Annotated in this window: 55 protein-coding genes and 1 other RNA gene (2 of these 56 running past the window's edge); 21 read left to right on the top strand and 35 right to left on the bottom strand. The window is 52.5% G+C overall.

The genetic code is table 11. From position 1 onward, the window contains the following. From ubiD to EP25_RS0111195, 4 genes are all read right to left on the bottom strand, one after another. On the bottom strand, positions 1-751 hold the 5' portion of the coding sequence (gene ubiD, locus EP25_RS0111210) for a 4-hydroxy-3-polyprenylbenzoate decarboxylase (RefSeq protein WP_031433972.1). 713 nt of this gene lie to the left of the window's left edge; the window shows 751 of its 1,464 coding nt (coding positions 1-751); the start codon lies at positions 749-751; its stop codon lies beyond the left edge, outside the window. Then, entirely contained in the window at positions 748-2,787 is a 2,040-nt protein-coding gene (gene prlC, locus EP25_RS0111205) for an oligopeptidase A (RefSeq protein ID WP_031433971.1), read from the bottom strand. Before prlC ends, ubiD begins: the two co-directional genes overlap by 4 nt. Before the next feature lie 39 nt (positions 2,788-2,826). Continuing rightward, entirely contained in the window at positions 2,827-4,188 is a 1,362-nt protein-coding gene (locus EP25_RS0111200; RefSeq protein WP_031433970.1) for an HDOD domain-containing protein, read from the bottom strand. A gap of 112 nt (positions 4,189-4,300) precedes the next feature. Continuing rightward, complete coding sequence (locus tag EP25_RS0111195) at positions 4,301-5,626, bottom strand: HDOD domain-containing protein (RefSeq protein WP_235185885.1); 1,326 nt, start codon at positions 5,624-5,626, stop codon at positions 4,301-4,303. A 195-nt stretch (positions 5,627-5,821) separates the two neighbouring features. On the opposite strand from EP25_RS0111195, the gene EP25_RS0111190 reads away from it, so the two are divergent. Then, complete coding sequence (locus EP25_RS0111190) at positions 5,822-7,543, top strand: hypothetical protein (protein ID WP_031433968.1); 1,722 nt, start codon at positions 5,822-5,824, stop codon at positions 7,541-7,543. Here EP25_RS0111190 and aroE read toward each other — a convergent pair. The 3 genes from aroE to hemB all read right to left on the bottom strand — a co-directional run bounded on the left by aroE (position 7,538) and on the right by hemB (position 10,069). Further along, a complete protein-coding gene (gene aroE, locus EP25_RS0111185; RefSeq protein WP_031433967.1) occupies positions 7,538-8,386 on the bottom strand; it encodes a shikimate dehydrogenase in 849 nt (282 codons plus the stop codon). The two genes, EP25_RS0111190 and aroE, sit on opposite strands and share 6 nt — an antisense overlap. Then, the gene (locus tag EP25_RS0111180) at positions 8,373-8,918 is read right to left on the bottom strand and encodes a hypothetical protein (RefSeq protein WP_031433966.1); all 546 of its coding nucleotides are present in this window, start codon (positions 8,916-8,918) and stop codon (positions 8,373-8,375) included. Before EP25_RS0111180 ends, aroE begins: the two co-directional genes overlap by 14 nt. A 125-nt stretch (positions 8,919-9,043) precedes the next feature. Further along, complete coding sequence (gene hemB, locus EP25_RS0111175) at positions 9,044-10,069, bottom strand: porphobilinogen synthase (RefSeq protein ID WP_031433965.1); 1,026 nt, start codon at positions 10,067-10,069, stop codon at positions 9,044-9,046. Positions 10,070-10,212: 143 nt separating this feature from the next. Between hemB and EP25_RS0111170 the strand changes: the two genes are divergently transcribed. The 4 genes from EP25_RS0111170 (at position 10,213) to EP25_RS0111155 (ending at position 13,172) form a co-directional block, all read left to right on the top strand. After that, on the top strand, positions 10,213-10,848 hold the full coding sequence (locus EP25_RS0111170; RefSeq protein WP_031433964.1) for an MlaC/ttg2D family ABC transporter substrate-binding protein: 636 nt from the start codon (positions 10,213-10,215) through the stop codon (positions 10,846-10,848). A gap of 51 nt (positions 10,849-10,899) precedes the next feature. Further along, positions 10,900-11,631 carry a carboxy-S-adenosyl-L-methionine synthase CmoA gene (cmoA, locus tag EP25_RS0111165; RefSeq protein WP_031433963.1) on the top strand — a complete coding sequence of 244 codons (732 nt, stop codon included), beginning with the start codon at positions 10,900-10,902 and terminating at the stop codon, positions 11,629-11,631. Beyond that, the gene (gene cmoB / locus EP25_RS0111160) at positions 11,632-12,600 is read left to right on the top strand and encodes a tRNA 5-methoxyuridine(34)/uridine 5-oxyacetic acid(34) synthase CmoB (protein WP_031433962.1); all 969 of its coding nucleotides are present in this window, start codon (positions 11,632-11,634) and stop codon (positions 12,598-12,600) included. It abuts the gene before it with no gap. A gap of 239 nt (positions 12,601-12,839) precedes the next feature. Next, the gene (locus tag EP25_RS0111155) at positions 12,840-13,172 is read left to right on the top strand and encodes a DUF1820 family protein (protein WP_031433961.1); all 333 of its coding nucleotides are present in this window, start codon (positions 12,840-12,842) and stop codon (positions 13,170-13,172) included. 33 nt (positions 13,173-13,205) lie between these two features. On the opposite strand, the gene EP25_RS0111150 is transcribed toward EP25_RS0111155, so the two are convergent. The 13 genes from EP25_RS0111150 to EP25_RS0111090 all read right to left on the bottom strand — a co-directional run bounded on the left by EP25_RS0111150 (position 13,206) and on the right by EP25_RS0111090 (position 24,155). Next, positions 13,206-13,586 carry a ClpXP protease specificity-enhancing factor gene (locus tag EP25_RS0111150; RefSeq protein WP_031433960.1) on the bottom strand — a complete coding sequence of 127 codons (381 nt, stop codon included), beginning with the start codon at positions 13,584-13,586 and terminating at the stop codon, positions 13,206-13,208. Next, positions 13,583-14,188, bottom strand: coding sequence for a glutathione S-transferase N-terminal domain-containing protein (locus EP25_RS0111145; protein WP_031433959.1), 606 nt, complete (start codon positions 14,186-14,188; stop codon positions 13,583-13,585). The genes EP25_RS0111150 and EP25_RS0111145 overlap by 4 nt, the downstream gene beginning before the upstream one ends. A gap of 186 nt (positions 14,189-14,374) precedes the next feature. Further along, positions 14,375-15,097, bottom strand: a complete 723-nt coding sequence (locus EP25_RS0111140) for a cytochrome c1 (RefSeq protein WP_031433958.1) — start codon at positions 15,095-15,097, stop codon at positions 14,375-14,377. Between the two features lie 3 nt (positions 15,098-15,100). Continuing rightward, positions 15,101-16,498 (bottom strand): cytochrome b, encoded by a 1,398-nt coding sequence (locus EP25_RS0111135; protein WP_031433957.1) that lies wholly within the window; start codon positions 16,496-16,498, stop codon positions 15,101-15,103. Next, the gene (gene petA, locus EP25_RS0111130) at positions 16,495-17,094 is read right to left on the bottom strand and encodes a ubiquinol-cytochrome c reductase iron-sulfur subunit (RefSeq protein WP_031433956.1); all 600 of its coding nucleotides are present in this window, start codon (positions 17,092-17,094) and stop codon (positions 16,495-16,497) included. Before petA ends, EP25_RS0111135 begins: the two co-directional genes overlap by 4 nt. Before the next feature lie 123 nt (positions 17,095-17,217). After that, positions 17,218-18,306, bottom strand: a complete 1,089-nt coding sequence (gene hisC / locus EP25_RS0111125) for a histidinol-phosphate transaminase (RefSeq protein WP_031433955.1) — start codon at positions 18,304-18,306, stop codon at positions 17,218-17,220. 201 nt (positions 18,307-18,507) lie between these two features. Further along, complete coding sequence (gene hisD / locus EP25_RS0111120; protein WP_031433954.1) at positions 18,508-19,812, bottom strand: histidinol dehydrogenase; 1,305 nt, start codon at positions 19,810-19,812, stop codon at positions 18,508-18,510. A 4-nt stretch (positions 19,813-19,816) separates the two neighbouring features. After that, positions 19,817-20,443, bottom strand: coding sequence for an ATP phosphoribosyltransferase (gene hisG, locus EP25_RS0111115; RefSeq protein ID WP_031433953.1), 627 nt, complete (start codon positions 20,441-20,443; stop codon positions 19,817-19,819). A 12-nt stretch (positions 20,444-20,455) separates the two neighbouring features. Next, positions 20,456-21,721 (bottom strand): UDP-N-acetylglucosamine 1-carboxyvinyltransferase, encoded by a 1,266-nt coding sequence (gene murA, locus EP25_RS0111110; RefSeq protein ID WP_031433952.1) that lies wholly within the window; start codon positions 21,719-21,721, stop codon positions 20,456-20,458. Positions 21,722-21,763: 42 nt separating this feature from the next. Next, the gene (locus EP25_RS0111105; RefSeq protein WP_031433951.1) at positions 21,764-22,066 is read right to left on the bottom strand and encodes an STAS domain-containing protein; all 303 of its coding nucleotides are present in this window, start codon (positions 22,064-22,066) and stop codon (positions 21,764-21,766) included. Then, positions 22,066-22,536, bottom strand: a complete 471-nt coding sequence (mlaD, locus tag EP25_RS0111100) for an outer membrane lipid asymmetry maintenance protein MlaD (protein ID WP_031433950.1) — start codon at positions 22,534-22,536, stop codon at positions 22,066-22,068. Before mlaD ends, EP25_RS0111105 begins: the two co-directional genes overlap by 1 nt. 1 nt (position 22,537) lies before the next feature. After that, a complete protein-coding gene (gene mlaE, locus EP25_RS0111095; RefSeq protein ID WP_031433949.1) occupies positions 22,538-23,320 on the bottom strand; it encodes a lipid asymmetry maintenance ABC transporter permease subunit MlaE in 783 nt (260 codons plus the stop codon). Between the two features lie 10 nt (positions 23,321-23,330). Beyond that, complete coding sequence (locus EP25_RS0111090) at positions 23,331-24,155, bottom strand: ABC transporter ATP-binding protein (protein ID WP_031433948.1); 825 nt, start codon at positions 24,153-24,155, stop codon at positions 23,331-23,333. A 157-nt stretch (positions 24,156-24,312) separates the two neighbouring features. Between EP25_RS0111090 and EP25_RS0111085 the strand changes: the two genes are divergently transcribed. The 11 genes from EP25_RS0111085 to EP25_RS0111035 all read left to right on the top strand — a co-directional run bounded on the left by EP25_RS0111085 (position 24,313) and on the right by EP25_RS0111035 (position 34,878). Further along, positions 24,313-25,287, top strand: coding sequence for a calcium/sodium antiporter (locus EP25_RS0111085; RefSeq protein ID WP_031433947.1), 975 nt, complete (start codon positions 24,313-24,315; stop codon positions 25,285-25,287). Beyond that, entirely contained in the window at positions 25,284-26,261 is a 978-nt protein-coding gene (locus EP25_RS0111080; RefSeq protein WP_031433946.1) for a KpsF/GutQ family sugar-phosphate isomerase, read from the top strand. The genes EP25_RS0111085 and EP25_RS0111080 overlap by 4 nt, the downstream gene beginning before the upstream one ends. 25 nt (positions 26,262-26,286) lie before the next feature. Further along, positions 26,287-26,823, top strand: coding sequence for a 3-deoxy-manno-octulosonate-8-phosphatase KdsC (kdsC, locus tag EP25_RS0111075; RefSeq protein ID WP_031433945.1), 537 nt, complete (start codon positions 26,287-26,289; stop codon positions 26,821-26,823). Continuing rightward, positions 26,820-27,386, top strand: a complete 567-nt coding sequence (gene lptC, locus EP25_RS0111070; protein WP_031433944.1) for an LPS export ABC transporter periplasmic protein LptC — start codon at positions 26,820-26,822, stop codon at positions 27,384-27,386. Before kdsC ends, lptC begins: the two co-directional genes overlap by 4 nt. Before the next feature lie 7 nt (positions 27,387-27,393). Then, positions 27,394-27,939, top strand: coding sequence for a lipopolysaccharide transport periplasmic protein LptA (lptA, locus tag EP25_RS0111065; RefSeq protein ID WP_235185884.1), 546 nt, complete (start codon positions 27,394-27,396; stop codon positions 27,937-27,939). Continuing rightward, a complete protein-coding gene (gene lptB / locus EP25_RS0111060) occupies positions 27,936-28,661 on the top strand; it encodes an LPS export ABC transporter ATP-binding protein (RefSeq protein ID WP_031433942.1) in 726 nt (241 codons plus the stop codon). The genes lptA and lptB overlap by 4 nt, the downstream gene beginning before the upstream one ends. A gap of 13 nt (positions 28,662-28,674) precedes the next feature. Beyond that, the gene (locus EP25_RS0111055; protein WP_031433941.1) at positions 28,675-30,111 is read left to right on the top strand and encodes an RNA polymerase factor sigma-54; all 1,437 of its coding nucleotides are present in this window, start codon (positions 28,675-28,677) and stop codon (positions 30,109-30,111) included. Between the two features lie 43 nt (positions 30,112-30,154). Further along, positions 30,155-30,445, top strand: a complete 291-nt coding sequence (hpf, locus tag EP25_RS0111050) for a ribosome hibernation-promoting factor, HPF/YfiA family (RefSeq protein ID WP_031433940.1) — start codon at positions 30,155-30,157, stop codon at positions 30,443-30,445. A gap of 110 nt (positions 30,446-30,555) precedes the next feature. After that, the gene (gene rapZ / locus EP25_RS0111045; RefSeq protein WP_031433939.1) at positions 30,556-31,413 is read left to right on the top strand and encodes an RNase adapter RapZ; all 858 of its coding nucleotides are present in this window, start codon (positions 30,556-30,558) and stop codon (positions 31,411-31,413) included. Positions 31,414-31,511: 98 nt separating this feature from the next. Then, positions 31,512-32,867: a magnesium transporter gene (gene mgtE / locus EP25_RS0111040; RefSeq protein WP_051906579.1), complete on the top strand. Its 1,356-nt coding sequence runs from the start codon at positions 31,512-31,514 to the stop codon at positions 32,865-32,867. Between the two features lie 295 nt (positions 32,868-33,162). Next, positions 33,163-34,878, top strand: coding sequence for a monovalent cation:proton antiporter-2 (CPA2) family protein (locus tag EP25_RS0111035; protein WP_031433937.1), 1,716 nt, complete (start codon positions 33,163-33,165; stop codon positions 34,876-34,878). A 194-nt stretch (positions 34,879-35,072) separates the two neighbouring features. Here EP25_RS0111035 and rsxB read toward each other — a convergent pair whose 3' ends face one another. The 3 genes from rsxB to metG all read right to left on the bottom strand — a co-directional run bounded on the left by rsxB (position 35,073) and on the right by metG (position 39,605). Further along, a complete protein-coding gene (gene rsxB, locus EP25_RS0111030) occupies positions 35,073-35,639 on the bottom strand; it encodes an electron transport complex subunit RsxB (RefSeq protein WP_031433936.1) in 567 nt (188 codons plus the stop codon). Positions 35,640-35,647: 8 nt separating this feature from the next. Continuing rightward, positions 35,648-37,324 carry a hydroxylamine reductase gene (gene hcp / locus EP25_RS0111025; RefSeq protein WP_031433935.1) on the bottom strand — a complete coding sequence of 559 codons (1,677 nt, stop codon included), beginning with the start codon at positions 37,322-37,324 and terminating at the stop codon, positions 35,648-35,650. A 262-nt stretch (positions 37,325-37,586) separates the two neighbouring features. After that, a complete protein-coding gene (gene metG, locus EP25_RS0111020; RefSeq protein WP_031433934.1) occupies positions 37,587-39,605 on the bottom strand; it encodes a methionine--tRNA ligase in 2,019 nt (672 codons plus the stop codon). A 170-nt stretch (positions 39,606-39,775) separates the two neighbouring features. Between metG and apbC the strand changes: the two genes are divergently transcribed. Beyond that, positions 39,776-40,867, top strand: a complete 1,092-nt coding sequence (gene apbC / locus EP25_RS0111010) for an iron-sulfur cluster carrier protein ApbC (RefSeq protein ID WP_031433932.1) — start codon at positions 39,776-39,778, stop codon at positions 40,865-40,867. Positions 40,868-40,928: 61 nt separating this feature from the next. Here apbC and EP25_RS0111005 read toward each other — a convergent pair whose 3' ends face one another. The 7 genes from EP25_RS0111005 to EP25_RS0110975 all read right to left on the bottom strand — a co-directional run bounded on the left by EP25_RS0111005 (position 40,929) and on the right by EP25_RS0110975 (position 49,352). Next, positions 40,929-41,459 carry a hypothetical protein gene (locus EP25_RS0111005; RefSeq protein ID WP_031433931.1) on the bottom strand — a complete coding sequence of 177 codons (531 nt, stop codon included), beginning with the start codon at positions 41,457-41,459 and terminating at the stop codon, positions 40,929-40,931. Then, positions 41,446-42,024, bottom strand: a complete 579-nt coding sequence (locus tag EP25_RS0111000) for a sigma-70 family RNA polymerase sigma factor (RefSeq protein WP_036300469.1) — start codon at positions 42,022-42,024, stop codon at positions 41,446-41,448. Before EP25_RS0111000 ends, EP25_RS0111005 begins: the two co-directional genes overlap by 14 nt. A gap of 3 nt (positions 42,025-42,027) precedes the next feature. Further along, on the bottom strand, positions 42,028-42,618 hold the full coding sequence (locus EP25_RS0110995) for an EF-hand domain-containing protein (protein WP_031433929.1): 591 nt from the start codon (positions 42,616-42,618) through the stop codon (positions 42,028-42,030). A gap of 145 nt (positions 42,619-42,763) precedes the next feature. After that, complete coding sequence (locus EP25_RS0110990; RefSeq protein WP_051906577.1) at positions 42,764-43,264, bottom strand: hypothetical protein; 501 nt, start codon at positions 43,262-43,264, stop codon at positions 42,764-42,766. Positions 43,265-43,275: 11 nt separating this feature from the next. Then, complete coding sequence (locus EP25_RS0110985) at positions 43,276-47,193, bottom strand: DUF3683 domain-containing protein (protein ID WP_031433927.1); 3,918 nt, start codon at positions 47,191-47,193, stop codon at positions 43,276-43,278. A gap of 176 nt (positions 47,194-47,369) precedes the next feature. After that, positions 47,370-48,680: a hypothetical protein gene (locus EP25_RS0110980; RefSeq protein ID WP_031433926.1), complete on the bottom strand. Its 1,311-nt coding sequence runs from the start codon at positions 48,678-48,680 to the stop codon at positions 47,370-47,372. An 18-nt stretch (positions 48,681-48,698) separates the two neighbouring features. Then, positions 48,699-49,352, bottom strand: coding sequence for a PspA/IM30 family protein (locus tag EP25_RS0110975; protein ID WP_031433925.1), 654 nt, complete (start codon positions 49,350-49,352; stop codon positions 48,699-48,701). Positions 49,353-49,593: 241 nt separating this feature from the next. On the opposite strand from EP25_RS0110975, the gene EP25_RS0110970 reads away from it, so the two are divergent. Together EP25_RS0110970 and EP25_RS0110965 are read left to right on the top strand one after the other, a co-directional pair. Then, entirely contained in the window at positions 49,594-51,006 is a 1,413-nt protein-coding gene (locus tag EP25_RS0110970) for a sigma-54-dependent transcriptional regulator (protein ID WP_051906576.1), read from the top strand. 43 nt (positions 51,007-51,049) lie between these two features. Further along, entirely contained in the window at positions 51,050-52,363 is a 1,314-nt protein-coding gene (locus tag EP25_RS0110965; protein WP_031433923.1) for an IS1380 family transposase, read from the top strand. Between the two features lie 334 nt (positions 52,364-52,697). Here the strand turns inward: EP25_RS0110965 and gmk are convergent, their stop codons facing one another. From gmk to EP25_RS0110940, 5 genes are all read right to left on the bottom strand, one after another. Further along, a complete protein-coding gene (gene gmk, locus EP25_RS0110955) occupies positions 52,698-53,318 on the bottom strand; it encodes a guanylate kinase (RefSeq protein WP_031433922.1) in 621 nt (206 codons plus the stop codon). Between the two features lie 206 nt (positions 53,319-53,524). Next, positions 53,525-54,361, bottom strand: coding sequence for a 23S rRNA (adenine(2030)-N(6))-methyltransferase RlmJ (locus tag EP25_RS0110950; RefSeq protein ID WP_031433921.1), 837 nt, complete (start codon positions 54,359-54,361; stop codon positions 53,525-53,527). 174 nt (positions 54,362-54,535) lie between these two features. Beyond that, positions 54,536-54,713, bottom strand: a non-coding RNA gene (gene ssrS / locus EP25_RS22965) — 6S RNA. A gap of 22 nt (positions 54,714-54,735) precedes the next feature. Beyond that, complete coding sequence (locus EP25_RS0110945) at positions 54,736-55,035, bottom strand: cell division protein ZapA (RefSeq protein WP_031433920.1); 300 nt, start codon at positions 55,033-55,035, stop codon at positions 54,736-54,738. Continuing rightward, a complete protein-coding gene (locus EP25_RS0110940; protein ID WP_031433919.1) occupies positions 55,032-55,259 on the bottom strand; it encodes a TIGR02449 family protein in 228 nt (75 codons plus the stop codon). Before EP25_RS0110940 ends, EP25_RS0110945 begins: the two co-directional genes overlap by 4 nt. Positions 55,260-55,400: 141 nt before the next feature. On the opposite strand from EP25_RS0110940, the gene EP25_RS0110935 reads away from it, so the two are divergent. Both EP25_RS0110935 and pepP read left to right on the top strand, forming a co-directional pair. After that, complete coding sequence (locus EP25_RS0110935) at positions 55,401-55,931, top strand: UPF0149 family protein (protein WP_031433918.1); 531 nt, start codon at positions 55,401-55,403, stop codon at positions 55,929-55,931. A 16-nt stretch (positions 55,932-55,947) separates the two neighbouring features. Continuing rightward, a protein-coding gene (pepP, locus tag EP25_RS0110930; protein ID WP_031433917.1) for a Xaa-Pro aminopeptidase crosses the window boundary here: on the top strand, positions 55,948-57,119 show its 5' portion. Its footprint extends 148 nt past the window's final position; the window shows 1,172 of its 1,320 coding nt (coding positions 1-1,172); it begins with the start codon at positions 55,948-55,950; its stop codon lies off the right edge, out of view.

Below are 57,119 nucleotides of genomic sequence, written 5' to 3'. Positions count from 1 at the left end.
CGGTCTTGCTGCCGCGCAGCAAACCGGCGAAGGCGTATTCGGACAACGGGTCGGGCACCGGCGTGACCGCTGCCAATATCGTAGCCGGGTCCGCGCCTAAGGCGACCGAGACAGGGAAGGGCTCGCCCGGATGAGCGTCCTGCCATTCCTTGAAGTCCAGCGCGCCGCCGCGATGGGTCAGCCAGCGCATGATGACCTTATGCTTACCGATCACTTGCTGTCGGTAAATGCCGAGGTTCTGGCGGTCTTTGTGCGGGCCTTTGGTGATGACCAGCGGCCAGGTGATCAGCGGTGCCGCATCTTCCGGCCAGCAGGTTTGGATCGGGTAATCGGCCAGGTCGATTTCGTCGCCGACCCGGACGATTTCCTGGCACGGGGGATTCTTGACCAGTTTCGGCGCCATGTTCAGCACCTGTTTGAATACCGGCAGTTTCTCTACGGCATCTTTCATGCCCTTGGGCGGTTCCGGTTCCTTCAGGTAAGCCAGCAGTTCGCCGATGCCGCGCAGTTCCGTAACCGATTTAGCGCCCATGCCCATCGCGACCCGTTCGGCGGTACCGAACAAGTTGGCCAACACCGGGATATTGCCGCCCTTCGGGTTTTCGAACAGCAGCGCCGGCCCGCCTTGTTTCAACACCCGGTCGCTGATTTCGGTCATCTCCAGCACCGGGTCCACTTCGACGCTGATGCGTTTCAGTTCGCCTTGTTTTTCCAGTTGCTTGATGAAGTCCCTGAGATCGCGATATTTCATGCGGCGATCCCGTTATGTCTGAGCAGGGCGTCGATTTCCGGTTCGCGGCCCCGGAAATTGATGAACAGGGTCATCGCATCCTCGCTGCCGCCTTTTTCCAGGACGTTATGCAGGAAAGACTCGCCGGTGGGGCGGTCGAAGATGCCGTTCTCCTCGAACAGCGAGAAGGCGTCGGCCGACAGCACCTCGGCCCATTTATAGCTGTAATAGCCGGCCGCGTAGCCGCCGCCGAAGATATGGCTGAAGCTATGGGCGAAGCGGTTGAACTCGGGGGGTATGACGACGGCGACTTGCTCCCGGACTTGGTCCAGGGTTTGCTGGATGCGGCCTCCCTTGGCCGGGTCGTAATCCAGGTGCAGTTTGAAATCGAACAGGCTGAATTCCAATTGCCGTACCATCATCATGCCGGATTGGAAGTTTTTTGCCGCCAACATTTTGTCGAACAGTTCGTCGGGCAGCGGTTCGCCGCTTTGGTAATGTCCTGAAATCAGGCTCAGCGCTTCTTTTTCCCAACACCAGTTTTCCATGAATTGGCTGGGCAGTTCCACTGCATCCCATTCCACGCCATTGATGCCGGAGACGCCGAGATGATCGACCTGGGTCAGCATATGGTGCAGGCCGTGGCCGAATTCGTGGAATAAGGTTTCGACCTCGTCGTGAGTCAGCAGGGCCGGATGATCGGCCGTCGGCGGCGTGAAATTGCACGTCAGATAGGCGACCGGCGTTTGTAGGCCGGCAGCGGTCTTCTTGCGACCGACGCAATCGTCCATCCAGGCGCCGCCGCGTTTTTTCGCCCGCGCATAAAGGTCCAGGTAAAAGCGGCCTCGGAGGTTTTGTTGTCGATCCCGTATTTCGAAAAAGCGCACGTCGGGATGCCAGGTATCGAAATCGTCGATTTCGCTGATTTGCAGTCCATATAACTTTTCCACGACGGCAAACAGACCGTTGATGACTTTCGGCGCCGGAAAGTAGGCCTTGACTTCTTCTTGCGACAATTGATAGCGGTGCTGGCGCATTTTTTCCGAATAATAACCGATGTCCCAGGCTTCCAACTGGCCGATGCCGTGCTGTTCGTGAGCGAATTCGCGCAGCTCATCCAGGTCGCGGCGCGCCTGACGCCAGGATTTTTCGGCCAGGTCTTCGAGAAAATCGACGACTTGGTCGGTGCTTTCCGCCATCTTGGTATAAAGCGACAGCTCGGCGTAGTTGGCAAAGCCTAAAAGTTGCGCTTTCTCATGCCGCAACGCCAGGATTTGCTCCATGATCTGGCTATTGTCCCATTGTCCGGCATGAGGTCCCTGGTCGGAAGCGCGGGTGACGAAGGCTTGGTAGTGCTCGCGTCGCAGTTCGCGGTTGTCGGCATAGGTCATCACCGCTAAATACGAGGGAAATTGCAGCGTGATCAGCCAGCCTTGCTGGCCTTCGCTTGCCGCGCTTTGTTGGGCTTGTTGCAATGCCGATGGCGGCAGGCCGCTGAGTTCGTCGGGATCCGTGATCAGCTTGCTCCAGGCGTTGGTGGCGTCGAGAACGTTATCGCTGTATTGGCTGGACAGGCGGGAAAGTTCCTGGCTGATTTCCTTGTAGCGCTGTTGCTGCTCCTCGGGCAGATCGATGCCGGAGAGATGAAAGTCGCGTAGCGCGTTGTGGATGATTTTTTGTTGCGCGGTATCGAGTAGCTTGAAGTCCTTGCTTTCGGCGATCGCGTGATAAGCGTTGTAAAGCTCCTTGTTTTGCCCCATTTCGGTGGAATATTCGCTTAGTTTGGGCAGGCAAGCGTTATAAGCGTCGCGCAAAGCATCGTTGTTGACGACCGAGTTCATGTGGCTGACCGGCGACCACGCTTTGTTCAAGCGGTCCTCGGTTTCTTCGATTGGGCCGACCAGATTATCCCAACTGTATACGCCGTTGTTTTGCAGTTGCTCGGCGACGACTCGGCGGGCATCTGCCAACAAGGTGTCGATGGCTGGAACGACATGCTCGGGCTTGATTTTAGAGAATTGCGGTAATTCTGAATTTTCTAGTAACGGATTACTCATATCGGGTTGTAATGACTCAAATTTGTAAGGAGATTTGGCTTAAGTAAGGATGCTCATGGCCGCATTAATTCGCTGTTGCGCCTTGCGCAGTATTGTAAGCGAGAAGTCGGGATTTAGTTTACCGTCCTGTAATTTTGCATAAGCCGGAATGGAGTTGATATAAGGCAGCTCTTTCGCTTTTTCCTTGCCGAAATAGCTGTGGAGTTTGGCGAGTATGACGATGTCGGCCAGTGTGATTTGCTCGCCGCTGTCATACATCCAGTTTTCAGACTGATGCGGGATAGCGCTGAGTTCCTCGGAAAAGTCTAATGTATGTAGCATCAGTGCGCCGACCGGCGCTCGTAGATAAGGAATGGAATTTTCCAGTTCGCCAAAATCTGGGTATTGTTCGGGATATTGCTCGGCGAAGCGCAATAAGGGGATGATGCCGATGTCGCTGATTAAACCGGCTAGCAATGCGTCCTCGGGATTAATTTTGCCGGTTTCCTCGGCCAATACGAAACTCAGGCTGGAAAGATACAGGCTGTTTTTCCATAACTTCTGCATCGCTCTCAGCAAATGCGGGTCCTGGCAGTTGAATAACTGTTTTAGGCTGATACCCATGACGAGGCTGCGGGTTGCCTGCAGGCCGAGGCGGGTGACGGCATCGTGGCAATTGGTGATCGGCGAGGTCGGCGCATACAACGGACTGTTGGCGACTTGAATAAGTTTGGTGAGGATAGGGGGATCGATTTGGATGATCTCGACGGCTTCATTGATGCCGATGTCCTGTTGCATCGCCTCTTTGAGCTTCAACGCAACGTTGGGCAGCGAGGGGAGTTGCAGTTTGTTTTCCCGGTAAGCCTTGGCAAAACTGGCGAAAAAGCGATTGTCGTTTAAGGGTTCCGGTAATTCGATGTCCACCAGCTCGACGCAACAGATATCCTCTTGGCTTTTTTGCGCCCATAGCCGGTTCAACTCGACGGAAATCGCCAGGATGGTCGCTTCCGACAAGGTTGTGGCCGTGGCGCCACAAATTTTTCCACAATTCAACGGCAGATGAGCACGGGATGTGCCGGCTTCGATGCGGTAACTCTGGTCGGCGTCCGGTTGCATGTTTATTTGCCCTTCGAGTAAATAAAACACCGTGTCACTGGTTTCGCCTAGGGAGAAAATCCGGGCCTCATTGCCGAATCTTAATGTTGTTTCGGGGAGCGAGGCGATGGCTTCCTCGTCGAGACCCCTGAGTGGGGCAAACTGTTTTAATACGTCGAGCGGTTGTCGCTCATGGCTGACCGTTAACGGCCGCGAATTCTGGGTAGGGTCTAAATTGGCGGCGTCTTTTGCGTCGTCGGGAAGCGTTTGTCGCTCGCCTGCCGATTTCGGGGCGCTTTTGGCAAAGAGGTTGCTGAACCAGTTCATAGTGTCAAACCTAGCGCTAGTAGGAACGGAATAACAAATTGTCGGTAAAATCGGATAAGGTTTTTTACGGCATGTTACCAGTTAATCCGTCAGGCTGCGAATTTCGCGGGGTTTAGCCGGAAAAGGCGGCCAAAGCGTCGTTAATTTTGTTTTTGGCGTCATGCAAGATATGTAGCGTGTTCTCGGGGGAAAGCGCGATGTTTTTGAGTTTGCTGGCGGCTGGAATAGACGTGATCGAAGGAAATCCCTCGGTTTTTTTCTGGCAGATTTTGCGGTGCAGGCGCGAAAGAATGACGATATCGGTCAAAGTCAGTTGTTCGGAATTGTTTTGATACCAATTATTGGAATTTAACGCGACTTGAATAAATTCGTCGGCAAAATTCCAGTTTTTCAATACAGCGGCGCCGACGACTCCTTTAACCACGGGTAGCGCTTGTTCGATCTCTTTTTTGTCATGGTATTCGGAGGGAAGGTTGGCGACAAAGTTCAAAAAGGGGATGGCGCCTATGTCGCAGACTAACCCGGCCAGCAAGGCTTCTTCCGGACAGTATTGTCCACTTTCCAGGGCTAGGACATAACTGATACAGGATAAACTGAGACTGTCTTTCCAAAGATAATTTAAGTATTTTTTGATGTCGGGCGAATCGCTTTTGAATATTTGTTTGATGCTGAAGCTGACCACCAGGTTGCGACTGGCAACTAGTCCGATTCTGCTGACCGCCGCCAGACAGCTTTTAGCCGGATTCGTAGTGTAATAGAGCGGGCAATTGGCGACTTCGATTAATTTTGCCGTGATGACTGGGTCCAGTTGTATGATCTTAACCGCTTCGGCGATGCCGATGTCGTTTTGCATGGCCTGGCGCAAGCGGACGGCGACATTCGGGAGCGAAGGAATTTCCAGTTTTTCTTCCATGAAATATTGGGCAAACAATTGCAATAAACGGTTATTGCTCAATTTTGCCGGGATGACCAGTTCCTCGTGATTGATCGCGGGATTGACCGACATGATTTTATGCGAGACTCGCAGGAAGCTGATATCCGTTTTGGCGACAGCGGAAGTTATGTGTTTAACGCCGCTGCAGATAGGGAAGCGGGACTCGGTACTGTCGGCAAAGACATCGTAACTTTTACCGTTTTTATCGGCAACGGTGACGGTTCCCTTCAATAAATAAATGGCGGCATCGGAAGGCGCATTGATGTTGAACAGGGTTTCGCCGGCCGCCAGCACTTCCGTTTGTTTTTCTTCGGCGAAAGCTTGCAGTTTTTCTTCGCTCAAATTGCGAATGGGAATCAGGCCCCGCAATGTTTGTACGGATATTTTTTCGCTGTTCAAGCTACAAGCGCTTTTTTTACCTTTAAACAAAGAGTCTATCAATGCCATGTCCAGTTCCTGAAAACACACCGATTCCCGATAATTTGGCTCAGCCCGGTCGAGCATATAATCAACCTGTTACGGGCTTTTTCGATTTTTTTGATCCACGTCTAACAATATAAACTATTATTATTGTGTCAAGCTATTAAAACAAAGAAATATAACAAATTGTATTACATTCGTTCAGGCTCAGCGGCAATTATTTAAGGGTTTTGCCGCCAGGCCTGTATGACCCTAGCAAATAATTAAGGAATCGTTTACATGGGCCATGTAAAATTTTTGCCGGTGCCGAATAGGTCGCTTAGTGAAAGGCAAGTGGATTGGGAACCACAACATCTTTCCGAATGGTTGCAGCATTTATCCGGCAGCGCCTTGGACCAATCCTGTGAAAAAATTTGCACCGTACTGCAACAGTTGAATCGCGAGCGGATGGAACCCGGCTTGCATAAGCAGCATTTGGATGAGATCGCGGTTTATATCAAGCTTTTTGAAACAAGGATCGATTCTCTCTATTTGGAAAGTCCGATGATGTTGCCGGAATATCAACAGCATTGCGTCGAATGGTTGGTCTGGAGTCTAATCCGCTTGGCGGAAGGTTATCATCGCGCCGCGGATTCGATTGAGGGCAAGGAAGCAAAAGCCGCATGTTTGTATCAAGGCTTTTGGGCATTTGGCCGCGCTTATCTGCATATCGCGGCCGTCTACTGCGACCCCCCGGATGAATTCTGGTTGATGTGTTATCGAGGATACGCCGCCGCGGCTCAAAAGGGATTGTTGGATATCGCGTTAGCGGATGAAAACAGGCAACAGATTACGATCAATCAGTTGTTCAAATTGCTATTGGTTTTCAATTTATGTGACCTGAGGCAGTTCAGGCCTCGGGAAATGCGCCGAGTTTTTCGGTTTTTACAACAATTTTCCGGTCAATTGACATTGCATAGCCGAATCGACGAAGGGCGTGGCAAAGGCTTGTTTGTTGTCAATTTGCAGGAGGATAGGCCGCCTCTTGACGTGGCCAAGCATCCCGATTTGCTGCACGAGCCAGGATGCCTTTTCTTTGCTCCGGCCCGTTTGGCAAAAACCATTTTCCAGGCCTTGCAGCAGGAGCGTGGCCAGACGGGGCAGTTGAAGGCTCTCAATAAAGTCGTGCTGATGCGGATGATAAAAACGCTGGGACAAACGCAAAGCCGAAAATTTCAGCGGAAAAAAGAGGAGCGCCAGTTTCGTGGCATTATCGGTTTCGATAATATTCGCGATTTTCTTCATAAGGAAACGGAAAAACCGGCGGTAAAAAAAGCCGCGCCGCCAAGGCCGGGAAGACCTTACGAATATGACACCTCGCAATTCGATATCGTTGCGGAAGGCGACGAGGTGGTGTTTCAAATGGGCGAGCATCTCAGAAAGAAATTCGGCAACGATGAACGAATCAATAAAATTCTGGCCGCCAGCGGCGGCTTGTCGGGACAAATTAACGTCTGGGACAACAAAAATCATGGCAAGCGCGCGACGGATATCGATATCAATGGTTTCGATGTGGTCAACAGCAGTGCCAAGGGTTATGGCATCGCGATCAATAACCGGCAGGCTAAAGTCAAAGTGGGAGACCTGTTCGCGATTGTCGAGGAGGATTCCACGGCAGGCATGGAGCTGGCCATCATTAGGCATATCCGCAGGCTATTTGGCGATCAACTCTATCTGGGCGTCGAATTGATCGGTTTAGCCCAGGAGGGTGTATTGGTGCAAGGAGTCGGGGAGCAGGTCAAGCAAACCAAGGCTATTTTTTTGCCTGCGATCAAGGCGCTGCAGCAACCGGATACCCTGATCTACAGCTCCCCGGAGTTCAATAGCGGCGAATTCGTGAACATTAAAAAGGGAAACCAGCAAATCCGTTGTCGTTTGAACAAGTTGCTTAACTCGACTTCGTCTTTCTGCCAGGCGGAATTATTCTATCCAAAGATCGAAGAAGCCGGCGCTGAATCATGAAGTTACTGACGCACCCTTTCTTTCGGCATTCAACAGGTCGATAACCGATTGGGTAGTCGGGCGTAGCCCGCGCCAGAGATAAAACGCCTCGGCCGCCTGTTCCACCAGCATGCCCATGCCGTCCAAGCTTTGGATGGCGTTTTGCCGCTGTCCCCAGCGGACGAAGGCGGTGTCCTCATTCCCGTATGCGAGATCGTAACAACTGCCAGCTTCACGTAACAACCCCTCTGCTAGAGGCGGTAGTTCGTTGCTGAGGCTGGCCGAAGTCGCGTTAACGATCAAATCGAATTGTAATCCCCGCAGGGCCTCGAATCCGCAGCCGCTGATATTGCCGGCACGAGAAAATTCTTGCGCCAATTGCTCGGCTTTGCCGACGGTGCGGTTGGCGATCACAATGCGTTCCGGCTTCTGCTCGAGCAATGGTCCGATGATACCTCGGCTTGCCCCGCCGGCTCCCAGTATCAAGATGCGCCTATTGTTTAGTGGGATACCATGATTGACAGTCAGGTCGTTGACTAGGCCGACGCCGTCGGTATTGTCGCCCAACAGGGAGCCGTCATCCTGAAGTTTCAAGGTATTGACGGCTTTGCTGAGATGGGCGCGTTCGGTCAATTGATCCGCTCGTTGCCAAGCCAACTCCTTCAATGGAACGGTACAGTTTAGCCCTTTACCTCCGCCGGTCAGGAATTGTTCGAGAGCATGGTTAAATGACTCGGGCGGCACTTCCCGGGCGGTGTAAACCAATTTTTGCCCAGTTTGCTCGGCGAACAACTGGTGAATACGCGGTGATTTGCTGTGTTTTATCGGGTAACCGAATACCGCGTAGCGATCAATCTTCTTCATCTTTTATCCGTTTATTGAGCCGAATTTCCCAGATTATTGTCAGCGTGACGATCGCAATGGCAATGAGGGCTTCCAGCCACATGAAATTTTCGATATAGGCGACGACGACCGAGGAGATGCCGAGATAGAGACCGACAAGGCTGAAACGCCAGCCGATGCGGATGCCGTCCAAAATCGTGGCCAGCGACAGAATCAATAAAATAACCAGGCTGGCGTTGGTTTCGTTGAGTCTTCCCGATTGTTGCAATAAAAAGGCGCCGCTAACGATCAGCAGCGACGCACTCCAGTGCATGAATTGCTCTTTCAGGATTTTAGCGAAATAGGAGACATCCTGTTGTTTGGATTGCAGCCAGGCGATCAGGATGGCAAATAGGCCGAACACGACAACCATGATCAGCCAGTAGGCGTAGCCGTCGTCAGGTGAAAAGTCGGTAACGCCTATGCCGATCAGGGACAGTAAAAGCAGCAGGATTAGAACGGCCTCTTCAATCTGAAATTTTCGTTTTTCATTGATAAACTGCTGTTCTTGCATGATGAACCTCGGGAATTGTTATTATTGTTGTTATCTGTTTGATCGTTAGCAAAAATCAAAAATGCTTAACCCGATCAATTATACTGATATTGTCGCAAAACCGAGAGCTTAAGGCAGCCGTAAAGTCACTGATTGGATTGTTCCGCCAGCCATTCGGCGACAGTTTTGGCATAATAAGTCAGTATGCCGTCGCAACCGGCGCGTTTGAAAGACAGCAGGGATTCCAGTACGACTTGTTTTTCGTCCAGCCAGCCGTTCATTGAGGCGGCTTTTAGCATGGCAAATTCGCCGCTGACCTGGTAAGCGAACGTTGGCGCGCCGAAATGTTCTTTAGCTCGGCGGACGATATCCAAATAAGGCATGCCGGGTTTAATCATGATCATATCCGCGCCTTCCTGTAAATCCAACTCTATTTCACGCAATGCCTCATCGGAGTTGGCAGGATCCATTTGATAACTATACTTATTACCTGCACCGAGGTTGGCGGCCGAACCCACGGCATCCCGAAACGGGCCGTAGAAGCTGGAGGCGTATTTGGCGGAGTAGGCCAAAATCCGGGTATTGATGTGATTGTTGACTTCCAGGGTTTGCCGAATGGCGCCGATACGTCCGTCCATCATGTCCGATGGCGCTACGATATCGGCTCCGGCTTCGGCATGGGAAAGGGCTTGTTTACATAGGACCTCGACCGTTTCGTCGTTGATTACATAACCCTGCTCATCGACCAAACCGTCCTGTCCATGGGATGTGAAGGGATCCAATGCGACATCGGTAATGACGCCCAGTTCCGGGAAAGTGGCTTTCAGGGCTCGAACGCAGCGCTGGGCTAGACCTTCCGGATTATAAGCTTCTTCCGCGTTGGCGGTCTTTTTGTCGGCGGCAACCACCGGAAACAAAGCGATGGCCGGAATGCCCAAGCGGACCAGGAAATCGGCTTCCTCGAGCAGTAAGTCGATCGTTTTGCGTTGGATGCCGGGCATGGAGGGAATATTTTCGGTTTTATCCTGTCCTTCGATGACAAAGACCGGGTAAATCAGGTCGTCCACCGAGAGTGCGTTTTCTTGCATCAAGCGGCGTGAAAATGCCTGAAATCGCATTCGTCTCATACGTATGGCGGGGAAAATGGTGGTATTATGTAACTGTTTTTCCATAGCAGTATGGGTGTAAAGATTATAAAATTCGCCGATCCAGCCCTGTTCTTCCGTATCGATGGCGGGCGATATTGTGGCCAATATTGTACCATGCCACCGGCCGGAAAGAGCGGATATGGCACATCATGGTTTTGGAGTAGTTAATGAAATTTAAGCAGTACACACAGGTTTTTCTTTTGGCATTTGTTGGTTTGTTGTTGATATCGACGGCGCGTGCCGCTGATTTAGCGGCTCCGCAATTGGCAATCGAGAATGCCTCCAACAAACTGAAGGAACGTTTGCAGGATAAAAGTTTTAGCAAGGATTTTAAGCAGATTACCGTTTTTGTCGAAGACGTGATTTATCCGCATGTCGATTTCAATCGTATTTCTTCGTTAGTTTTAGGAAAGCTGTGGCGCAAGGCGAGTGCGGAAGAGAAAACCAGGTTCAAGCAGGAATTTCAGACTTTACTGGTAAGAACCTATTCCAGGGCCTTCGTCGAATTTAAGGATTGGTCGGTGCGTTATTTGCCGCTGGACATCAAAAATGGCGATAGAAAAGTGATCGTCAAGACCGAAATTTTACAGCCCGGTATTCAACCGATTGCCGTCAATTACCGCATGCTGTTGACCAAGGGGCAATGGAAGGTCTACGACATCATTATCGAAGGCGTGAGTTTGGTGACCAATTATCGCACAAGTTTCAAGAACGAAGTTCAACGCACCGGTTCGTTACAAGCGGTCATCGACCAGCTCGCCAAACGCAATAATGAAGCATTGGCGGCGAAAGAGCATTCCTGATTGTTTTCCAGTAATTGCCCGTCCGAGGTGACGGGCAGACTGTTTTCCTTCATGTATCCTAACAAAGATTCCTTATACGCCAGTCCGCTGGGCGAAATCGGTGCGTTTAAGTTCGACGACAAGGTTGTTGATGTCTTTCCCGACATGATAAGCCGCTCCGTCCCGGGCTATAGTGCGATTATTTCTGCCATAGGTCTATTGGCCAATCGTTTTTGCCAAGATCACAGCCGTTGTTACGATCTCGGTTGTTCGCTTGGAGCCGCGACATTGTCGATGCGCCAGCAGATAAACGCGAAGGAGTGCCGCATTATCGCCATCGATAACTCTGAGGCGATGGTGCGGCAATTGCGGCAAGTTCTGGCTCGGGAAGAAGGCGGCGTCGATGTCGAGGTGCAATGTGCAGATATACGGGATGTCGATCTTAACGATGCGTCGGTCGTGGTGCTGAATTTCACGTTGCAATTTATTCCGTTGGCCGACAGAAAAGCCTTGTTAAGCAAAGTTTATCAAGGCATGTTGCCCGGGGGCGTCTTGATCTTGTCGGAAAAACTGCGTTTTAGCGATAATCGGCAGCAGGAATTACAGACCGAAATGCATCATGCATTCAAGAAAGCCCAAGGGTACAGCGATCTGGAAATCAGTCAAAAGCGGACGGCCTTGGAAAATGTATTGATTGCGGAAACGTTCGCCGAGCATCAACAACGCTTGCTCGAGGTCGGGTTTAGCAGCGTCGAAGTTTGGTTTCAGTATTTCAATTTTGCATCGATGATCGCGCTGAAATAAATGGACTATCAGCCCTTATATCAGGCTTTACGGGAAGCGGGCGCCGAACATTGGGCGGAACAATTGCCGGACCAAGTAAGTCATGCCTTCTCGAGCAGGGCGCATGGCACGTTACAGGAATGGCGGCGACTAATTGAGCAAATTCCTCAACTGTCTCCATCGCTGCGTGAACTGGTCGATTCCGTGCAGATTGGCCGAGAAGGCGATATTACGCAAGAGCAAAGACAGCTATTGGAACAGCAACTGAAGGTCCTGTGTCCCTGGCGCAAAGGACCTTATCGCTTGTTCGGCATAAATCTCGATACGGAATGGCGGTCCGACTGGAAATGGGATCGTTTAAAGAAAGGGATTAGCCCGTTAAGCGGCCGCCTGGTATTGGATGTCGGTTGCGGTAACGGCTACCATTGCTGGCGCATGCTGGGAGCGGGCGCCAGAATGGTGGTGGGAATCGATCCGACCTTGTTAAGCGTGCTGCAATTTCATGCTATCCGAAAACTGTATGGAGAGGCGCCGGTCTATGTTTTGCCTATTGGTATCGAGGCTGTGCCGGAAAAATGCAAAATTTTCGATACGGTTTTTTCCATGGGGGTTTTGTACCATCGCCGTTCGCCGATCGATCATTTGCTGGATTTGAAGAATTGTTTGCGGCCTGGCGGCGAGCTGGTGTTGGAAACATTGGTGATCGAGGGCAAAAAAGGTGAAACCCTGGTGCCGCAGGGGCGTTATGCCAATATGCGCAATGTCTGGTTTATTCCCAGTTGCGATACCTTGGCTGGTTGGCTGTTGCGTTGCGGCTTTACCAATGTGCGCTTGCTGGATGTCTCGAAGACGACATTCGAAGAACAACGCAGCACTGAATGGATGACTTTTTATTCCTTGCGGGACTTTCTCGACTCGGAAAACCCGACATTGACTATTGAAGGTTATCCGGCGCCGATTAGGGCGGTTTTTACCGCTAGCGTTGCTTAATCATCTCGGTTGGTTATCATTTGGGCATAAAGTGAAGCTTAAAAGAATTGCTTTTATTGTTTTTCCGCCGAATTGATTTTGCTCTAATTGCTGTTTTTAAAGACGAAGCGTTGGTCAGTGTCACCAGTGGTGAGAGCGAATGGCTACAAGCGGTAAGTTGCCGAGGCCAATGGGATGGATTGATCGTGCTGACGATATTTGAGTTAGAATTCCCGATTTTTTAGCGAATTGAAAGCAGAATGTCAGAAAAACATATCTATAAAGTTGTTTTTATGAACAGGGAGCAGGTTTATGAAGTGTATGCCAGGAGCGTATATCAAGGCGATATGTATGGGTTTGTGATTATTGAGGATTTTTTGTTCGGCGAAAAGTCTTCGATTGTTGTCGACCCCTCCGAAGATAAATTACGCACTGAATTCGAGGGAGTGACTCGATCCTTCATACCAATGCATGAAGTGATTAGAATCGATCAGGTCAAGCGGCGCGGAATCGCGAAAATCCTGTCTAGCGGGGAGGCTTCGGGTGGGAAAGGCAAGGTAGCCTCATTGTATGGCCCGGATAAAAAACCATAACAAACGGCCGCCGTATAAGCGGCCGTCAGAAAATTATTTCACCACCCGTAGTTGAGGTTTCCCAGGGGATTTTTTATCGCTGGGGCTCGGAGGCGTATCGTCTGGTTCGTCTTGGTCGAAGATCATCCCTTTGCCGTTTTCTTTGGCGTAAATAGCCATCACCGCGGAAACAGGAGTGACGATGTGCATGGGATTGCCGGAAAAACGGGCATTAAACTCGATCACTTCGTTGCCTAGCGTCAGGCCTTGTATCGCTTCGGGTCTGATATTCAAGACGATCTTGCCGTCCTCGACGAATTCTTCCGGTAAAATGGCGCCGCCGTCGGTGGCGTTGACCAGAAGGTGTGGAGTCAGGCTGTTATCGACAATCCATTCGTAAATTGAGCGAATCAGATAAGGTTTTAACGATGTCATTTGTGTAGGGCAACCATTTCTTTTTCCTCGGGGCTCAAGCTTTCCTTAAAGGCTTTTCTGGAAAATAAGCGGTTAGCGTAGGCCGTAATTCCCTTACCTAAACCGGTAATGTCGATGCCCAGGCTAGGTAAGCGCCATAATAGAGGCGCCATGGCGCAATCGATCAACGAGTATTCTTCACTCATGAAGTATGGATGCGCTTCGAACGCCGGGGCTGCGGCTAACAGGCTTTCGCGTAACATTTTCTTGGCGCGGGCCGATTTCTTCTCTCCCGAGTTGAGGATTTCATCCAATAATTGATACCAGTCCTGGTCGATACGCTTGATCAACATGCGAGCGCTAGCCCGTGAAACGGGGTCCATTTGGTGTAGCGGCGGATGCGGAAAGCGTTCATCCAAATATTCCATGATGATTCTGGAATCGTACAGGACCAGGTCGCGCTCTATCAAGGTTGGGGAGGTTCCGTTCGGGTTAAGTTCCAACAAGTCTTCCGGCGGTTCGTTAACGTCAAAATATTCTATATCCGCGGTTACACCTTTTTCGTGTAAAACCAGCCGGGCGCAATGGCTCATAGCGCAGGTAGGGGAGGAGAAAAGAGTCATTACAGATTTTCGGGTGGTAATGTTAGCCACGTAGAACAACCTCTTTAATAAACAGGGACGTAGAACGGCGGCATTATAGCATGATTAATTTTTTTTTTGTGGAGGAGAATTTTGTAGGCAAGGAGCAAGGGTGAGGGGGAGGTGAAAGGCTGGCCATTGACCTTGTGCCTTTCACCTGGGACCAGATCAGTGAATATCTTTCCAGTATTCCCGTTTCAATAAATAGGCGACAACGGTGAACATCAGGATGAAGAACAGGACATATTTGCCCATGGCTTTTCTTTCCATTTGTACCGGTTCACCGACATAGACCAAAAAGTTAACTAAGTCGTTGACGAAACGGTCGAACTCTTTTGGCGACAACTCACCGGGTTCGGCGAGTGTCAGCTTAGTGACGACTTCCTGACCGTCGATATTCTTGATGACGGCGGTTTGTTCGCCTTGTAATTGCCATAATACGTTAGGCATACCGACATCTTTGAAGACGCTGTTATTAACGCCGAGCGGTTTACTTTCATCCAGGTAAAAACCTTTCAGATAGCTATACAGCCAATCCGCGCCGCGAGAACGAGCGATCAAGGACAGATCGGGGGGGTAAGTGCCGAACCATTTGGTCGCGTCATGCCTGTTCATCGCCGTATTCATTTTGTCATAAATATTGGCGTTCAGCGGTGCAATATCCTTCAGCACTTTCGCTTCGTCAATATTAAGGTCCAGGGCAATACGCTTGTAGCGGATGTGCTTGGCGGAATGGCAGCCGAGGCAATAGGTGACGAAATGTTGAGCGCCGCGTTCCAATGAGGCGGTGTCGGAAAGATCGATATCGGCCTCTTCCAGTTCAATGCCGGCGCCACTGGCAAACACGCTAACAGGTAGTAAAAGTAACAGAGTATAGAAGATCTTTTTCATGGCTTAATCGAGGCTTTCTTTTAGTTTTTTTGCAAATCGAATCAGTACCTGGGCAATGCCAGACGGATTCGGCCTTCTTTTGACGGTTGTTTTGCCGTCCGCTGTCGTGACGGGGGTCGAGATTGTCATCTCGTCGAAGGTTTCTATCCAGCCTGGAATGCGATCTTCCAAGGAAGGTTGATCGGTAAGGCGGGTAGGCAATGGTTTGCTTTTTTCCCAGCGAGTGTACAAAGGCATTAACAAGAAGAAGCCGAAATAAACAGCCGTCAGAACACGGGCAATGGTGGTCGCCGTCGGTGTTGCCGGTTGCGTGCCGAGGTAGCCGAGGCCAATAAAGCTGACGACGAACAGCAGCAGGGCTTTTTTATAAATACCGCCGCGGTAACGAATCGACTTGACCTTGCTGCGATCCAGCCAAGGCAGGAGGAACAGTACGACGATGGCGCCGCCCATCGCGATGACGCCAGCGAATTTGTCCGGCACCGCTCGCAAGATAGCGTAAAAAGGCGTGAAATACCAAACCGGTGCGATATGCTCCGGCGTTTTCAACGGGTCGGCCGGAATAAAGTTGGCGTGTTCCAGGAAAAAGCCGCCCATTTCCGGCATATAGAAAATGACCGTGGCGAAGAAGAACATGAAAACGCCAGCACCGACGATATCTTTTACCGTGTAATAAGGGTGGAAAGGGATGCCGTCAACCGGTACGCCATAGGGATCTTTGGATTCCTTGATTTCGATGCCGTCGGGATTGTTGGAGCCGACTTCATGCAAAGCAACGATATGCAGGAAAACCAGAATCAGCAATACTAATGGAACGGCAATGACGTGGAAGGCGAAGAAGCGGTTTAACGTGGCGTCGGAAACCACGTAGTCGCCGCGTATCCATAACGACAAATCGTCTCCTATGACAGGTATGGCACTGAACAGCGAGATGATCACCTGGGCTCCCCAATAGGACATTTGTCCCCAAGGCAGCAAGTAGCCCATGAAGGCCTCGGCCATCAGGCAGACGAAAATCAACATGCCGAAAATCCAGATCAGCTCGCGCGGTTGCTTGAAGGAGCCGTACAGTAATCCCCTGAACATATGCAGATATACGACGATGAAAAAGGCCGACGCGCCGGTTGAGTGCATGTAACGCACTAACCAACCCCAGTTGATGTCGCGCATGATATATTCGACCGAATCGAATGCCAGATCGGAGTCCGGCTTATAGTTCATGGTAAGCAAAATGCCGGTGATGAACTGGTTGATCAAAACGAAAAGGGCTAATGAGCCGAAAAAATACCAGATATTAAAATTCTTAGGCGCGTAGTAATGCGCCATGTGCTCATCCCACAGTTTCCGTAAGGGAAAGCGATCGGAAACCCAAGCTGTCGAACCGTTTAGTTTATCCTTCATGCTTTACTCTCCTCGCTTTCTTCGCCGATGATAATAAGCTGATCGGTAACATACCGATAGGGGGGGATTTCTAAGTTAGTTGGCGCCGGAACACCTCGATAAACACGCCCGGCCAGGTCGAACCAGGAACCGTGACAAGGACAGAAGAAGCCTCCCTTCCAACGTTCCCCGAGATCGGGTGGGGCCACTTCGGGACGAAAAGTCGGGGAACAACCCAAGTGGGTACACAGGCCGATGGCGACGAATATTTCCGGTTTGATCGAACGGTAAGCGTTTTTGCTTGATTCGGGCTGAATGGATTCGTTTGAAGTCGGGTCGGCCAGTTCATCATCCAGCGTCGCCAAAGTTGCCAACACGTTGGTTGTTCTGTTGAGAATCCAAACCGGTTTGCCTCGCCAGGCGACTCTGATCAGTTGTCCGGGTTCCATTTTGCTGAGATCAACCTCGACTGGCGCTCCCGCCGCCATCGCTTTGGCGCTAGGTTGCATTTGCGAAAGGAAGGGTACGGCGAGATAGCCAGTACCTACCGCGCCGACCACGGACAAGGCCGAGGTCAGAAACCGGCGTTTTGATTTATCGACGCCTTGATAGTTCATGTGTAACGCTCCTTTTTATAAGACACATTGTGAGCTGTGTCAGTTTTTTATAATTTTTGACAATATACCTTACTGTTAATTTTTATTGAAGCTGTTATTAGCGTTTTGGCCGGCTCTAAAGCGTTAGTTGGCGCTGTTTAACGTGATCGCTAAGGCTTCAATAAAGGCTTTGTTTTCTTGTTCCGTGCCGATCGTGACTCTGAGGGACTGGTGTAACGGCCCGCCTTGTGGCGAAAGGTTTTTAATCAGGATGCCTTGATTTTTTAAGGATTGAAAGAGGTCGTCTGCAGCTATATTCGCCGACTTAAATAAGATAAAGTTGGCTTCGCTGGGAAAAGCTTTAATGTCCTCGAATTGGTTGAGTTGGTTAAAAACTTCGCCGCGTTGTTGGCGTATTGTTTCGGTTTGGCGGTTGAGAAATTCAATATTGTTAAGAGCAAAATTTGCCGTGATTTGCGTGAGGCTGTTGATGTTGTAAGGCAGGCGTATCTTGTTCAGCTGCTCGACCAGTTCGGGGGCGCCGGCGAGAAAACCCAGACGCAGGCCCGCAAGCCCTAGTTTCGAAACTGTGCGCATGACCAGCAGATTGGGGAACTGGTCCAGCCGGGCGATAAAGCTGGCGTCGGTAAACGGCGCGTAGGCTTCATCGATGACGACCAATCCCGTCGTTTTGGACAATATCTGTTCGATAGCGTCGGCGGAGAACAAATTGCCGGTCGGATTATTAGGGTAAGCCAAAAAAATGACTGCGGGCTGGTGGTTTTCGATGGCCGCTAGCATGGCGGGCAGGTCCAACGCGAAGTCGTCGGCGCGCAAGGCAATGCCGTGGTAGTTCAAGCCCAGGCTGCGGGCAATTTGCCTGTACATGACGAAACTGGGTTCCGGCGCCATGATCGAAGCGTCGGGAGGCAGGGCCATCAATAGGATCTGGATGATTTCATCCGAGCCGTTGCCCAGCAGCATGGCGGACGTTTGTGGAATCCGGTTCACCCGCCTCAGCGTGATGGCCAGGTCATTGGCCTCGGGGTCCGGATAGCGGTTGATCGGACAGGATTTGATTGCTTGTAGCCATTGGTCGATGATCAGTTCGGGCCAGCTGTAGGGGTTTTCCATCGCGTCGAGTTTAATCAGATTTTTGGCGTCGGCTACTTTATAGGCCGATAAATTTAATATTTCCTGGCGAAAAACGTTCGTGGCTAAATTAACGGACATGGTTGATCGGGTAAAGTGTGAAGTCGAAAGGGTTACTGTTTGTTGGGCCGGTAAATGATATTAGATCAAACAGCTTGATAGCAGGCTGCTGTGGCAATAATGCAAGGTTTCGGATGGTCGGGCGATGTCTTTGTCTCCGAAACCTGTTGCATTATCGATGGAACAGGCCAATGGTCTATGCCGTTACCTGGCAAAATCAGGCTATTTAATTCGGTATTCAGCCGAGCGGGCATGAGCGGTTAGGCTTTCGCCGCGGGCCAGTACGGAGGCGATTTTACCCAATTTGTCGGCACCGGCCGCGGAGCAATTGATCAGGCTGGAGCGTTTCTGGAAATCGTAAACCCCCAAAGGCGAGGAGTAACGGGCAGTGCCGGAGGTCGGCAGGACATGGTTCGGTCCGGCGCAATAATCACCCAGCGCTTCGGCCGTATAGCGGCCCATGAAAATGGCGCCGGCATTGCGGATTTTTTGACGCAGGCTGTCCGGGTTGGCCACCGATAATTCCAAATGCTCCGGAGCGATCCGGTTGGCGACTTCGGCCGCTACCTCGAGGTTTGGTACCAGAATAAAGGCGCCTCGGCCGGTCAGTGAGGCGCGGATGATATCGGCTCGTTCCATCTCCGGGAGCAGTTTGTTGATGCTATGTTCGACCTGATCGAGAAAATCGCTGCTGTCGGATATCAAGATCGCCTGAGCGTTTTCATCGTGTTCCGCCTGCGAGAACAAGTCCATCGCAATCCAGTTCGGGTCGGTCTGGCCGTCGCATATCACCAGGATTTCCGAGGGGCCGGCGATCATATCGATGCCGACTTGGCCGAATACCAGCTTTTTCGCCGTGGCGACATAGATATTGCCGGGGCCGACGATTTTGTCCACCGCCGGGATGGTTTTGGTGCCGTAGGCCAGTGCGGCAACGGCCTGCGCGCCACCGATCGTGAATATTCGGTCGACGCCGGCCAGGTAGGCCGCGGCCAGAACCAGCGGATTGCTTTCGCCCGCCGGGGTCGGCACCACCATGATCAGCTCGCCGACGCCGGCGACCTTGGCAGGTATCGCGTTCATCAAGACGGACGACGGATAGGCCGCCTTGCCGCCGGGGACATAGAGTCCGACTTTGTCCAGCGGAGTGACCTGTTGTCCGAGGAGAGTGCCGTCTTCCTCGGTGTATTGCCAGGAGTGCAGTTTTTGCTCCTCGGCATAAGCGCGGATACGGTTGGCGGCTGTTTGCAGGGCGTCCGCCTTTTCCGCCGACAGGCTGTTCCAGGCATCTTGCAACGCTTGTTTGGGGAGTTCCAGTTCGGCGGCCTTCTTAAAGGCACATTGATCGAAACGGTTGGTGTATTCGATCACCGCATCGTCACCGAGGTTGCGTACATCGGAAATAATGTCCATGACCCGCTTATGGATCTCGAAGTCTTCCGAAGCGTCCCAAGCTAAACGCGTTTTCAGTTGGGCGGAAAAATCGGCGGCGGAGCTATCAAGGCGTGTCATGTTGATGGTTGTCATTACGTTACCTTTTGGCCAGGGTTTTTTCAAATTGATCGATTAGCGATTGTATCGCCTGATGTTTCATCTTCATAGCCGCTTTGTTGACAACTAGGCGCGACGTGATATGGGTAATCAGCTCCCTGGCTTCCAGGCCATTGGCTTTCAGCGTGTTGCCGGTGTCGACCAAATCGACGATGCAGTCGGCCAGGCCGACCAGCGGCGCTAATTCCATGGAGCCATACAGCTTGATGATTTCGGCTTGCACGCCCAGGTCTGCAAAATAGCGCTGGGCGGTTTTGACGTATTTGGTCGCAACGCGAAGGCGGCCGGATTTTTCCGGCGCGTTTACCGGCGTCGCGGTCATCAGTCGGCAGGCGGCGATGCCCAGATCCAATGGTTCGTAGAGATTTTCCGAGCCGTGTTCCAGCAACACGTCCTTGCCAGCAATCCCCATGTCGGCGGCGCCGTATTCGACGAAGGTCGGGACGTCGGTCGCCCGAATAATGACCAATTGCACGTCGTCACGGGTGGTTTGCAAGATCAATTTGCGGCTTTTCTTCGGATCATCGATCGGGGTGATGCCGGCTTCTTCCAATAAAGGCAGGGCGTCTTCGTAAATGCGGCCTTTGGATACTGCGATTGTTAACATTGTTCTTAAAACCTATTGGGGTATACGGCGTATGGTGGCGCCTAATTGGGACAGTTTTTCCTCGATATGATCGTAGCCACGGTCGATATGGTAGATTCGGTCCACCAAGGTCTCGCCTTCGGCAATCAGGCCGGCCAATACCAGGCTGGCCGATGCCCTTAAATCCGTGGCCATGACCGGCGCGCCGGTCAGCTGTTCGGTGCCGCTGCAGATCGCGGTATTCGATTCCAGTTTGATGTCGGCCCCCATCCGTTGCATCTCCTGTACATGCATGAAGCGGTTTTCGAACACCGTTTCGGTGATGATGCCGACGCCTTCGGCCACACAATTCAAGGCCGTGAACTGGGCTTGCATGTCGGTTGGAAAGGCGGGGTAGGGGGCGGTCCTGACACTGACTGATTTCGGTCGGCGCCCTTCCATGTCCAATTCGATCCAATCCTTGCCTGTCTTGATCAGGGCGCCCGCCTCGCGTAATTTGTCGAGGACGGCATCCAGGATGTTGGGATTGGTTTTTTTCAGTTTGACCCGGCCGCGGGTGATCGCCGCAGCGACCAGGAAGGTACCGGTTTCGATACGGTCGGGCATGATCTGGTAATGCAGGTTGTCGACTCCCAGTTTGTCAACGCCTTGGATGGTCAGAATATCGGTGCCGATACCGCTGATCCTGGCGCCCATTTTGTTCAGGAAATGGGCCAGGTCGGTGACTTCCGGTTCCTTCGCGGCATTTTCGATAATGGTTTTGCCGTTCGCCAATGCGGCCGCCATCAACAGATTTTCGGTGCCGGTCACGGTAATTTTGTCAAGCACCAGGCGGCAGCCTTGCAGGCGTTTGGCCTTGGCATGGATATAACCGGCTTCCACGTTAATATCCGCTCCCATTTTGCTGAGTGCGTCCAAGTGGATGTCGACAGGCCGGGTGCCGATGGCACAGCCGCCCGGCAGCGAGACATGGGCTTCACCGAAGCGCGCCAATAGCGGTCCCAGCACTAAAATCGAGGCGCGCATGGTTTTTACCAGTTCATACGGCGCTTCGTATTTGTCGATGGTGTTGCTGTCGACTTCGATGTTCATTTTTTCGTCGACGGTCAGTTGCACGCCCATTTGTCCGAGCAGTTCCATGGTCGTGGTGATGTCGCGCAAATGCGGAACGTTTCCGACCGTCACCGGTGTCTCGGATAGCAGGGTGGCTGCCAGAATCGGCAAGGCGGCGTTTTTAGCGCCGGAGATCGTCAGTTCTCCAGTCAGTTGCTTGCCGCCGGTAATCAATAGTTTGTCCATAGAGGTGCGTCAATTAAGGATATAGGGCTATACTTGTTCGGCTTAGCCGACAAAATATTCGTTGTTATCGAAACCGCTAAGCTTGGCCAGCGTCAGCAATTGAGGCGGAATGTTTTTGAACGACAGGCGGGTATTGTATTGTCGGCTTTGCTTGATCCATTCGATCATCAACGCCAGGCCCGCGCTGTCGGTGGTTTCAACATGGCCTAAATCGATGCAGATTTGTTCCGCCGAGTTCAGAAAATTGAAGGATTTGACCGTTTTTTTATCGATGCTGGCAAAGGTCAAGGGGCCTTCAATCAAAAAATAGCCGGGCCGTTGTTCGATTATGCTGAGCTGAGACACTATTCTTCCGGCGCGCCTTTGTCTTTAAACAAGAATTGACCGATCACTTCTTCCAGCACGATGGCGGATTGGGTGATTTCGATTTCGCCGTTGTCGGTCAGGTACTCCAGCGAACCGCCCGGTTCGAGACTGACGTATTGTTCCCCCAGCAAACCGGCGGTATAGATGCTCGCCGTGGTGTCGTCCGGTAATGTGTCGTACTGCGATTCGATGCTCATTTCCACGACCGATTGGTAGTTTTTCTTGTCGAAGGTAATGGCGGAAACGCGGCCGATGCGGACACCCGCGACAGTGACCGGCGATTTTACCTTGAGTCCGCCGGAATTTTCAAAACGCGCGGTAATTTTATAACTTTCCCCATTGTTGTATGTGCCGAGATTGCTGATTTGCAGGGACATGTAAAACAATGCGGCGATGCCACAGGCGACAAAAAGCCCCACTAAGGTGTCCTGAGTGTAAGAATGCGTCATGTTAAATATCTCCGAACATGAGAGCGGTTAGAATGAAATCGAGCCCCAATACGCTAAAGGCGGAATTGACGACCGTGCGAGTGGTGGCGCGGCTGACGCCTTCTGAGGTGGGAATGGTGTCATAACCTTCGAACAGCGCGATCCATGACACCACGAAACCGAAAACGACGCTTTTGATGATGCCGTTGACGATGTCGTCGTAGAAGTCAATCGAGGATTGCATTTGCGACCAGTAGGAGCCATCGTCGACGCCTAGCATACCGACGCCGACCATATGGCCGCCCATTACGCCGATGGAACTGAAAATGGCCGCCAGAAAAGGCATGGATAACAGGCCGGCCAGAAATCGCGGGGTAATGATGCGTTTGACCGGGTCCACCGCCATCATTTCCATGCCGGACAGTTGTTCGGTCGCCTTCATCAAGCCGATTTCGGCAGTCAGCGCCGAGCCGGCGCGTCCGGCGAACAACAGAGCCGATACCACTGGCCCCAATTCTCTGACCAGCGAGGCGGCTACCAGGACTCCCAGGGTTTCCTCGGCGCCGAAATCGGATAGCGTGTAATAGCCCTGCAGCCCCAGTACCATACCTACGAACAGTCCGGAAATGGTGATGATCAGGAACGATAGCACGCCGATCGAATACATTTGTTTGATTAGCAAGCCAGGACGAAGCAAGATGCTGCCTATGCCGCTGAGCGAATGGAACAAAAAGAATGTGCCGCGGCCCAGTTTGGCAAAACCCAGGCGCGTCGTTTCCCCTAGTTTTTGTAAATATTGAAGCATAGGTTAAGAATCAGCGAGCCTTTGAGGATAGCAGATCATCGAGATAATCCGCCGCCGGGTAATGGAAATGAACCGGTCCGTCCGCCTTGCCATGAATGAATTGTTGTACCCAGGCGGAATCGCAGTTGGCCAGTTGCTCGGGCGTGCCCTGGCCGACGATTTTGCCGTCCGAAAGCACATAGATATAATCGGCGATGGCGGCCGTTTCCTGGACATCGTGCGAGACAATGATACTGGTCAGGCCCAGCGTATTGTTCAATGCCTTGATCAAGTGCACCAGTGCGCCCATCGAGATTGGATCTTGTCCGGTAAAGGGTTCGTCATACATGATCATCATGGGGTCCAGCGCAATCGCCCGCGCCAAGGCCACTCGCCTGGCCATGCCGCCCGATAGCTCGTTCGGCATCAGGTCGCGGGCGCCGCGCAAACCTACCGCGTGCAGTTTCATCAACACCAGGGTGCGGATCATCGATTCCGGCAGATGGGTATGTTCGCGCAATGGAAAGGCAACATTGTCGTAAACATTCATATCGGTTAATAGGGCGCCGCTTTGAAACAGCATCCCCATACGCTTACGCAAGGTGTACAGGCCCTTTAGTTTGAGGCGGTGGACATTTTGTTGGTCGACAAAAATGCTGCCGTCGTTGGGGCGAAGTTGACCGCCGATCAGTTTCAACAACGTGGTTTTTCCGGTTCCGCTAGGGCCCATGATTGCCGTGACCTTACCTCGTTCGATGTCGAGCGAGATGTCGTCGAAAATGACGCGGGAGCCACGGGAAAAGCTTAGATTTCTGATTGAAACCAAAGAGTTTTCTTGGCTTGCACTGTTGTCCATAGAGCGATGTGATGAGGGCCTTTCTGATGAAATAAGCCGTCATATTGTATGGGAGGAGGTGGATAAGTCAATGAATGAACTGTGTAAAGTGGAAAATGTGTGCACAAAAATTGCTTTAAACATGCCATAATACCCAGTTTTTGAGCCCAAAAAAGACATGCTGATAAATTTTGTTGCATTGCTGGGGGGATTGATTGTTCTAGTGATTGCGGCCGATATGTTCGTGAATGGTACCGCTTCGATTGCCAGGAATCTTGGTGTGTCGCCGTTGTTGATCGGTTTGACTATCGTCGGTTTGGGAACTTCGGCGCCGGAAATATTAGTGTCGGCCATCGCATCGTTGCAGGGTAATAGCGGCTTGGCCGTCGGGAATGCCTTGGGATCGAATATTGCCAATATCGGTCTGATTTTAGGCTGTACCGCGTTGATCTCGCCGCTGGCCTTTCATTCGGATTTGTTGAAAAGAGAGTTACCGATTTTGCTGCTGATCAGCGTCATGTGTTTTTTGTTGAGTTTCGATGGGGTGAGTCGTGCGGACAGCGTGCTGATGTTGCTGGCCTTGGCCTTGTTTATATTTTGGCTGATTCATGTCGGGCAAAAGCAGCATAATGGAGCCGATGAATTCGAGGAAGAATTAACCGCGGAATTGCCGGCGAAAATGGCAAGTTGGAAAGCCTGGTTGTTTTTTGTTATCGGTCTCGCCGGCTTGTTGCTCAGTTCGCGTTTGTTGGTATGGGCAGCGGTCAACATCGCCGAGGCCTTCGACGTCAGCGATTTGGTGATCGGCTTGACCATTGTCGCGTTAGGCACCAGTTTGCCGGAATTGGCGGCTTCAATTGCCAGTGTCATCAAGAAGGAAGACGATCTTGCCGTCGGTAATGTCATCGGTTCCAACATTTATAATCTATTGGCGGTTTATTCGTTGCCTGGCTTGATTGCGCCGGGAGTCGTTGCGCCTAGCGTTTTGCAGCGGGATTTTCCTGTGATGCTGGGTTTTACCGGGATCTTGTTTCTGCTGGGCTTCGGATTGAATCAATCGGGCCGGATTAATCGGTTGGAAGGCGCGCTATTGTTGTTGGCTTATTGTGCTTATCAATTTATTGTTTATCAAAGCGCGACCGCGATGTTATGAAACAAAACGACCAGGATATCATGACCTTAGCGTTGGCCGTCATTAATGTCGAAAGAGAGGCGGTCGAGGCATTGGCCGAACGAATCGATGCCGATTTTGTCAAAGCTTGTCATTTGATGCTGGCCTGCAAGGGCCGGGTCGTGGTGACCGGCATGGGTAAATCCGGTCATATTGCCGGCAAGGTCGCCGCGACGTTGGCCAGTACCGGTACGCCGGCATTTTTCGTCCACCCCGGCGAAGCCGGCCATGGCGACTTGGGCATGATTACCGCGCAAGATGTGGTGCTGGCGTTGTCCAATTCCGGTGAAACCGAGGAGATTACGACGATTCTGCCGATCATCAAGCGTCTGGGAGTACCGTTGATTGCGATGACCGGCAATCCCGGATCGACGCTGGCCAATTTGGCCAGCGCCCATGTCAATGTCGCTGTCCGGCAAGAGGCCTGCCCCTTGGGGCTAGCGCCGACTGCAAGCACTACGGCGGCATTGGTGATGGGGGATGCTCTGGCGGTTTCGCTGTTGCAAACCCGGGGCTTCACCCGCGACGATTTTGCCTTGTCGCATCCCGGCGGCAGCTTGGGTAAGCGTCTATTGATGCGAGTCAGCGATCTGATGCACCGCGGATCGGAAGTTCCGAGGGTCGGAAAAGGTGCCTTAGTGTCGACTGTCCTGTTGGAAATGACCGGAAAAAAAATGGGAATGACCGCCGTGGTCGATGACGAGAGTAGAGTGAGCGGGATCTTTACCGATGGCGATTTGCGCCGGATGCTGGAAAAAAATCTGGATGTGCATCGTACCCCCATTACCGAGGTGATGACCGCATCCTGCACGACGATTGGCGATGACATTCTGGCCGCCGAAGCGATGCAGATCATGCAACAGAAAAAAATTAATGCGCTGCTGGTCGTCGATCGACAGCAAAAATTGATTGGCGCCTTGAACATGCATGATTTGCTGCGGGCCGGGATTGTGTAGAATTTTAAGTGCATGAGGTGAATGAGTGAATTTTGTCTGTCCGCAAATTTTGGCTAAAGCCAAGCAGGTCAAATTGCTGATTCTCGATGTCGACGGCGTGTTGACCGACGGCCGTTTGTTTTTCGACGATCAGGGGCGGGAATACAAATGTTTTCATGCCCGCGACGGCCATGGCATCAAACTGTTAAGACAAAGCGGCGTCGAAGTGGCGGTGATTTCCGGGCGTAAATCCAATTCAGTGGCATTGCGCATGAAAAACCTGGGCATCGAGCATGTATACCAAGGGCACGAAGATAAGATCGCCGCGTTTCACGAAGTGCTGGCGAAAACTGGGGTAAGCGCGGGACAAGCAGCGCATGTCGGAGACGATTTATTGGATTTGCCGATCATGATCCGGGTCGGTTTTGCCGTCGCGGTCAACGACGCCAATTTTGCCGTGAAACAGCATGCCGATTGGTGCACCGAAACGAATGGCGGACTCGGCGCGGTCAGGGAGGTCTGCGATCTGATTATGCAGGCTCAGGATAGTTTTCGTGCCGTGTTGCAGCGTTATCTGGCATGAATTGGCAGCCCTATCGCTTATATATAGTAGTCGGAGTGGTCGCCGTGGTATCGGCATGGCTGGCGGACCTCAGCGAAAAGGGCGATGAGGAAAGCACGGTGGTATTGCATAACGGTGCTGATTATTTCAGTCAGGGGTATAGCAAGACCGAGATGAACGAGTCCGGCGTGCCCAAGAGCGACTTGATTGCCGACAGCATGATGCATCATAGTGGCGATGGGACCGTCCATTTGCAACATCCGGTCATGACCTTATACAACGACAGTCTCCCGCCCTGGGTGATTCAGTCAGAAAGTGGCATCTTATCGGCAGACGGCGATAATCTGCAATTGAACGGCAAGGTCCATATCAACCGGGAAGGTGGGAAAGGCGTCAGTCCGCTGACGGTCAACACCTCCCAAATGCGGGTTCGATTGCCGGATAATTACGCCGAAACCGACGAATGGGCGGAAATTATTAGCCCGCCTAACAGAACAACCGGTATCGGAATGAAAACCACGTTTGTGGAACCGGTCCATTTGCGTTTGTTGAGGAAGGTAAAAGGGCGCTATGAAGTTAACTAGATTATTGATGCAAACAAAGATTGAAAAACGGGTGGAGATGCTATTGCGAGATGGCCGTGGCGCTATTGTTTGCGCTTTGTTGGCATTCGTTTCCGCCGCGCATGCGTTGGAAAGCGATTCGGAGCAGCCGATCTATATCGATTCCAATACCGCGACCTACGATGACAAGGCACAGACCAGCGTTTATACCGGCAATGTCGTGACGGTACAGGGCAGTCTGCGAGTGGATTCGGATAAGCTGGTCGTTTATTTGAAGAACGGCGAAATCAGTAAATTGGTGGCGACCGGCAAGCCGGCCAGATTCGAGCAATTGCCGGCCGAGGGCAAGGAAAAAATCAAGGGAGAGGCGTTGATCGGTGAATACTATCCCGGCAAGGATTTGCTGATTTTGAAAAAGGAGGCTGTCGTTTGGCAGGGCGGCAATAAATCCGCCAGCGATCTGATCCATTACGACAGCAGGAATGCATTGATCAAGGCGGGCGAAAAATCATCCGATGCCAAGCGCGTGCATTCCGTGTTCAAACCCAAACCGAAACAGCCGCAAAATCCATGACCCGTTTGGCAGCCGAAAACCTGGTTAAAAATTACAATAAACGCTCCGTCGTCAACGGCGTCAGCTTCGAGGTGAATACCGGCGAAGTGGTCGGGTTGCTCGGGCCGAACGGCGCCGGTAAGACCACCAGCTTTTATATGGTGGTCGGCTTGATCAAGGCGGACCGCGGCGATATTTATCTCGACGATTTACAGGTGACGCATTATCCCATGCACAGCCGGGCAAGGCTGGGCATCGGTTATCTGGCCCAGGAGCCTTCGGTATTCCGCAAGCTCACCGTTGCCGATAATCTGCGCGCGGTGCTGCAAATACGGGGCGATTTGAGCGATGGCCAGGCCGAGTTGCTGATCGAGGAATTACTGGAGGAATTCAGCATCACGCATTTACGCGATCAGGTAGCCATCGGCTTGTCCGGAGGGGAAAGACGGCGGGTGGAGATCGCCCGGGCTTTGGCGACCGAGCCACGTTTCATATTGTTGGATGAACCGTTTGCCGGGGTCGATCCCATTTCGGTGATCGATTTGCAGCAAATTATCGCCCATCTGAAACATCGTGGCATAGGCATATTGATAACCGAGCACAAGGTCAGGGAGACATTGGAAATCTGTGACCGCGCTTATATACTTAATAACGGTGGTGTTATCGCCCGCGGCACGGCCGATGAAATGGTGGCGAACCCGGAAGTTCGTAAAGTGTATCTGGGCGATAACTTCAGTTTATAACAGTCCGAAAGTTATGAAACAGTCATTACAACTTCGAATCGGCCAAAATCTGACCATGACGCCGCAATTGCAGCAGGCGATCAAATTGCTGCAATTGTCGACGCTGGATTTGCAACAGGAAATTCAGCAGGCCCTGGAATCGAATATGATGCTCGAGGTCGAGGAAGAAGAACAGCTGGATCAGGAGCGCCAGGAGCGTAAAACCGATATCAGCGACCAAATTAGCAGCGAAGGTTCGCAGTCCGAAATCCCCGATGAATTGCCCGTGGACAGCAGTTGGGAAGACGTTTACGAAGCCTCTCTGCCGGCCGGCAGCGAACCCGGCGAAGCGGTCGAGTTCGAATCTTTCCGTAGCAAAGCGGAAACGCTACAGGATCATTTATTGTGGCAACTGGAAATGAGCCCGATTTCCGAACGGGATCATGCCATCGCCATCGCCATCATCGATTCGATCAACGAAGACGGTTATTTGGGGACGGATCTGCAAGAGATTTTTCAAGGGTTACAGGAGCAACTGGAGGATTTGGATATCGAGGAAGTGGAAGCGGTGTTGCACCGGGTGCAGAATTTCGATCCGGTCGGCGTCGCCGCGTTGGATTTGGGAGACTGTTTGCGATTGCAATTACAACAGCTGCCCGACGATACCCCCTTTAAAAAAGAAGCACTGGAATTGGTCGGCTATCACCTGGATTTATTGGCGTCGCATGAACTCAGTAAACTGATGCGGCGTCTGGACGTGACGGAAAATCAATTAAAGCAAATCATCGCGCTGATTCGCACCATGGATCCGAAGCCGGGCGCTTACTTGCAAAATTTCGATTCGCAATACGTCGTCCCCGATGTCTTTGTCAGCAAAGTCAAAGGCCAATGGGTGGTAAGCCTGAATCCCGATATCGCGCCGAAATTGCGTATCAATCCCCTTTATTCCGGAATGATCAAACGCGCCGATAACAGCAAGGACAATGTCAGCATGAAGGAGCATTTGCAGGAAGCGCGCTGGTTCATCAAAAGCCTGCATAGCCGAAACGACACCCTGCTCCGGGTGGCCAAGAGTATTGTTGAAAAACAAACCGATTTTTTTGAACATGGCGCGATCGCGATGAAACCGATGGTGTTGCGCGACATTGCCGAGGAGCTGGAGCTGCACGAATCGACCATTTCCAGGGTGACCACGCAGAAATACATGCATACGCCCAATGGTATAATTGAATTCAAATACTTTTTCTCCAGTCATGTCTCGACCGATGCCGGAGGCGAATGTTCGGCGACTGCGATCCGAGCCTTTATTAAGGAGTTAATAAGTAGTGAAAAACCGGCGAAACCGCTGAGTGACAGTAAAATAGCCGAGCTATTGAAAGAAAAGGGCATTAATGTCGCGCGGCGCACGATTGCCAAATATCGGGAATCGATGTCGATTCCCCCTTCCAGCCAGAGAAAAAGAATTCTTTAGGCGTTTTATTTATCAAAACAATTTTGTTAACTAGGAGTAATCCATGCAAGTAAGTGTAACTGGACATCACGTAGACGTAACCGATTCCTTGAGGAATTATGTCGAAGAAAAAATCAGTAAATTGAAACGCCATTTCGATAATGTGACCGACATTCATGTGATTTTGACCGTGGAAAAACTGCAACAAAAAGCGGAAGCGACGGTCCAGGTCAGCGGCGCGAAGTTATTTGCTGAAGATACTCAGGAAGATATGTATGCGGCTATCGACATGATGGTCGATAAATTGGACAGGCAAATCATTAAACACAAGGAAAAGCTGAACAGCCATAGATAGGAAAAACAAAGGCGAAAGATAAAAGGCCACGAATAAGGTGGTTTTTCAAGTGAATGCCATGATGTTCCTGTCTTGAGTCTTTTGCCTTCAATCCTTATGGCTTTACTTCCATGAAACTCATCATCGTCAGCGGACTGTCAGGCTCGGGAAAGAGTATCGCCTTGGATACTCTGGAAGACTGCGGCTATTTTTGTGTTGATAATCTTCCTTTTACCTTATTGAAGGATTTTATCAGCCGTGTCATGCTGCACGATAAAAAAATCTGTTCCAAAACCGCGATCGGAATCGATGCCAGAAACCAGACCGAAAAACTGGCTGATTTTTCAGAAAGTCTTAACTATATCAGAAGTAAAGGCATCCAATGTGATGTGCTTTATCTACAAGCAGAAGAAAACATACTGCTTAAGCGTTATAGCGAAACACGGCGTAAACATCCGTTAACCGATCTTAATATTCCTTTGAAGGAAGCTTTAAGAATGGAGAAGGATATGTTGCGGCCGATGGCGAAATGCGCCGATATCATTATCGATACCAGCCATACCCACTACCATCAACTGAGAGATTTGCTGAAAAGTCAGTTGGGAGAAGGTCTTCAGCGAAGGATGGTGATTCAGTTTTTGTCCTTCGGATTTAAACATGGCATACCACTGGAAGCCGATTTCATGTTCGATGCCCGGAGTTTGCCGAATCCCTACTGGGTTGCCGATTTGAGGGGGCTGACCGGAAAAGACATGCCGGTCATTGAATTTCTGCAGGCTGAAGAAGTCGTGCAGCAATATTTTCAGGATATCAGAAACTTCATCGAACGTTGGGCGCCAAGATTCGAAGCGGATAATCGCAGTTACCTGACGGTCGCGATCGGTTGCACCGGCGGCCAGCACCGTTCGGTTTTTTTGGTCGATTTGTTGGTCAGGCATTTTCAACAATCGGCGCACAACGTTATCGTCAGGCACCGCGAATTGCAGTAATCAATGCTTGCTCGGCCAGCGATGATGTCGTCGCCAATTGACCCAATGTATCGGCATGATGTGGATGCAAACATATAACAATCAGGACCCGAAAAATTATGCCAACAACACAGCAAGAAAAGAAAATAACTCTATTGGATCGCGCCTTGGACGTGTTGGAAAAAGGCTCGCAATACGAAATAAGAACGTTTATCCATAACCTCTATCCGGCCGAAACGGCGCATATCCTCGAATCACTGGAATCGGAACAGAGAGCCCAAATATGGGCCGTGATTCCGCCCAATGTCATGGGCGAGATCCTGGTGCGGGTCCATACCGAAGTCGGGGCAGGACTGCTTAAGATCACCGACCGAAAGGATTTGATCAAGGCGGCGGGCACCCTGGAATCGGATGATATGGTCGACTTGTTGCATGTGTTACCGGAACCGCTGTTGTCGCAGGTCATGGAATCCATCGGCGTGCACCAACGCAATCGCTTGGAATCGGCGTTGGCCTATGACGACCATTCCGCCGGCGGTTTGATGTCTTTGGATGTGTTGACTATTCGCGCCGACGTCACGCTGGATGTGGTGTTACGTTATTTGCGCCAGCGCGGCAATATGCCGCCGGCGACCGACAGTTTGATCGTCGTCGACAGAACCGATCATTTCCAAGGTGTGCTGTCGCTGAATGCCCTGCTGACTCACGACGGCCATACCAAGGTTGCGGATGTGATGGACAAGAACGCCACCAGTATTCCTTATCAAATGCCCGCCCACGATGTCGCCATCATGTTCGAGCAACGAGACATGTTGTCGGCGCCGGTGGTGACCGAAAACGGCCGTTTGATGGGACGGATCACGATCGATGACGTAGTCGGCATTATCCGCGAGGAAGCCGATCACTCGATCATGAGCATGGCCGGGCTGGATGAGGAGCAAGACATGTTCGCGCCGGTCATGGTGAGCGCCAAGCGCCGGGCGGTCTGGCTCGGCATCAACTTATTCACGGCTTTCCTGGCCTCCTGGGTGATCGGCTTGTTCGAGGCGACTTTGGCCGAGATCGTGGCGTTGGCGGTATTGATGCCGATCGTTGCCAGCATGGGCGGGATCGCCGGTAGCCAGACGCTGACGCTGGCCGTGCGAGGCCTGGCGTTGCGCCAGATCAGCAGCGCCAATGCCGGGCGCCTGTTAATCAAGGAAATGGCGGTCGGCGCCGTCAACGGTATGCTATGGGCCTTTATTGTCGCACTGATTGGCGGAGTATGGTTCCAGAGTGTCAGTCTGGGCTTGCTGTTGGGCGCCGCGATGATCATCAACCTGGTGTGCGCGGCATTGGCAGGCGCCAGTATCCCGGTCATACTGGACAAAATGGGTATCGATCCGGCATTGGCCGGCGGTGTGCTGTTAACGACCGTGACCGATGTGATTGGCTTCATGGCCTTTTTGGGACTGGCGACGGTATTTTTATTGTAACCGCCGGTCTGCAGTTTCCCCGCATACCCTCGGGGCGATTTAGGCTGTCGGGAGCATGGGTGTAAACACTTAGGGTTCCTATGTTCCGCATGGGAACCCTACCGAGGAGTTTCCGCGTCCTTTGCTTCAGAGCAGTCCAAGCCCAAGTTCACGCTTAGAGTGTCGGAACGATCAAACAGTATAATCTACCGCCATTCCCCTGCTCATGTCACGGTATCGTTCGCCATGAAGTGCTATCAACGGAACCGGTTTGGCGTTACCATGAAAATTCGTTCAACCATTGGAACCTTGGATAATGCACGCCGACGGTCAAGTTTTTATTGATATTTTCGCCCTGCTGTCCGCTGCGGTGATTGCGGTGCCAGTGTTCCACCATCTCGGTCTCGGCTCGGTATTGGGATATCTGTTTGCCGGCATCGTGCTCGGCCCGTCGGCACTGGCGATTATCGATAATGTCGACGATATTTATCATTTTGCCGAATTCGGCGTTATTTTTTTACTGTTCCTGATCGGAATAGAGATGAAACCGGCCCGTCTTTGGGTCATGCGGCGTTGGGTTTTCGGCTTGGGAATGGCCCAGATTTTTGTGACCGGTGGATTGCTGACGCTGGCGGGGCTATATCTTGATTTACCCCTGAGATCGGCGCTGATTGCCGGCATGGGCCTGGCTTTGTCATCGACCGCCTTCGGTTTGCAGATTCTGTCGGAAAAAGCCGAATTGACCAGCGTCACCGGTCGTACGGCTTTTTCGGTGCTGCTGATGCAGGATCTGGCCGTGTTGCCGTTATTGGTCATGGTTTCGTTACTGGGGGGAGGGGCGGAGCTCTTCGACAGTATCGGACGCGCCACGGTCAATGCAATATTGGGGGTGGCCTTGGTTGTCATTGCAGGACGCTATCTGCTAAACCCCTTTCTCGACCGAGTGGCCGCCAGCCAAAATTCGGAGGTTTTTATCGCTGCCGCCGTGTTGTTGGTGCTGGGGGCGGGAAAATTGATGGAAATCGCTGGATTGTCGATGGCCTTAGGGGCCTTTCTGGCTGGGTTGATGCTAGCCGAATCGCATTATCGCCATCAGATCGAGGCCGATATTCAGCCTTTCCGCGGGATTTTATTAGGCCTGTTCTTCATGTCGGTCGGCATGAGCCTGAATGTAGGCGTATTGCTGGGTAATTTCGCACTGATCGCAGGCCTGGTTGTCTTGTTGATCTTGATCAAAATCGGTGTGATCTGGTTGCTCTGCAGGGTCAGTAAATTAAGCAACCTCGTTAGCCTGAGAGTGGCGTTTTTATTATCGCAATCCGGCGAGTTCGGATTCGTTTTGTTCGGCCTGGCGCTGGTTTCCGGCGTCCTGATCGAGCCTAGGGTGCAGATCTTGTCGCTGATGATCATTCTCAGCATGATCCTGACGCCGTTACTGGTCAAATTGGGCGACAAATTGAGCTGGTATCTGGAAGTCAATAAACATCCGGATCATCCCTTGCTAAATATCGCCGAAAACCGGCAAAACCACATCATTTTGGCTGGGTTCGGCCGCGTCGGGAAACGTATCGCCTCGATCATGGAAAACGCGCAATTGTCATATATCGCGCTGGACTACAATCAACAAATGGTGACCGAAGGCCGGCTGAACGGTTTTCCGGTTTTTTTCGGCGATGCCAGTAAATTGAAAGTCTTGAAAGCGGCCGGCGCGGATCGCGCCAGTATGCTGATCGTAGCGTTGGACAACAGAGAGCACGCCGAAAACCTGGTTACCGTGATCCGGCAAAATTATCCGAATTTGCCGATACACGCCCGGGGGCGCAGCCGCAGCCATTGCGAAACCTTGTTGAGCCATGGCGCCAATACGGCGGTGTCGGAGACGCTGGAAGCCAGCCTGCGTCTGGCGGAGCTGGCCTTGACCGATAGCGGAGTCGATCAGGTTAAAACCAGCCAATTACTCAACGACTACCGGCATGGTTACTATCAACGCTTGCGCGAGCAAATGAGTAGCGAGCCTTCGGAAACCAAATAACTTACCGATCATGTTTCGGCATTTTGACGACCATAGGTACGATTAGCGCAGCGTAATCGTACGCATGAAATGTTCGACGCAATAAATTTCTCCAAGCTCGATGTCGGTCGTTGCTTTGATCACGCTCGCTTCCTTTCATACGCTTCCCATACTCTGCGGGAATCCGATCAGGAATCTACGCGAGCAAATGACGCTTAATCGCGATTTTTGGTTTTCAGTTTAGCCAACATCTCCTTCTGCCGCCGCAGGCGTTCGGCTTTTTCCTGTTCCTGTTTTGCCAGGCGCAGTTGCTTGGCTTGATGGCGCCTGCGGGCATGGTCCGCGGCTTGCCGGTCCCAATTGAAGGGATGCAGCGGCTCCTGCATGACGATGCAATTGACCGGACAAGGGGCGATGCACAGTTCGCAACCGGTGCACTCGGCTTCGATGACGGTGTGCATGTGCTTGTTGGCGCCGAGAATAGCATCGACCGGGCAAGGTGGCAGGCATTTGGTGCAACCGATACAGTCCTGCTCGATAATGACGGCCACTTTGCGCGGCTGTTCCGTGCCATAGTCCGGGTTTAACGGCTTCGGCTCGATGCCCAATAGTTCAGCCAGTTTTGCGATGCCGGCCGCACCGCCAGGGGGGCACTGGTTGATGTCCGCCTCGCCAACGGCGATCGCCTCCGCGTAGGGGTGGCAGCCGGTATAACCGCATTTTGTGCATTGCGTTTGCGGCAACAGCGCGTCGATTTGATCCGCTACGGACGGTTGCGTCATGGCGTTGCTTATTCTCCGGCCATCATCGCCGCGACATCGTTTTCGGCGCTATCGATGCCCTTCAAGCCGTAGTTATCGCCCAACATTTCCAATATTTTCGGCGTGAAGAACGGCGGCAGGGTCGGGCCGACCCGGACGTTCTTGAAATTCAACGCGAACAGCGCCAGCATCATCAGGATGGTTTTTTGTTCGTACCAGGCGATGTTGAACGAGACCGGCAGGTGCTGCAGTTCGCTTGAATCGAGTTTTTGCTGCAGTTGTTGCAGGAATACGATGATGCCATGGAAGTCGTTGCTTTGGCCGGCGTCGAGAAAGCGCGGAATATCGCCGATGCGGCCAAAATCTTTCTGGTGGAAGCGGTACTTGGTGTCGCCGGCTGTGACGATGAGCGCGTCTTCCGGCAACGAATCGGCCAGTTCGCTGTAATAGCGGCGTTCCTTATGGCGGCCGTCGCAGCCGGCCAGAACGATGATGCGTTTGATTTTTTCCGCCTTGATCGCCTCGGCGATAGAGTCGCTCAGCGCGCAGAGCGACTTGATGCCGTAGCCGGTGGTGGTCGTGCCGTCGGCCAATGGTGTCGGCGGTTCGCTTTGTTTGGCCAGTTCGATCAGCGCGCTGAAGTCTTTGCGTTGTCCTGGTTTGCGGTCCGGGATATGAGTGACGTCGGGCCAGCCGACCATACCGGTGCTGAACAACTTGTCCTGATAGGTTTTTTTCGGCTGCTGGATGCTGTTGGTCGTGACCAGAATCGGGCCGTTGAATTTGGGGAATTCGGTTTTCTGGTCTTGCCAGGCGTTGCCGTAGTTGGCGACCAGATTGAAATATTTCTTCAGCGCCGGATAGGCGTGGGCGGCGATCGCTTCGCCGTGGGTATAGACGTCGACGCCGGTGCCGGCGGTCTGCTCCAATAGGTCTTCTATGTCGTGCAGATCGTGGCCGGAGACTAGAATGCCGGGCCTGTCCCAGGTGTCCAGATAAACCGTGGTCGGCTCCGGGTCGCCGAATCGGTCGCTATTGGCCTGGTTTAGTCGCCCCATCGCCGCGAGGCCAAGTTCGCCGCAGCGCAATAGCATTTGCATCACGTCTTCCAGCGAATTGTTCAGCGCCAGCGTGAAGTTCAGCACCTGATGCATGAAGCGGTATTGTTCCGTCTCTTCGACGTTCATCTCCTGTGCGTGCACGGCCAAGGAGCCTAGCCCTTTGACGCCATAAAGCAAGCATTCCTGCAGCGCGTGCACATCCGGGTCCAGTTTCTCCAGGTCTTTTTCGACGCCGACCGTTTCCCCTTTGGCCGTGAAGGCTTTTTCGTCGATGGCGTCGTAATGCCAACTGGCTTCTTCCGGCAACGCTTCGTTGAATTCCTCGCCGTGTCTCAGCTTGTAAGCCGCCAGGAATTTTTTGCGGATCGAGTCGCGCCGTCTGACCGCTTCGTCGATCAAACCGACGAAATCGGCCGGGTCGAAATTGACGTTGGTGACCATGGAAAACAACGCCTTGGCCATGAAGCGATCGGTCTTATCACTGACCAACTCAAATGTCTCCGCCCGGGTACAGTAATAGGCGAGGCCTTTCAAGCTGAACATCAACAAGTCTTGCAAGCTCGCAACATTGGCTTTTTTGCCGCAAATGCCGGCCGTGTCGCAGACCTTGTTTTTCTTGGCTTCTTGACAGTGATAGCAAAACATTTTTTATCTCTCTAATGCTTTTTTCTAATCGATCCCAGTTCCGTGGCGGGGGCGAATATCCCGGGTTTTGCTGCGCCGCAGCGGTCCCGACATGATGCGCTTCGCGTTCGCTCGGCACATCCTTCACAACTTTTCCCAATCGTTCCCCATATCGTAGGTTGGATTAGGCGTTAGCCGTAATCCGACATTTTCGCCGTCAAGGGGGGTACAATGCGTTCTTGTATCCTTGAGGCAAAAACCAACCTAACCTACAAAATTCAATTTATTTAACCCGCATCCCCGGCTGCGCGCCTTCCTCGGGACTCAATATCCACAAGTCCTTGCCGCCCGGGCCCGCAGCCAGCACCATGCCCTCGGACAGGCCGAAGCGCATCTTGCGCGGTTTCAGATTGGCGACGACGACGGTCAACTTGCCCTGCAAATCCTCCGGGGCATAGGCGGATTTGATGCCGGCGAAAATGTTGCGGGTTTCGTCGCCGATATCGACGGTCAGTTGCAGCAGCTTGTCGGCGCCCTCGACGTGCTCGGCCTTGACGATCCTGGCGATACGCAGGTCGATCTTGGCGAAATCGTCGAACTCGATGGTCTCGGCGATCGGTTCGCATTTCTTTGCTTTTTGCAGCGGCGCTTCTTTTTCCAGATTTTCCTTGGAGGCCTCGATGATCGCGTCGATTTTGTCCGCTTCGACGCGGGTCATCAGCGGTTTGAATTTATTGATGGCATGGTCGAGCAAGGGCTTAACGTCGGACGGCCAGGCCTGCGGCGCGATATTCAAGAAATCCTCGGCATTTTCAGCCAGTGTAGGGATCACCGGTTTCAAGTAGGCGGCCAACAGCCGGAACAAATTCAGGCCCATCGAGCAGATATCATGCAGCTCGCCGTCGCGGCCTTCTTCCTTGGCGATGACCCAAGGTTTTTTCTCGTCGATATACTGATTGGCCTTGTCGGCCAATGCCATGATTTCGCGCATCGCCTTGCCGAATTCGCGTTTTTCGTAGAGCTCGGCGATGCTTGCGTTGGCGTCGACGAATTGCTGGAACAGTTCCGGCTCGGCGCAATTCGCCGATAACCTGCCGTCGAAGCGTTTGCTGATGAAGCCGCTGCAGCGACTGGCAATGTTGACCACCTTGCCGACCAGGTCGGAATTGACGCGCTGAGTGAAGTCGTCGAAGTTTAGGTCGATATCCTCGACTCCGGCGCCGAGCTTGGCGGCGAAATAATAACGCAGATATTCCGGATTCAGATGGTCCAAATAAGTGCGGGCCTTGATGAAGGTGCCGCGCGATTTGGACATCTTTTCGCCGTTGACGGTCAGGAAACCATGAGCGAAGATCGCACTCGGGGTTCGGAAGTCGGCGCCGCTGAGCATGGCAGGCCAGAACAGAGCATGGAAATAAATGATGTCCTTGCCGATGAAGTGATAGAGCTCGGCGTCGCTGTCCTTGCTCCAGAATTCGTCGAAATTCAGGTCGAGTTTGTCGCACAGGTGCTTGAAGCTGGCCATATAGCCGATCGGCGCATCCAGCCAAACATAAAAATACTTGCCCGGCGCATCGGGGATCTCGAAACCGAAATAAGGCGCGTCGCGGGAAATATCCCATTGCTGTAGTCCGTGTTCCAGCCATTCTGCCATCTTGTTGCAGACTTCGGCTTGCAGGTGGCCGGCCTTGGTCCAGTCTTCCAGCAAGGCGGTAAAGTCCGCCAGGTTGAAGAAGTAATGTTCCGAGTCTTTTTCGATCGGTTTCTCGCCGGAGACGACCGAAACGGCGTTTTTCAGCTCGGTCGGGGCATAGGTCGCGCCGCAGGCCTCGCAACTGTCGCCGTATTGCTCCTGCGCGCCGCATTTTGGGCATTCGCCTTTGATGAAGCGGTCCGGCAAAAACATGTTCTTGACCGGGTCGTAGGCCTGGGTAATGGTGCGCTTGCTGATATGGCCGCCGTCACGCAGACGTTGGTAAATCAGTGCCGATAGCTCCTTGTTTTCCGCCGAATGGGTACTGTGGTAGTTATCGAAGGCGACGCCGAACTCGTCGAAATCGGCGCGGTGTTCTTGTTCAACTTTGGCAATCAGTTGTTCCGGCGTGATGCCTTCGCGGTCGGCGCGCAGCATGATCGGCGTGCCGTGGGTGTCGTCGGCGCAAACGTAGTAACATTGATGGCCGCGCTGTTTTTGAAAGCGCACCCAGATGTCAGTCTGGATATATTCGACCAGGTGGCCTAAATGTATCGGGCCGTTGGCGTAGGGTAAGGCGCTGGTAACAAGAATTTTTCTATCAGACATGAAAATAGTTGGTTAGCATGATAAAAACGAACCGGTAATTATTGCATATAATCACCTGAATTTCATGATCTTGGACATCAAATGGTTTGTTCACTTGATATCCGCGGGTTGAGCCATTATATCCAGAGATAAATACTAGGTTTTTATTTCTTTTCAAATCGGAGTTATTCATGCCAGAAATCGTCAAGGCGGATGTGGAAAATCTGCTTAAAACCTTCATCGACCCCAATGTTGGCACCGATCTGGTGTCCGCCAAATCCGTCAAAAACATTACTGTCGACGGAGCGGACGTTCAGGTAAGTATCGAACTGGGCTATCCGGCTAAAAGTTATCTGGCAGAATGCCGGGCGGCGGTCGAGGAGACGTTGCGACAATTGGACGGTGTCGGTAAGGTGGCTGTCGAAGTGAGGGTCAATATCGTCGCCCATGCCGTGCAGCAGGCCTTGAAGCCATTACCGAACGTTAAAAATATCATTGCCGTGGCTTCCGGCAAGGGCGGGGTCGGCAAGTCGACTACTTCAGTCAACCTGGCGTTGGCCCTGGCGGCCGAAGGCGCCAAGGTCGGCTTGTTGGATGCCGACATTTACGGCCCCAGCATTCCCACCATGATGGGCTTGTCCGGCTATCCGGCCAGCGAAGACGGCAAGACCATGATGCCGAAAATATCCTACGGCGTGCAAACCAATTCCATCGGCTATCTGATCGATCAAGACCAGGCCATGATCTGGCGCGGACCGATGGTGACCAACGCTCTGCAACAATTGTTGAAAGATACCAATTGGAGCGATGTCGACTATCTGATTATCGACCTGCCGCCAGGCACCGGAGACGTTCAACTGACGTTGGCTCAGCAGATCCCGGTCAGCGGCGCGGTCATCGTCACGACGCCGCAGGACATCGCCCTGATAGACGCCCAGCGCGGTCTGTCGATGTTCAACAAGGTCAACGTGCCGGTATTGGGCTTGGTGGAAAATATGAGCATCCATATTTGCAGCAACTGCGGCCACGAAGAAGCGATCTTCGGCGAAGGCGGCGGCGCGGCGATGGCGGCGAAAAACAACGTCGAATTGTTGGGATCTCTGCCGCTGGACATCAACATCCGCAAATTCGCCGACTCCGGACGGCCGACGGTCGTAGCGGACCCCGACGGCCGGCCGGCCGAGATTTACCGTTCCATCGCCAGAAAAATGGCGGCGCGGCTGGCGCTAAAAGCCAAGGATTACAGCACTAAATTTCCGAATATCGTGATTCAGAATTCTTGAGAGGCATTAGAAAAATTCCCTCCCTAAGTCGTTAGAACTCAGGGAGGACTGTTATTTATTGTTACAAAATATCCAAATCGTCCTCGGCTAATTCTGGCTCCAATACCGCGAGCAGTTCCAGGTCGGCGGAATTATCCAGCGTTTCGGCCATTAATAGCCAGGGGTTTTCCCCGTTTGCCAATTGTGGCTCGTGAGAGGCCTGTTGTCGGCCGAATTGCACCACGCCTAATGCCAGTAGCATTACCAAGGCGGCGCCGGCCAGGGACCAGGCCGGCATTGGCCGGTTGAACAGTGACGGCAGAAGGTTGGTTAAATTTTTCAGCGGACGGAGAGTAGGTTCTGGTTCGGTTGCTGTGCGATCCGGCAGGTTTGCCAGTATTTGATCGGCCAACGTTTCGTGGTTTGTATCTTCCTGAACAGTAAACAATTCCAGCAGTCGCTCATCCAGCTGCATTGCCTGGCGTTGCAGTTCCTGTAAATCTTGATGGTTTGATAACAATCGTTGCATCGCCGCCCGTTCGGTCTCCGGCCATCGGTTCGGGTTGCCGCCGTAGCACTCGATAATTTGTCGCGCTCTTTCAATCGTAATCATGGTAATCTCCGCTTGCGTAGCCGGTGCTCTCGCTAAACGCTTTTTTCAATGTCCTGCGGCCTCGGGCCAGCAGTGACTCCAGCGCATCGACGCTGATATTCAATACTTCTGCGGCCTCCTTATTATTCAGGCCGCTATAGGCGCATAAGGTGATCGCGCTGCGCTGCCTTTCGGGCAAGGTTTGCAAGGCCAACATTTGTTGCCTCAAGTCAGATTGGGCCGCGAGCTGACGTTCTCCGGAACTGCGTATATCCGATAATTGCATGTCCCGATCCTCCAGGGCATCGGCTTTGCGTTTGCGCAGCTCGTCGATGCACAGGTTATAACTGACCCGCATCAGCCATGCCTTGGGGGAAAATCCCTGGTCTTGCCAGTCCGGGGCCTTGTTCCAAAGCCGGAGAAACGCTTCCTGGCAAATGTCTTCCGCTTCCTGCGGAAGATACTGTTTGCTGAAATTGACCACCGCCGGCAGATGGCGGTGCATCAACTCGCCGAAAGCCTGTCTATCGCCTTGGGCGATCAGCGCCATCAGCGCGTTGTCACCGCTCTGCCTGTAGCCGGTCATGTCTTATTTTCGCGGATGGCGAAAACCTTTCAATTCGTCGCCGCTAACCACCTTGTCGTTGTTGGCGTCCAGTTTTTCGAACCAGCGTTGCGCCATTTGCGCATGTTCCTCGCGGCTGATCTGACCGTCATTGTTTTTGTCCATTTTGTTCAGCAGCTTGCGTTCTTTCATCTGATGACGCTGAAAATTCTCCTCCTCGCTCAGCACGCCGTCCTGATTTTTATCGAGCTTAGCGAAACGGCGTTCGGCCCGCTTCACGGCCCTATCGATAAACTCTTGTTTGCTGACATTGCCATCGCGGTCGCTATCCATTTTGCCGTGCTTCTTATTTTGCCATTTTTTTTGGTGTTCGGCCGCGTGTTGTTTGAATTCCTCGGTACTGACGCTGCCATTTTTATCGCTGTCCATTTGGTCGTAGCGTTGTTGCATGGCGTTGTTGAATTCTTCCTCGGTCACCTGGCCGTCGTTGTTGCTGTCGAACAGTTTCAGAAAATGCGGGTGTCTGCCGCCTTGGGGACGGGTGTCTTGTTCTGCCGCGACAGTTTGGCTCAACACCAGGGGGACGACGATCAATGGCATTAAATATTTGTTCATGGTCTTACTCCGATTGGATTGATGAAAATAACAACACTGTTACCGTTATAACGGATCGGCAGCGAAAAACCGTCGGAGGATGAACGAATTTTTTTCAGTGACGAATCGAGTTAAGAGTTTCGTGACAATTTTGTATTGGTAAGGATTAATCTTGCGGTAGCCATTGCCTCATTCCTTCCCTGATGATGGGTTCAAGCGGATGTTCGATAGTACAGGGCGATTGCGGAATCAATAGGCGGTAATGCTGTAACTTTTCGGTTACTTGTTGCTTTTCAAAGCGAGTTAGCGAGCGGAATCCGCGGCCATAGCGCCAGCCGTAACCCCAGCGGTACCAGGTAGGGAATACCGGGGAGCCGCCTAAGGCAACGCCGTAATTCATGGTTTCGGCCAGTAGTTGGTTATCGGTTTTTTTCGCCACGCAATCGCGCAAGGCACGGTCGGCCTGTTGTTTTTGCCTGCGGCTGCCGCCTTGCCAATAGGCGATGTCGTGGGCGATGCAGCATTCGCACCACAGGTCCTGCTGCATCGGCGTGCCGTCCGGGAACAAAGAACAACCGTCACTGCGAAAATCGGCCAATTGGCCGGCGCGTGAAGGGGAAGCCATTGACAAAAATAAGCCGAGAAAAACAAATCTAAATCCCGGCATGATTGTGTCCTCTATACCAAGATCCGCTCGATGCCGCCTTTTGAGGCTTTTTTGATATAGTCTTTCATCCAGTTCTTGCCCAGCACATGCTTGGCGATCTCGACCACGATGTAATCGGCTTCCAGCTTGTCCACCTCGCCTTGATAACGCTGCAGTCCCTGCAAACAGGACGGGCAGGAAGTCAGCACTTTGACTGAGCCGTTATAACCGTCGGCGCGCAATTTGGCGCTGCCGTCCTGCAGTTCGATTTCCTTGCGGTAACGCACCTGGGTGGAAATATCCGGCCTTCCGACCGCTAGCGTGCCCGATTCGCCGCAACAACGGTCGGATTTGTTGATGGTCGTGCCGATCAGACTGTTGACGGTCTTCAACGGGTCCTGTTGTTTCATCGGCGTGTGACATGGGTCGTGATACAGATAGCGTTGGCCGCTGACACCGTTCAGTTTGACGCCCTTTTCCAACAGATATTCGTGGATGTCGAGCATGCGGCAACCTGGGAAAATCTTGTCGAATTCGTAATCGATCAACTGATCGTAACAGGTGCCGCAACTGACGACGACGGTCTTAATGTCAAGATAGTTCAGGGTATTGGCGACGCGGTGAAATAGCACGCGATTGTCGGTGCTGATTTGCTGCGCTTCCTCGAACTGGCCGGCGGCGCGCTGCGGGAAGCCGCAGCACAGATAACCGGGCGGCAGTACCGTCTGCACGCCGATCTCGTACAACATGGCCTGGGTGGCCAGCCCCACTTGCGAGAACAGGCGCTCGGAGCCGCAACCGGGAAAATAAAATACCGCCTCGGAATCGCTGCGAGTCTTGGCGCGGTCACGGATGATCGGTACGATTTGGTCGCTCTCGACGCCCAATAAGGCCCTGGCCGTTTTATTCGGCAGTTTGCCCGGCATTTTGCGGTTGGTGAAATGCACGACATATTCGCGCATTTCCGGCTTGCCGGTCGATGACGGCGGTTGCTTGAGCTGGGCCTTGCCCCAGGGCCGCAGAAAGAGACTGCCCAGGCGCTGGCCTTTATAAGACCACTCTATCAACAGCTTGCGCATCAGTTTGACGCTACTCGGGCGGCCGGTGGACAAGAAGGCGATCGCCGCCGTTTTGATCGGGTTGAAGCTTTGCTTGCCCATCTTGCGCAGCAGATTGCGCATGTTCATTGACACATCGCCGAAATCGATGTCGACGGGGCAGGGGTTGAAGCATTTATGGCAGACCGTGCAATGGTCGGAGACGTCCTCGAATTCCTTCCAATGGGTGATGGAGATGCCGCGCCGGGTTTGTTCCTCGTAGAGAAAGGCTTCGATCAACAGCGAGGTGGCGAGGATTTTATTACGCGGCGAATACAGCAGATTGGCGCCGGGGACATGGGTGCTGCAGACCGGTTTGCATTTGCCGCAGCGCAGGCAGTCCTTGACCGACTCCGAGATCGCGCCGATGTCGCTTTGTTGCATGATCAGCGACTCATAGCCCATCAGGCTGAACGATGTGGTGTAGGCCGCGCGGAGATCGGCGCCCGGCATCAGTTTGCCGCTATTGAAGCGGTTTTCCGGGTCGACGCGTTGCTTGTAGGCATGGAAGTCCGCCAATTCGGCCGGGTCGAGAAATTCGTACTTGGTAATGCCGATGCCATGTTCGCCGGAAATAACACCGTCCAGGGAACGGGCCAAGGCCATGATGCGCGCCACCGCTTCGTTGGCTTCCCGCAGCATCTCGTAATGATCGGAATTGACCGGTAGATTGGTATGCACGTTGCCGTCGCCGGCATGCATGTGCAACGCGACGAACACGCGGCCGCGCAGAATCTCTTTGTGCACCGCCTCTATCTTTTCGAGCACCGGACGAAAATGATCCCCTTCGAAAATCTCTTGTAATCTCGGCAATAACTCCTGTTTCCACGATACCCGCACGGATCGGTCCTGGAGTCGGTGAAACAGCGTCGGGCGGTTGGCGCGATTGGTCAGTTCGGTGAAACTGATTCCTAAGCGATTGAATTGTTCCTCGGCTTGCGGTAACGGCAAGTCGAGATTGTCGTACAGCCACTGCCAGCGTTCGCGGACTTGGGCGACGTCGGCCAAGGCTTGGCCACGGCGGTCGCCGATCAATTCGTCCTTGTCCACGCTTTCATCGTAGGCGCGCAGCGGCAACTCGCCTTCCAGCAATTCGACCATCGCGTCGCACAGGCGCAGTTTATTGCGCAGCGACAGTTCGATATTGATACGCTCGATGCCGTCGCAATAATCGCCCATGCGCGGCAGTGGAATGACGACGTCCTCGTTGATCTTGAAGGCGTTGGTATGCTTGGCGATGGCGGCGGTGCGGGCGCGGTCCAGCCAAAAGGTTTTGCGCGCCTCCGGGCTGACGGCGATGAAGCCTTCGGCGTCACGGGCATTGCACAGGCGCACGACTTCCGAGGCGGCCAAGGCGACCTGGTGTTCGTCGTCGCCGACGATGTCGCCGAGCAACACCATCTTCGGCCGGCCGCGGTGCTTGGCTTTGCTGGCGTAGCCGACGGCCTTGACATAACGCTCGTCTAGATGTTCCAGCCCCGCCAGCATGACCCGGGCCGGGCCTTGTTTCGGCAGGGAGGCCAGGTAATCGCGGATTTCAACGATGGCCGGCACCGCTTCGCGCACTTGGCCGAAGAATTCCAGGCAAAAGGTTCGGGTATGCGCCGGCATCTTGTGCAAGATCCAGCGCGCCGACGTGATGATGCCGTCGCAGCCTTCTTTTTGGATACCCGGCAGGCCGCCGAGAAACTTGTCGGTGACGTCCTTGCCCAGTTCTCCCTTGCGGAAATGCGCGCCGGGCATGTCGATGCGTTCTTCCGCGAGCAGTTGCTTGCGTTTGCGATCGTAGCGTTTTAACGAGAAACTGACTCGTTCCTGGTCGTGAATCTTGCCGAGATTGTGATTCAGTCGTTCGACTTCCAGCCAGTTGCCGTCCGGCATGACCATGCGCCAGGACGCCAGGTTGTCCAGCGCCGTTCCCCACAGGACAGCCTTCTTGCCGCCGGCGTTCATCGCTATGTTGCCGCCGATGCAGGAAGCGTCGGCCGATGTTGGGTCGCAGGCGAACACCAGGCCGGCATTGTCGGCGACATCCATGACCCGCCGTGTTACGACGCCGGCGCCGGTCTGGATTGTGGTGTAGGTCTGCTCGATGCCAGGCAACTCGGTTTCGTATTCGATCGGACCTATATCGGTCAATTTTTCGGTATTGATCACGGCGGAAAACGGCGTCAACGGCACCGCGCCGCCGGTATAACCCGTACCGCCTCCGCGCGGAATAATGGTTAGGCCCAACTTGATGCAGTCGCGCACCAGGTGGGCGACTTCCTTTTCATTGGCCGGATAGAGCACGACGAAGGGATATTCCACTCGCCAGTCGGTGGCGTCGGTGACATGGGAGACACGGGCGAAACCGTCGAAACAAATATTGTCCTTGCGGGTATGTTTCGATAGCAGAGCCTGCGTCTTGCGGCGCATCTCCCGGGTCCGGTCGAAGTGCGCCTCGAAAGCGTTTACGGCTTGCTGGGCCGCTTCGATCAACAAGGCGACACGCCGGGCGCGGTCGGGGTACTCCTGTTCATATTCGTCGTGTCGCTTTTCGATTTGGCGCAGGCGGTGGCGCATCGCCTTCAACAAGGCGCGGCGGCGCTTGCGGTTGTCGAGCAAATCGTCTTCCAGATAGGGATTGCGTTGTACCGCCCAGATATCGCCCAACACTTCGAACAACATGCGTGCGGAGCGGCCGGTTATCCGTTCGCTACGTAGCGACTCTAGGACCTGCCAATTTTCCTCGCCCAGCATGCGGATGACGATTTCGCGGTCGGAAAAAGAGGTATAGTTATAGGGAATTTCACGCAGCCGTACCGGCGGCGCATCGGAAAAAGTCGGAGGGGTCTCTGCGTCCACTGACATACCCTGTAATGGCGTGTTTTAAAGTCGTTATTGTAGCATTCGTCACGGCAGGGAAAAACCGCAAAAGCCGTGTGGGCCGGGGCGCGGCCCCGGCCTGGCGGCCGTTGTCGGCAAGGAGGTAAATCGCGGGCCAACTAACAAACCCTTTGCGCAGCAAGAGGCCGCCACTTTTCGAGTCAATCCCAATGTTTCAATTCCTTGAAATAATAACGCGATTTGGCAATGATTTGTTTCTCTTTGTTTTCCATATAAGATGCCAGCAGAATGACCGACAGTCCCAAGGCTATCGAGCTGATCCAGGGCGAGGTGGCGTAGATATCGACCGCATATTCCCAATAAAACATCAAACCGCCGACGACACACAGGTTGCCAGCGAAAAACGGGATTTTTTCGCGGTGGCGAATGCCGGCGACGGTTAACAGAATGCCTGTGGCGATCGCGAATATCGGCGCCAGCGTTTGCTGGTCCAGTAAGGCCGCGTAACTCAATATGACCGCCAGTGTCGAGCTGGCCGAGCGGTAAAGCCGGGCGTGAAATTCGACCTTGCCGGATAGGGCGAACAGGATTGCCGCGATCGGCAACAACGCGCTCAATTGGGAGCCGGCGTCGACGGCGAATTGGTCCAGAACCATGAGCCAGATAGCGGCGGCGGCACAGGTCCCTAGCCATTGGCCGCTATAAACGAGCAACGTCGATTGCGTATAACGCTTGATGTCGAAAATGCCGTAGGCGACGACAACGGCCGATAGCACGATCGCCAATAAGGAGGAAGTCGGGTGTAACAGGCTGCGGCCGACGATGATCCAAAGCGGCAGGGTAATCAGCGCTCTGGCCGCCATGCCTTCCGGCAATCGCATGCTGCTGTCGTTATGCAAGCGTTGCTCGGTTTGTCTCAGAAACACAAACAGGCCGGCAATGACGATAGCTATGGCGGTCGCATCGCGTAATGGCAGCAGCAACAAGAGATTGCCGACCAGAAAGGCCCACAATAACGTCTTCAAGTGTTTGCGCGCCAACATCGCGTAACTGGCGTAGCTGACCAAGAGCAATAACGCGCCGGTGGTCACTAAATCCAGCGCGATGATTGCAGGGCTGACATCCATGAACTGCAGCCAGCGGTATTGCGGTTGCAGTGCAGCCTGTCCGTGCCAATAGGCATAAATCATCGCGCTCACTTGCGATACCTGCACCGGCAGGAAGGCGGCGCCAAGGCCGAAGAAGATGCGGGCGCCCTTGGTTTCGTGGAATAGATAAGCGCAGACCAGGCCGCCGCCGCACAGTAATAAAGTTAGGCCCAGGCCGATCCAATAACGATAGGCGGGTAAAATCTCGTCATGGCCTTGCAGCATGAAGCTGATCGCCGAGACGATGATCAAGATCGAGCCGACCCAGCGTAAATAGGCGGTAATTTTTTTCGTCAAGCTGTCGTTCGTGGTGTTTTCCTCCGTCACATGGCCTGTTTGGAGGTCGAATTCGTTGGCATACATGGCTGTCTCCCGTTGTTGTTATTTTGTAGCTGAATCGGTTTTTTCCAATTCATCCAGCATCATCTTCAATGCCAGTTCATCTTCTTCCTGCTCGAATTGCTCGGCGAAAATGTCGCTATCGATTGTTTCCGGAAGATCGAATTCCGAGCTGACCACCGAGCCTTCCCAGCGGTCGAAAATCGACTGCGCGTCGCGCAGCGGGTTGGCTTGTCTGTCCAATAAAACATCGTGGACGCTGGTGCGATGTTGCCGGGCCGCTAAAATTTCCTTTTTGTTTTTCAAGACCAACAGCTGTTCCTGGATGGCGCTCAGGTCGTCGCGGATTTTGGCTGCCTGAGTCTTGGCTTCCTGAATTTGTTGTTCCAGGGCGTGGCTTTGTCGTTGGGCCTGACGCAAGCGTCTGACGCATTGCAAGGCTTTTTGCTCGTCTTGTTGCTTGATCTTGAGCGCCCGTTCCGACCATAAGCGGGCCTGTTCCTGTTGTTTCTGTAATTGTTTTTGATATTGTTCGGTCATCTTGTCGACACGATGCAAATGCAGACGGGTTTTGCGGGCGATTTCCTGTAAATCGCCGATCGCGGTTTCCGCCAGGGCTTCGTGATTTTCAAATTCGTCGGCGACATGGTCGATTTGGCTTTTGATGCTGACGAATAAGCGTTTGAAACTGTTCATAGCGATGCTCCTTTGTTAAGTGTTTATTCATTTTCGCTATGGCAAGAGCCGGGCCAAGTTTAATATCTTAATAAAATCAATGAGATGTTCTTATTTGGCCATAGTGGGTAAAAATAAATAGGCAGAAAATGCAGACATGATAAGCAAAAAATGTATGATTTATGTGCGGCTTTAGGTGGCGATTCTTCTCCTGCGCCGACACATGTAGCGGGGAAAATGTAACTTTTAACGATGGTATCTGATGAAAAACATACTGCCCGAACAACGCGACTTTTTTAGCCAAATTGCCGAGCTGGCTTTCGTCAACCCTTTCAGCAAGGAGCGCGAGCGGGCCGATTGCCGTGTATTACGTATCCCCCCAGGCAGCATGGATCTTTTTCAGCGTGTCGAACAAATTCAGCTCGTGCTGGAAGCGCAATTGCAACAATTGGGCCCGCTAGCCGATTTTCGGATTGACGATTTTCAGCGGCGCGACCGTAACAGCATCGAATATGCCTGGTTGTTTTATCAATTTCACCGCTTCCAGCAGGCGTTCAATCAATTCATCGACGCTCAGCGACAATTCGGCGACGAGCCCTTGGAATTGCCTTTTGCGGTGGAATTGGTCGATTGTTTTCGTCGGGCCGGCTATCAGGACGAGGAATTGATCAAGTACATCGGCCTGTTTTATCAATTGCATCGCGGTTTTTATTTCATCAACTCATCGCTATCGGGCGACTGTCCCTCCATCATCGAACTGCGTATGCGGTTATGGAACAATATTTTTACCTTCAATCCGCGCTGGTATTTGGATTACCTGTTGGGGCGCATGGAGGAATTTTCCACATTGCTGTTGGGCTCGACCGGCAGCGGCAAGAGTCTGGTCGCGCATGCGATCGGCTGCTCCGGTTTCATTCCTTTCGATTTGACTCGGCGGCGGTTCCGTGAAAGTTTCACCCGTTCTTTTCAGGCGATCAATCTGGCGCAATTTCCGGCGTCGCTGTTGGAATCGGAATTGTTCGGGCACAAGAAAGGCGCTTTTACCGGCGCGATCGAAAACCATCAAGGCTTGTTTGCACGATGTAGCGCCAATGGTGCGGTGTTCATCGACGAAATCGGCGATATCGATATTCCGACCCAGGTCAAATTGCTGAATGTCATTCAGGACCGGGTTTTCAGTCCTGTCGGCAGTCATGAAAAATTACGTTTTTCCGGCCGCGTGATTAGCGCGACCAATCGCGATATCGAAAAATTACGCAAAAACGGCCAATTTAGGGACGATTTGTATTACCGCCTGTGTTCCGACGTCATTGTTGTGCCCGGCTTGAAGCAACGGTTGCGGGAAAATTCGGCGGAATTGAGTCAGCTGATCGCCGGTTTGTTGTGGCGGGTCATCGCCAATCCCAATGGCGATTTGGTGGCACGCATCGAAAGGAAAATTCATGAAACCGTACCGCGGGACTATCCCTGGCCCGGTAATGTCAGGGAATTGGAGCAATGTATCCGCCGTATTTGTCTGACCGGCAGTTACCAAGTCGCTGAGCGGCATAAGCCGGAAGACCGGCAAATTCTGTTTGCTTTGCGGGAAAGTGGTGCCGAAATCAGCGCTCAACAATTGCTCAAGGACTATCCCGAATATTTCATGATAGAGGCGGGCAAGTTTGTTGATATTTGATAAAATTCAGTTACTTAGATTGAATTTAACCAACAACTTGCCCATGACAAATTGTACTCCAGCTCAAATAGAATTTCCTCCCTTAAAACGCCGTAAAATCGAGGCCCAATTCAGTGGTGGAGCGATCACCAGTGATGGCGGTGTGCTGTTGTTAAGAGCGATTGACCAGCAATTAGGATTAACCGAACGGATAGCGGCGCAGATTCCTGACGCCAGAGCCCCTGACCGCGTGCAACACTCTGTGATCAACCTGCTCCGTCAACGGGTTTATGGCTTGGCGTGTGGGTATGAGGATTTGAATGATCATGACACGCTCAGAAATGATATCGCCTTTCAGACGGCGGTGGAAAAGGATCAGACATTGGGCAGCCGATCCACCTTGTGCCGGTTTGAGCAGCAGGCGGATCGCGCCTTGATGTGGCGCGTTCATGAGGAACTGGTGGCGCAGTTTATCGCTTCGTATGAGACACCGCCGAAATCGTTGGTCCTGGACTTCGACGCCACCGACGATCCGGTTCATGGCGAACAGGACGGACGTTTTTTTCATGGCTACTATCGGCACTATTGTTTCCTGCCGTTGTATGTCTTTTGCGGCCATCATTGCTTGGTCAGTTATCTACGTCCCAGCAATATTGATGGCGCCAAGCACAGCTGGGCGATTCTGGCGTTGCTGGTCAGGCGCTTGCGTCAGGCTTGGCCGGACGTTGACATCACGTTTCGCGGCGATGGCGGTTTTTGTCGCCATAAGATGCTGAGTTGGTGCGAGCGGCATCGCGTTCACTATATTGTCGGGTTGGCCAAAAATAAACGCTTAACGCGCTTAAGCCAACCCTGGATTGAACAAGCCCGGCAACAGTTCCAAAGCGAACAGCAGAAACAGCGTCTCTTTACCGATTTCCACTATAAAGCCGGCACCTGGAAACGCCGACGCCGTGTCATTCTTAAGGCCGAACACATGAGCCAAGGGAGTAATCCCCGCTATGTCGTAACCAATCTGGACGGCGATGCACAAACACTCTATGAAACCGTTTACTGTGCGCGAGGCGACATGGAAAACCGGATTAAAGAGCAACAATTGGATCTGTTTGCCGACCGCACCAGTTGCAGCCTGTGGTGGCCGAATCAGTTTCGTTTGCTGTTATCCACCTTGGCCTATACCCTGATCCAGGCGATTCGCCGAATCGCCCTCAACAACACCGAACTAGCGACAGCCACTTGCGCCACCATTCGCCTGAAATTGTTTAAAATCGGTGCCGTCATCATTCGTAACACCCGTCGTATTCGACTGCTGTTCAGCAGTCAGTATCCGTTTCAATCCCTGTTTAAATCCGTTTGTCAGCGCCTGTGCCCTGATTAGTACAAACAGAGTGCTGTGCCCGGCACGCTGATAAACAATGGGGTAAGGGGAAGTTGCGCCTGAAAAACGGAAATCAATGCTTAATTCCCTTTTTGACCGCTCAATTTCTCCTTACGATCGCATGTTTTAAAACAAACGAGGGTTTCGATAGGGTTTCAAGGGACTGATGAAATATCCGGGCTATTGCCGTTTTCTTTACGATCGCCACGGCAGTTACGAGGCGGTGGCTAGAATCACCCAATTGGATAGGCGCACCGCGAAGAAATATATCGTCGATTAAAAATTGTTGGTTTTAATCGGGCGTTTTCACCGAGAGAGCAGGGATGGAGGGTTTTCAAGTTTGATTCAACAGTTGCGGTAATAACGCGGCCAGTTGTCGTTGTTGGCGTTCTGTTGTCAGTCGATTAGCGGTGACGATGCTTTTCAATTGGTTTAGCGCCTGTTGGAAATCGTCGTTGACGACCAGGTAATCGAATTCGGCGTAATGGCTCATCTCGGTTACCGCATCGCGCATACGGCGGGCAATGACCTCGTCGCTGTCCTGGCCGCGGCCTTGCAGGCGCTGGCGTAACACGTCGACCGAAGGGGGCAGGATGAAAATGGAGCGACAGGAAGGGATCATTTGCCTGACTTGTTGCGCGCCTTGCCAATCGATTTCGAGAATCACATCTTGCCCCGAAGCCAGCTCGTCTTCAACGGTTTTTCTGGCGGTGCCGTAGAAGTTGTCGAATACCTGAGCGTGCTCCAAAAATGCGTGTCGCCCTATCATGGCCTTGAATTCATCCACCGGGACAAAGAAATAATCGCGGCCGTGCTGCTCGCCGTCGCGCATGGCGCGGGTAGTGTGGGAAACCGATACGGTCAAATTGTCCGTATCGGTTATCAATTGTTTCACCAGGCTGGTTTTTCCGGCGCCGGATGGCGCGGAAATGATGTAGAGTGTTCCAGAATGCATAGGGCTGTTTCTTGATTGGTCGTATTTTACCGGCTCGGATTTGTCCTAAGACTTATCGGTTAGGATTAAATATCCGAATTATAAAATGTTTCGTTCCGACCGTCATTGCGGAGGTTGGAAAGGCATGCAAAGACGTTTACCGTGGCTATGCGCGGGTTGTTGGCTCTGCCTGCAGAATTAAAGACAGCAACGATAGGGGGCGGCGTTTATTCGGCAAGCAATTCTTCAATCCGATAATGCCCTTGATTGCCCAACAACTTGGCCAAATAGGGTAGCACCGACTGCATCTCTTCGCGCAAAGACCATGGCGGGTTGATTAAGATCATGCCGCTGGCGGTCATGCCGGGGGCGGAGCTGTCGGCTTGCGCGCCTAGTTCGAATAATTGGATGTCTCGCATACCGCTAGCGCGTAAAGCGGCTTCCATGGCGTCGATACGATGGCGATCCACCACCGGATACCATAAGGCGTAAACACCGTGGGCGAAACGTCGATAGGCCTTGCTCAGGGTTTGTACGACAAGTTGATAATCCTGCTTGATTTCATAAGGCGGGTCGATGAGCACCAGGCCCCGTCTTTCGCGTGGGGGCAATAAGGCCAATGCAGATTTGAAGCCATCTTCACGCAGCACCCTGATCCGGCGGTCGCCGGCCATGTTGTGCTTAAGCGCCGAGTATTCGTTCACATGCAGCTCACATAAGGCTAGCCGGTCATTGTTTCTGAGTAATTGACTGGCAAACCAGGGAGAGCCAGGGTAACGATACAAAGAACCGGCGCCGTTGAACGTGCGCACCCATCGAACGTAGTCGGCGAGTGCCGGCGGTAGGTCGTCTCGCCCCCATAATTTGCCGATGCCGTTTTTGTATTCGCCGGTTTTTCTCGCCATGTCCGAGTTCAAGGTATAAGCGCCTGCCGCGGCATGGGTATCGAGATAAAACAAAGGCTTATCTTTTTGGATAAGATACTGCAATGTCCGCACCAAAATGCAATGTTTTAAAACATCGGCAAAATTTCCGGCATGAAAGCCATGTTGATAACTCAGCACATTGCTCCCTGGTTAGTAATTGAGAAAGTACTCCTCATGAATTTGCCAGCGAGGCGCAGTATTTCGAAAAGTTCGGCGGGAAGCTGTTTTGGCGACAAGGGCTAAAAGCTCCGGCAAATTGGTAAGACTTGATAACTGGGATTTTCCCTTGCCAAAAAAAAGAGCGAGAAGGTAGTATCTCCCGCCTGCGCCGTCTCATGCCTTCGTCCTTGAACCAGAGGTTCAAGTGGAAACTAAACCAGCATATCAGGCTTCCCGTATCGACGGGCATGCTCACCAACACTGGCGTTTATTTCCGGGGCAATTGTAGGTTCAGGAAACACCCGGCACTACTCGAACGCCGCAGGAGATACCGAGCTGATAGTTTAACTTATTTAAGCGTTTTCTAAAACGTTTTCTATTTTATGTCGCAGGGTGGTCAATTTCTCGACCAGGGTTTGCGAGGGGCTGTGATTGATGCTTCGCGCCTGTCGCAACTCATGCGATAAATTCAACGCCGCCATGACGGCGATGCGGTCCGGGCTGGTGACCTTCCCGCTGTCGCGGATGGCGCGCATTTGTTTGTCGAGATCCTGGGCCGATTGGATCAGTGTTTCTTTTTCGTCTTCATCGCAGACGATTTTGTATTCCTTGCCGAGAATGGTTACGGTGACCGGCCGCGGACGCTTGTTCATGAGCCATGCTCCATCGCTTTGAGACGGGTAATCATCGCTTCCACACGGGTTCTCGCCAATGTCGTTTTTTCCAATAGTTTCGCTTTTTCCTTGACCAGCGCTTCTTGCTTAACCTTTAGCGAGGAATTTTCATTTTTTAATAAATTGTATTGCGCAAGCAATGCATCCAATTTTGCTTCGAGTTCTTGTAGTTCTGTTGCTGGGTCTTGTTCTGCGGTGGACATGAAATCGTTGCTGACTATTACAATAAAATAGCAATACCGTTATCTAAGAGGAAAAAATAATATAAAAATCATACTGACTGCTGATCAATGTTAGCATAAGCGGTATTTTTTTTTAGCGGCGATGAGTAAAATTTTGCGATTATGACTTATCAGACAATAAATGCGATTTTTACAGGGCATGCGGCCGATCTCGATGTGGCGGAAGCCCATGGCATGGCGTCCGGCTTGTTATGTGTCGATATTCGGGCCAAGGCGGACGATTGGCTGCGGGAGCTGTTTCCGGAAGATGTTTCCTTAACCGAGGAGGAAAATAGTCTTTTATTGGCGTTGTTCGAGCAAACCCGGGAATTATTGAATGCGCAAGACGAACAATTTGCTTTCGATTTGTTGTTGCCGGATGATGACGCGGAATTGTCTGAACAGGTCGAGGCGTTGCGTCACTGGTGCCAAGGTTTTTTGTTCGGTGTCGGTTATGCGAAATCGACGTCGGTGTGGCCGGGCGATTGTGGCGAGATCATGCGTGATATCGTTGAATTTACCAAAGTCGATGCCGAGGCCGACGGCGAGGAGGATGAAAATGCCTTCATGGAAATCCATGAATATTTGCGTTCCGCCGTGCTATTGATTAGAGACCAATTGATGGAAAACGCAGAGCAGCAGAGCCGACAATAATCAAGGATGCAAGACGATGAAACAAAACGAATTCAAAAGACGCCGTAAATTGCTGATGCAGCAAGTGGGCAAGGGCAATATCGCGTTGATTGCCAGCGCTTCCAGCCGAACCCGCAATCGCGATGTCGAATATCCGTTCCGCCAGGACAGCGATTTTTATTATCTTACGGGCTTCAACGAGGCGGATTCCCTGGCGGTTTTCATCCCCGGGCGCGAACAAGGGGAATATATCTTGTTTTGCCGCGAGTTCGATGAGCAAAAGGCCTTGTGGGAAGGTGCGCATGCCGGTTTGGAAGGTGCGACCAAGCATTATGAAGCTGACGACTCGTTCCCGATTGATGATTTGAGCGATATCCTGCCGGGTATGCTGGAAAACAAGGCGAAAGTTTTTTATCCGATGGGCAGGGATAGCGACCTGGACCATCAATTATTGGAATGGATCAACAATATTCGCAAACAGTCGCGCAACGGTATCAGCGCGCCGGGCGAATTGGTGTCGCTGGAACATGTGTTGCATGAAATGCGCTTGATCAAGAGTCCGGCCGAATTGAAACTGATGCGCCGGGCCGCCGAAGTGTCGGCCAAGGCCCATGCCAGAGCCATGCAGTGTTGCAAGCCGGGTATGTACGAATATCAAGTGGAGGCGGAAATCGTCCATGAATTCATGCGCGAAGGTCTGCGCGCGGTCGCTTATCCTTCCATTGTGGCCGGCGGTCAAAATGCTTGTGTGTTGCATTACACCGAAAACAAGGACAAGCTCAGGAAAGACGATTTGCTGCTGATCGATGCCGGTGTCGAGTGCGACCATTATGCGGCTGACATCACCCGTACATTTCCGGTATCGGGAAAATTCAGCGAGGCGCAGAAGGCGCTTTATCAATTGGTGTTGGATGCCCAGTACGCGGCGATCGAACAGGTGCGTCCGGGCCTGCCTTGGAATAAGGCGCATGACGCCTCGGTGCAGGTCTTGACGAAAGGCCTGGTGAAATTGGGGCTATTGAAGGGACGCGTGCCCAAATTGATCAAGGATGAAAAATACAAACAGTTTTATATGCATCGCATCGGCCATTGGCTGGGCATGGATGTGCATGATGTGGGGGATTACAAGGTCAACGACCAGTGGCGTGTATTGGAGCCGGGCATGGTCTTGACTGTCGAGCCCGGGCTTTATATTCCTGCCGAGTGCGA

The organism is Methylomarinum vadi (assembly GCF_000733935.1).
GTDB lineage: Bacteria > Pseudomonadota > Gammaproteobacteria > Methylococcales > Methylomonadaceae > Methylomarinum > Methylomarinum vadi.
The sequence above is the reverse complement of the archived record's forward strand: the minus strand, read 5'-3'. Positions and strand labels throughout refer to the sequence as shown.

Bases quoted from the DNA above. Each gene is read 5' to 3' on its own strand.
- EP25_RS0110970 (WP_051906576.1), top strand. From the start codon at position 49,594: ATGAAAAACATACTGCCCGAACAACGCGACTTTTTTAGCCAAATTGCC.
- prlC (WP_031433971.1), bottom strand. From the start codon at position 2,787: ATGAGTAATCCGTTACTAGAAAATTCAGAATTACCGCAATTCTCTAAA.
- EP25_RS0111155 (WP_031433961.1), top strand. From the start codon at position 12,840: ATGTCAGAAAAACATATCTATAAAGTTGTTTTTATGAACAGGGAGCAG.
- EP25_RS0111195 (WP_235185885.1), bottom strand. From the start codon at position 5,626: ATGCTCGACCGGGCTGAGCCAAATTATCGGGAATCGGTGTGTTTTCAG.
- hisG (WP_031433953.1), bottom strand. From the start codon at position 20,443: ATGTTAACAATCGCAGTATCCAAAGGCCGCATTTACGAAGACGCCCTG.
- gmk (WP_031433922.1), bottom strand. From the start codon at position 53,318: ATGCATTCTGGAACACTCTACATCATTTCCGCGCCATCCGGCGCCGGA.
- EP25_RS0110990 (WP_051906577.1), bottom strand. From the start codon at position 43,264: ATGCCGGGATTTAGATTTGTTTTTCTCGGCTTATTTTTGTCAATGGCT.
- hpf (WP_031433940.1), top strand. From the start codon at position 30,155: ATGCAAGTAAGTGTAACTGGACATCACGTAGACGTAACCGATTCCTTG.
- metG (WP_031433934.1), bottom strand. From the start codon at position 39,605: ATGTCTGATAGAAAAATTCTTGTTACCAGCGCCTTACCCTACGCCAAC.
- EP25_RS0111090 (WP_031433948.1), bottom strand. From the start codon at position 24,155: ATGGACAACAGTGCAAGCCAAGAAAACTCTTTGGTTTCAATCAGAAAT.
- EP25_RS0111200 (WP_031433970.1), bottom strand. From the start codon at position 4,188: ATGAACTGGTTCAGCAACCTCTTTGCCAAAAGCGCCCCGAAATCGGCA.
- EP25_RS0111085 (WP_031433947.1), top strand. From the start codon at position 24,313: ATGCTGATAAATTTTGTTGCATTGCTGGGGGGATTGATTGTTCTAGTG.
- mlaE (WP_031433949.1), bottom strand. From the start codon at position 23,320: ATGCTTCAATATTTACAAAAACTAGGGGAAACGACGCGCCTGGGTTTT.
- EP25_RS0111005 (WP_031433931.1), bottom strand. From the start codon at position 41,459: ATGATTACGATTGAAAGAGCGCGACAAATTATCGAGTGCTACGGCGGC.
- EP25_RS0111145 (WP_031433959.1), bottom strand. From the start codon at position 14,188: ATGACTCTTTTCTCCTCCCCTACCTGCGCTATGAGCCATTGCGCCCGG.
- EP25_RS0110965 (WP_031433923.1), top strand. From the start codon at position 51,050: ATGACAAATTGTACTCCAGCTCAAATAGAATTTCCTCCCTTAAAACGC.
- EP25_RS0111150 (WP_031433960.1), bottom strand. From the start codon at position 13,586: ATGACATCGTTAAAACCTTATCTGATTCGCTCAATTTACGAATGGATT.
- rapZ (WP_031433939.1), top strand. From the start codon at position 30,556: ATGAAACTCATCATCGTCAGCGGACTGTCAGGCTCGGGAAAGAGTATC.
- EP25_RS0111000 (WP_036300469.1), bottom strand. From the start codon at position 42,024: ATGACCGGCTACAGGCAGAGCGGTGACAACGCGCTGATGGCGCTGATC.
- lptA (WP_235185884.1), top strand. From the start codon at position 27,394: ATGCAAACAAAGATTGAAAAACGGGTGGAGATGCTATTGCGAGATGGC.
- EP25_RS0110985 (WP_031433927.1), bottom strand. From the start codon at position 47,193: ATGTCAGTGGACGCAGAGACCCCTCCGACTTTTTCCGATGCGCCGCCG.
- hemB (WP_031433965.1), bottom strand. From the start codon at position 10,069: ATGGAAAAACAGTTACATAATACCACCATTTTCCCCGCCATACGTATG.
- EP25_RS0110935 (WP_031433918.1), top strand. From the start codon at position 55,401: ATGACTTATCAGACAATAAATGCGATTTTTACAGGGCATGCGGCCGAT.
- apbC (WP_031433932.1), top strand. From the start codon at position 39,776: ATGCCAGAAATCGTCAAGGCGGATGTGGAAAATCTGCTTAAAACCTTC.
- hisC (WP_031433955.1), bottom strand. From the start codon at position 18,306: ATGTCCGTTAATTTAGCCACGAACGTTTTTCGCCAGGAAATATTAAAT.
- aroE (WP_031433967.1), bottom strand. From the start codon at position 8,386: ATGAAGAAGATTGATCGCTACGCGGTATTCGGTTACCCGATAAAACAC.
- EP25_RS0111055 (WP_031433941.1), top strand. From the start codon at position 28,675: ATGAAACAGTCATTACAACTTCGAATCGGCCAAAATCTGACCATGACG.
- EP25_RS0111170 (WP_031433964.1), top strand. From the start codon at position 10,213: ATGAAATTTAAGCAGTACACACAGGTTTTTCTTTTGGCATTTGTTGGT.
- lptB (WP_031433942.1), top strand. From the start codon at position 27,936: ATGACCCGTTTGGCAGCCGAAAACCTGGTTAAAAATTACAATAAACGC.
- EP25_RS0111140 (WP_031433958.1), bottom strand. From the start codon at position 15,097: ATGAAAAAGATCTTCTATACTCTGTTACTTTTACTACCTGTTAGCGTG.
- EP25_RS0111190 (WP_031433968.1), top strand. From the start codon at position 5,822: ATGGGCCATGTAAAATTTTTGCCGGTGCCGAATAGGTCGCTTAGTGAA.
- hisD (WP_031433954.1), bottom strand. From the start codon at position 19,812: ATGACAACCATCAACATGACACGCCTTGATAGCTCCGCCGCCGATTTT.
- murA (WP_031433952.1), bottom strand. From the start codon at position 21,721: ATGGACAAACTATTGATTACCGGCGGCAAGCAACTGACTGGAGAACTG.
- EP25_RS0111035 (WP_031433937.1), top strand. From the start codon at position 33,163: ATGCACGCCGACGGTCAAGTTTTTATTGATATTTTCGCCCTGCTGTCC.
- hcp (WP_031433935.1), bottom strand. From the start codon at position 37,324: ATGTTTTGCTATCACTGTCAAGAAGCCAAGAAAAACAAGGTCTGCGAC.
- rsxB (WP_031433936.1), bottom strand. From the start codon at position 35,639: ATGACGCAACCGTCCGTAGCGGATCAAATCGACGCGCTGTTGCCGCAA.
- EP25_RS0110995 (WP_031433929.1), bottom strand. From the start codon at position 42,618: ATGAACAAATATTTAATGCCATTGATCGTCGTCCCCCTGGTGTTGAGC.
- lptC (WP_031433944.1), top strand. From the start codon at position 26,820: ATGAATTGGCAGCCCTATCGCTTATATATAGTAGTCGGAGTGGTCGCC.
- cmoA (WP_031433963.1), top strand. From the start codon at position 10,900: ATGTATCCTAACAAAGATTCCTTATACGCCAGTCCGCTGGGCGAAATC.
- cmoB (WP_031433962.1), top strand. From the start codon at position 11,632: ATGGACTATCAGCCCTTATATCAGGCTTTACGGGAAGCGGGCGCCGAA.
- EP25_RS0110980 (WP_031433926.1), bottom strand. From the start codon at position 48,680: ATGTATGCCAACGAATTCGACCTCCAAACAGGCCATGTGACGGAGGAA.
- mlaD (WP_031433950.1), bottom strand. From the start codon at position 22,536: ATGACGCATTCTTACACTCAGGACACCTTAGTGGGGCTTTTTGTCGCC.
- EP25_RS0111080 (WP_031433946.1), top strand. From the start codon at position 25,284: ATGAAACAAAACGACCAGGATATCATGACCTTAGCGTTGGCCGTCATT.
- petA (WP_031433956.1), bottom strand. From the start codon at position 17,094: ATGAACTATCAAGGCGTCGATAAATCAAAACGCCGGTTTCTGACCTCG.
- EP25_RS0110975 (WP_031433925.1), bottom strand. From the start codon at position 49,352: ATGAACAGTTTCAAACGCTTATTCGTCAGCATCAAAAGCCAAATCGAC.
- mgtE (WP_051906579.1), top strand. From the start codon at position 31,512: ATGCCAACAACACAGCAAGAAAAGAAAATAACTCTATTGGATCGCGCC.
- EP25_RS0110945 (WP_031433920.1), bottom strand. From the start codon at position 55,035: ATGAACAAGCGTCCGCGGCCGGTCACCGTAACCATTCTCGGCAAGGAA.
- EP25_RS0111135 (WP_031433957.1), bottom strand. From the start codon at position 16,498: ATGAAGGATAAACTAAACGGTTCGACAGCTTGGGTTTCCGATCGCTTT.
- EP25_RS0110940 (WP_031433919.1), bottom strand. From the start codon at position 55,259: ATGTCCACCGCAGAACAAGACCCAGCAACAGAACTACAAGAACTCGAA.
- EP25_RS0111180 (WP_031433966.1), bottom strand. From the start codon at position 8,918: ATGCAAGAACAGCAGTTTATCAATGAAAAACGAAAATTTCAGATTGAA.